Source organism: Pseudomonas sp. p1(2021b), assembly GCF_020151015.1.
Lineage (GTDB): Bacteria > Pseudomonadota > Gammaproteobacteria > Pseudomonadales > Pseudomonadaceae > Aquipseudomonas > Aquipseudomonas putida_K.
Map to the genome: position 1 here is coordinate 1,998,021 of NZ_CP083746.1, position 51,536 is coordinate 2,049,556.

Consider the following 51,536-nt stretch of genomic DNA (forward strand, 5'->3'; position numbering starts at 1 on the left):
CTGTTGATCGTCGATGGCCTGCTCAATGCCCGTGTGCGTGCGGAAACGAGCCTCGATACCAAGAAGTTCGTCTCGGAACTGCAAGGGCACGCGGCATTCGCCGGGTGCACCGTGCTACTGCTGACCAGTGCTCGCCTCCAGGAGGGCAGCCCCGAGCACACCATGGTCGATGGCGTGCTCGAATTGAGCGAGCAGTTGGTGGGCAGCCGTGCGGTGCGCCAGATCCAGCTGCGCAAGACGCGGGGAAGCGGCGCTTTGTCGGGCCTGCATGAATGCCTGGTCGACCAGGGTGGGCTGCAGGTCTTCCCACGTCTGGAGGCGCTGTACAGTCATCCCAGCCATCCGGGCTCGGCCACCTTCACCCGGGTGTCCACCGGCAGCGCCACGCTCGACGAGATGCTCGGCGGCGGCGTGGGCCAGGGGTCGGTAAGCCTGGTGATGGGGCCATCGGGTATCGGCAAGACTTCCCTGGGCCTGGCGTTTTTGTCCGCCTCGACCGCGCAAGCGCCGGGCCTGCATTTCGGTTTCTACGAAACACCTGCCCGGCTGGGCTTGAAAGCCACGGCGCTGGGGTACGACTTCGCGCGGCTCGAGCGCGAGAAAGCCCTGGAGCTTTGCTGGCAGACCACCACCGAGGGGTTGCTCGATCAACTCGGGGCGCACTTGCTTCGGCGTGTCGAGCTGCTGGGGGCGCAGCGGGTGGTGATCGACAGCCTGGGTGCCTTCAGCCGCCTGGCTATCGACCCGGCCCGACTCAATGCCTTCTTCCGTGCCTTGATGGGCGAGTTGCGGGCACGGGACGTGAGTGTCCTGGCGACGTGGGAAATGCGCGATATCTTCGGCTCCGAGATCACCGCGCCAGCCCCGGACCTTTCGAGCATCGTCGACAATCTGTTGCTGATGCGTTTCGTCGAGCTGGACTCTCGGCTGCGGCGCATGGTTTCGGTCCTCAAGGTGCGCGACAGTCATCACGACCCGGCGTTGCATGAGCTGCGCATGGGCCCGCAGGGCATTTTCCTGCACAAGGCCTTCGAAGGTGCCAGCGGGGTGCTGTCGGGCACGCCCGTACCCTCGGGGAGTGACTGATGGTATAGCGCGATGAACACGATCCTGATCGTCGATGACGAATACCTGATCGCCGACATCCTCGGGTTTGCCTTGGAAGACGAGGGCTTTCTGGTGGAAAAGGCGAGCAATGGCTGCAAAGCCCTGGATGCGCTGAAGGAAAAACGCGTGGAGTTGGTGATCACCGACTACATGATGCCCTTGCTCAATGGCGAGGAGCTGGTCAGGGCGATTCGCGATGAACTGCAGCTGGCAGACCTGCCGGTGATTCTCATGAGCGGCGCGCAGGCCAACCAGGGGCGTATTTGCCCCGAGTTGTTCGACGCGGTATTCGACAAGCCGTTCGACATGGACAGGATGATCGCCAAGGTACGCGAATTGCTGGGCACCTGAGGCGCTACCCCGCGTGGGCGGGTCGATCGGTCAAGCGCATCCGTGCGGCTCGAGGCAAGGGCGGTCAGTGCTGGTCGTCGTTTTTCTCCGGGGCCGGGTTGCCTGCCTGGATGCGTTTGAAGATCTCTTCGCGATGGACCTGGACATCCTTTGGTGCATCGATACCGATCCTCACTTGCATCCCTTTGACTCCCAGAATGGTGACTTTGATGTCATCGTCAATGACGATGCTTTCGCCAACCTTGCGGGTGAGTATCAGCATGTAGTTCTCCTTGGTGATGATGTAGTCCGCGCGGCCTTTTACCGCAGCGGTGGGAGCTGGTCCCTCTTCCTTCTCATTAAAGACGCTTTCGGCGAAGAGTAATTCCCCCGCAGATAAATTCTGTTACTTGTCTTCAGTCGCAGGTGCCGAAACCAACCCTAAGGTGGTACGGCGAAGGCGCTCGATGGCAAGGATAGGGGGCTGGCGACCAGATGGGAAATTTCTCTGCTAGATAGAGTAAATAGAGCAATACAATAAGCGTTTATTTCGTTAACGCCTGTAGGAAAAGTAGCAATGACGCCTCCTCAGGCTCCAGCCCTCGGCGAGCCTTGACCCGTGGCAAGGCGGCCAGCCGCCCCTGCTGGTAATGGTCGAGCACGGCGGGGTGAATGTAGCAGCGCCGACAGACCGCGGGTGTATTGCCCAGGCGTGCAGCTACCTGTCGGACAATCGCCGCGACCTGGCGCCGGGCTTCGCTTTCCGGCTCCCAGGCCAGGGGGCGCAACAGGTCCAGGGCCAGGACGCTGCCTGCCCAGGTGCGGTAGTCCTTGGCGGTGAAGTCGGCCCCGGTCAACTGCTGCAGGAACTGGTTGACCTCGCTCGACCCCACCGCATGGCGCTGGCCGTTTTCGTCCAGGTATTGGAAGAGCGTTTGCCCAGGCAGATCCAGGCAGCGCTTGATCAGCCGCGCCAGGCGCCGGTCACGCAGGCTGACGTTGTGTTCGACGCCCCGTTTCCCCCGGAACTGGAAGCGTATGGTGCTGCCCTGGACACTGACATGGCGGTTGCGCAGGGTGGTCAACCCGTAGGAGTTGTTCTCTTTCAGGTATTGCCGGTTGCCAATGCGGATCAAGGTGCTGTCGAGCAGGCTGACCACCAAGGCCATGACCTTCTCCCGGTCCAGGCCAGGCCGCGCCAAGTACTGTTCCAGTTGCCGACGCAGGTCGGGCAGTACCTGGGCGAAGGCCAGCATGCGGTCATATTTGTGCTGGTCGCGCAGTGCCCGCCATTGCGGGTGGTAGCGATATTGCTTGCGCCCGCGGGCATCGCGGCCGGTGGCTTGCAGATGGCCCTGAGGGTCGGGACAGATCCATACCTGGGTGTAGGCCGGTGGTATCGCCAGGGCGGCGATGCGGACGAGGGTCTGGGCGTCACGTATGCGCTGGCCTTCGGTGTCGAAATAATGGAAGCGGTCGCGCCAGCGCCGCCGGCTCAGGCCAGGTTGGCTGTCGTCTACGTAATGAAGCGCTGCAGGAAGCGGGCAATCGAGCATGGGCGGTTGTCCATCGAACGGTCACAGATCAATGGACAACGGCCTCCAGGCCATTGCTCAGCTCAGCAGCGCCACCGACTTGATCTGCGCCCACAGCATCTGGCCTGGGTGCAGGTCGAGGTGGTCGGCCGAATAGCGGGTGATACGTGCCAGCAACGGGCTTCCGGAGGCATCGAGGCTCACCAGGACGTGCGCCGGATTGTCCGCCGGGCGGCATTCGCGGATACGCACCGGCAGGCGGTTGAGGATGCTGGATGCATTGTCGGCACCCAGCGCCAGGCTCACATCGCGGGCCTGCACTTTCAGGCGCAGCGGCTGGCCAAGGGTGAGCGCAGGGTGTGCGATGCGTAGCAGCGGCCCGTCGCTGCCGTGCAGGCGCACATCGAACACTTGGTAATGCGCATCATGGCCGACCACGATGCCTTCGAGCACCACGCCGGCGTCTTCGCCCTGGGCGAGGGGCAGGTCCAGGCGCGCCAGGGTTTCGCCGACCGGGCCGCTGGCCAGGGCGCGGCCTTGCTCCAGCAACACCAGGTGGTCGGCCAGGCGTGCCACTTCATCTTGGGCATGGCTGACATAGACCAGCGGGATCTCCAGTTCATCGTGCAAGCGTTCCAGATAGGGCAGGATCTCGCGTTTGCGCGGCGCATCCAGTGCCGCGAGCGGCTCATCCATCAGCAGCAAGCGGGGGCTGGCGAGCAAGGCGCGGGCAATGCCGACCCGTTGCGCCTCACCCCCCGACAGCGTCGCCGGCCGGCGCTCGAGCAACTCGCCGATACCCAGCAGGTCGCAGGCATGGGCCAGGCTGACCTTGCGTTCGCCTCGGCCGATACGTCGCCAGCCGAATTCCAGGTTGCCACGCACCGACAGGTGGGGGAACAGGCTGGCTTCCTGGAATACATAGCCCAGCGGCCGTTTGTGCGGTGCCAGGAAAAAGCCGCTGGCGCTGTCCTGCCAGACGTCGCCATTGACCTCGATATAGCCGTCGGCTCGCTCCAGCCCGGCCAGGCAGCGCAGGCAGGAAGTCTTGCCCGAGCCGGAGTGGCCGAACAGCGCGCTGACGCCGCGCCCGGGCAGGTGCAGGTCGACATCCAGGGTGAAGTCGCCGCGCGCCAGCTTCAGGCGCGCCAGGATCGATGGGTGCATGTCAGCTCCAGCCAGCCTTGCCACGGCGCCCGGCATAGAGCGTCAGCAGCACCAGGAACGAGAACACCAGCATGACACCGGCCAGCCAGTGGGCCTGTGGGTAGGCCATGGCCTCGACGTGATCGAAGATCTGTACCGAGACCACGCGGGTCTTGTCGGGGATGTTGCCGCCGATCATCAGCACCACGCCGAACTCGCCTACGGTATGGGCGAAGCCCAGGACACTGGCGGTGACGAAGCCGGGCCTGGCTAGTGGCAGTACCACATGGATGAAGGTGTCCCAGGGGCTGGCGCGCAGGGTCGCGGCCACCTCCAGCGGCCGCTGGCCGATGGCGCTGAAGGCGTTTTGCAAAGGCTGCACCACGAACGGCATGGAATACACCACCGAGCCGATCACCAGCCCTGCAAAGCTGAACACCACGCTGCCCAGGCCCAGGGCCTCGGTCGCCTGACCGATCCAGCCGTGGGGGCCGAGGGCGATCAGCAGGTAGAAGCCGATCACGGTCGGTGGCAGCACCAGGGGCAGGGCCACCCCGGCCCCGATCGGCCCGCGCAGCCACGAACGGGTACGCGCCAGCCACCAGGCGATCGGCGTGCCCAGCACCAGCAGGATCACGGTGGTCAGGCTGGCCAGCTTGAGCGTCAGCCAGATCGCGCCCAGGTCAGTGGCGTCCAACGGCATCAGATGTCATACCCATAGGATTTGATCACCGCGACCGCCTTCGGGCTCTTGAGGTAGTCAACCAAGGCCTTGGCGGCCGGGTTGTTCCTGCCTTTATCGAGGATCACCGCGTCCTGGCGGATCGGGTCGTGCATCTGCGCCGGGACGATCCACGCCGAGCCGCTCTGCACCTTGCCATCCTTGTAGACCTGCGACAGGGCCACGAAGCCCAGTTCGGCATTGCCGGTGGAGACGAACTGGAACGCTTGGGTGATGTTCTGGCCCTCGACCAGCTTGGGCCGGGTGGCTTCGGCGAGGCCGAGCTGGTCGAGCACCTGGGTGGCGGCCAGGCCGTAGGGTGCGGTCTTGGGGTTGGCGATGGACAGGTGCCGGTAGTCGCCGGTCTTCAGGACTGCACCTTGCGCGTCCACATAGCCGGGCTTGGCCGACCACAGCGCCAGGGTGCCGATGGCATAGGTGAAGCGGGAGCCGGGAACGATGCGTTTTTCCTGCTCGAGCTTGGCCGGGGTGCTGTCATCGGCGGCGAGGAACACGTCGAACGGAGCACCATTGCTGATCTGCGCATAGAACTGGCCCGTGGCGCCATAGACGGCTACCAGCTTGTGGCCGGTGTCCTGCTCGAAGGCTTTGGCGATAGCCTGGATGGGCGCTGTAAAGTTGGCCGCTACAGCCACCTGGACGTCGTCGGCCCAGGCGCTGTTGCAGGTGATCAGGCTGGCCAAGGCACTGGTAGCCAGGAGCGGTAGGCGGATGCGCATGGGGTGGTCCTTGCTGGGTGGGTATCGTTATGTCGTCAACTATATAGCGATTGAGTGCCGGCCGGGAAGGGGCTGGAGCGTCAGGGACGGCCCGGCCGGAAAGGGCATTGGCGGGCGCCGGGGCAGGGCGCTACCATCGGCGGCGACGTCCTTCCCATTTCAACAAGCACAGGAAGCGTATGAACGAACAAGCTCTCTCCTTGCAGGAGCTGGCGGCCCCGGAAGGCACCTGCTTCGGCTGCGGTTGCTCCCATCCCAGCGGCCTGCACCTGAAAAGCCATTGGGACGCCGACGGTATCCACCTGCTGTGCCGGCATTCCCCCGACAGCGGTTTCATCGGTTGGCCGGGCCTGGTCTATGGTGGCCTGCTGGCCATGCTGGTGGACTGCCATTCCAACTGGACCGCCATGGCCTACCATTACCGTGCCGAAGGGCGCGAGCCGGGCAGCCTGCCGCGTATCGACTGCGTCACCGGCACGCTCAACCTGACCTACCTCAAGCCCACCCCGATGGGCGTCGAGCTGCTGCTCAAGGCCCGGGTGGAAGGTGAGGTAGGGCGCAAGAGCCGGGTTGTCTGCGAGGTTTGGGCAGGTGACGTGCTGACCGTCACCGCCGACTCGCTGTTCGTCCGGGTGGATACCGAGAAACTCAAGCTCAAGGCCCACGGCCAGGCGTGACTGTACGGGGAAGTGGCCGGCGCGGCGGGTTGGTTCTAGAGTGATAGGTCCATTTCTCCCAAGGGTTGACCCATGACCGATCTCGGCGCATTCCCCATTACCCGCAAATGGCCGGCGCAGCATCCCGAGCGCCTGCAGCTGTACTCACTGCCCACGCCCAACGGGGTCAAGGTATCGATCATGCTGGAGGAGATCGGCCTGGCCTACGAGGCGCACAAGGTCAGTTTCGACGACGACGAGCAGATGAGCCCCGAGTTCATCTCCTTGAGCGCGAACAACAAGATTCCTGCCATCCTCGATCCCAACGGCCCGGGTGGCCAACCTTTGCCGTTGTTCGAGTCCGGGGCGATCCTGCAGTACCTGGCCGAGAAGACTGGCCAGTTGCTCAGCCAGGAACCGGCGACCCGCTACCAGACGATTCAGTGGCTGATGTTCCAGATGGGCGGCATCGGGCCGATGTTCGGCCAGGTGGGCTTCTTCCATTTCTTCGCTGGCAAGGCCTACGAAGACAAGCGCCCTCGGGACCGCTACGTCAACGAGTCCAGGCGCCTGCTGGGTGTGCTCGATCGGCATCTGAACGGCCGAGAATGGATGGTGGATGAATACAGCATCGCCGATATCGCCATCTTCCCGTGGGTGCGTAACCTGGTTGAGCGCTACAACGCTCGGGAGCTGGTGCATTTCGACGAGTTCAAGGACGTCCAGCGAGTGCTGGCCAACTTCCTCGCGCGCCCCGCTGTGCAGCGAGGCCTGACGATCCCAGGCTGAGCCCAACACAGCCCAGCGGGAGCGGGCTTGTCCCGCGATCAGGCCAGGCCGGCTAATCATCGTCACCTGGCAAGGGCTTTGCCCTTGATCGCGGCGCAAGGCCCCCCACACAGATTGCTGCACAATTTCCCTCGCAGCCCATGTCTACGCGTGACCTCGATCAATGTTCGCCCTAGGCTTGTCAGGAAACAATGCCCCAGGAGAACACGATGATCCGCTGCAAGCGTGTCTATGACCCGATCGAGGATGGCGACGGCCAGCGGGTGCTGGTCGATCGCCTGTGGCCGCGCAACAAGCGCAAGGAGGACCTGCACGGCCAATGGGCCAAAGAGGTGGCGCCCTCCGATGCCTTGCGCAAGGCGTTCCATCAAGGCGAGGTCGATTTCGCCGGCTTCACCGAACGCTACCAGCAGGAGCTGGCCGCCCACCCCGAGCATTGGTACCCGTTGCTGGATCTTGCTGCAAAAGGGCCTCTGACCCTGCTGTATGCCGGCAAGGACACCGAGCACAACAATGCCCAGGTGCTGGCCGCCTGGCTGGAGGATGAGCTGGAGCGTCGTGGGCCGGGTAGCTCGCCGGTGTGCTACGCCCACTAGCCGTCATGGGAGAAGGCTGCCGATGCCCCTTGAACTGACCCCGGCCAGCGATGCCCATTGCACCTTCGCCCGGAACCTGACCCGTCGGGCCATGCTGCCTTACTACCGCGAGTTCGACTTGCTATGGATCGAGGAAGCCTTCGACGAAGCCTGGCACTGGCGCGAGCAATGGTTGGTGGTGGAGGGGACGCGCCTGCTGGGCTACTGCAGCCTCAGCCAGGACCGCCAGGCCTTGTTCATCCGCGAGCTGCACTTGCTGCCTGAATACCGTGGCCAAGGCGTAGGCGGCTGGGTGCTGGAGACCTTGGCCGGCTGGACAGCCCAGCGGCACTTGCCATTGCTGCGGCTGATGGTGTTCCGCAGCAACCCGGCCCGTAGGTTGTACAGCCGGCACGGCTTCGTCGAAATGGGCGAGGACGAATGCTTCGTCCGGATGCAGCGCACGATTGCTAGCTGACTGGTCGGGCAATTTCTGACTGATAGCTCAACGATGGCTTGCATAGATTGGATCCTAAAAGGCATAGTGCCATCTGGGTTGTCGACCATTCACTCGAAGGTCGCGCTGCATCGTAGTCGAAGGACAAGAGGAAGGGAGTCGCATGAATGGATTTGGCCCGCGCCTGCGGGAGGAGCGTGAGCGTCTGGGGCTGACCCAACGGGTGTTCGGCGAGATCGGCGGCGTCGAGCCCAATGCCCAAGGCAAGTATGAAAGCGGCGAGCGTACGCCTCGGGTCGACTACCTGGCTGCCTTGGCGAACCGAGGCGTGGATGCCCTCTACGTGCTCAGCGGTGTGCATACGCCTGCCCCCCTGGCCAGCCTCACCCTCGAGGAAGACCGCCTGCTGGGAATCTTCCGGCGCCTGCCCGAGGCAGACCAGGCCGCGGTACGACATCTGTTGGGGCGCCTATCCGTCGAGGTGGGCGAGCGAGAGGCGCCGAGAATGCGCAAGATGGACCGGCAGGCACTTTTCGAACTAGGTTAGCGGCGGGAAAGTTTGTTAAGGTGGCGGGATCCAATCGCCCCATTGACGAGGTGTCTGCTTGATTAGGGTCTTGGTGGTCGATGATCACGATCTGGTGCGTACTGGCATCACCCGCATGTTGGCCGATATCGACGGCTTGCAGGTTGTAGGTGAAGCGGATTCCGGCGAGTCGGCGCTCAAGCTGGCTCGCGAGCTGAAGCCGGACGTAGTCCTCATGGACGTGAAAATGCCAGGGATCGGCGGCCTGGAGGCGACCCGCAAGCTGTTGCGCAGCCATCCGGACATCAAGGTAGTCGCAGTGACCGTGTGCGAGGACGACCCATTCCCCACGCGCCTGATGCAGGCCGGCGCTGCCGGCTACCTGACCAAGGGCGCGGGCCTGGACGAAATGGTCCAGGCCATCCGCCTGACCTTTGCCGGGCAGCGCTATATCAGCCCGCAGATCGCCCAGCAATTGGCGCTCAAGTCGTTCCAGCCCCAGGGCTCGCCGTTCGATGCGCTGTCGGAGCGGGAGATCCAGATCGCCTTGATGATCGTCGGCTGCCAGAAGGTGCAGATCATCTCGGACAAGTTGTGCCTGTCGCCCAAGACCGTCAATACTTACCGTTATCGGATCTTCGAAAAACTCTCGGTCACCAGCGACGTCGAACTGACCTTGCTGGCCGTTCGCCACGGTATGGTTGACGCGAACCTGTAAACCTTCATGTCACAACTCTTCGATGCCAGCGCCTTCCTGGCGACCTGCAGCGGTCGCCCCGGTGTCTACCGGATGTTCGACGCCGAGGCGCGGCTGCTCTATGTGGGCAAGGCCAAGAACCTCAAGAAGCGCCTGGCCAGCTACTTCCGCAAGACCGGCCTGGCGCCCAAGACCGCTGCACTGGTGGGGCGCATCGCCCAGGTCGAGACCACCATCACCGCCAACGAGACCGAGGCGCTGCTGCTGGAGCAGACACTGATCAAGGAATGGCGGCCGCCCTACAACATCCTGCTGCGCGACGATAAATCCTACCCCTACGTGTTCTTGTCTGACGGCCAATTCCCACGCCTGGGCATTCACCGTGGCGCCAAGAAAGCCAAGGGGCGCTACTTCGGCCCATACCCCAGCGCCGGTGCCATCCGCGAAAGCCTGAGCCTGCTGCAAAAGGCCTTCTCGGTACGCCAATGCGAGGACAGCTACTACGCCAACCGCACCCGGCCGTGCTTGCAGTACCAGATCAAGCGGTGCAAGGGCCCGTGCGTGGGGCTGGTGGCGCCAGAGGAGTACGCCGAGGACGTGCGCCATTCGGTGATGTTCCTCGAAGGCCGCAGCCAGCAGCTGGGCAACGAGCTCAATGCGGAAATGGAAAAGGCCGCCATGGCCCTGAACTTCGAGCGGGCGGCCGAACTGCGCGACCAGATCGCCTTGCTGCGCCGCGTCCAGGACCAGCAGTACATGGAAGGTGGCTCGGGCGACGTTGACGTGGTGGCCGCCTTCGTCAACCCGGGCGGTGCCTGCGTGCACCTGATCAGCGTGCGGGGCGGGCGGGTACTGGGCAGCAAGAACTTCTTCCCCCAAGTGGGTATCGAGGAAGACGTGGCCGAGGTGATGGCCGCCTTCCTGTCGCAGTACTACCTGGGTAATGCCGAACGTGAACTGCCGGGCGAGCTGATCGTCAACGTGACCCACGAGGACTTTAACGCCCTCACCGAGGCCGTGCAGACCCTGCGGGGCCGTGAGCTGGCCATCAGTCATCGGGTGCGTGGCACGCGAGCTCGCTGGCAGCAATTGGCGGTCACCAACGCCGAGCAAGCCCTTAACGCTCGCCTGGCCAACCGCCAGCATATGGCTGCCCGCTTCGAGGCCCTGGCCCAAGTGCTGGGCCTGGACGAAGTGCCCCAACGCCTGGAATGCTATGACATCAGCCATTCCAGCGGCGAGGCTACCGTGGCCAGCTGCGTGGTGTTCGGCCCCGAGGGCCCGCTCAAGTCCGACTACCGCCGTTTCAACATCGAGGGCGTGACTGCCGGCGACGACTACGCTGCCATGCACCAGGCGCTGACCCGGCGCTTCGGACGCATCAAGGACGGCGAGGGCAAGCTGCCGGATGTGCTCCTGGTGGACGGCGGCAAGGGGCAGCTGAACATGGCGCGCGAAGTCATGCAGGAACTGGCCCTGACCGACCTGACCCTGCTTGGCGTGGCCAAGGGTGTGACCCGCAAGGCCGGTTTCGAAACCCTGTACCTCAACGACGTGGCCCATGAGTTCACCCTAAAGGGCGACTCCCCAGCGCTGCACCTGATCCAGCAGATCCGTGATGAAGCCCACCGCTTCGCCATCACCGGCCACCGTGCCCGCCGCGGCAAGGCCCGTCGCACCTCGAGCCTGGAGGATGTAGCCGGGGTAGGGCCCAAGCGCCGCCGCGACCTGCTGAAACATTTCGGCGGCCTGCAGGAGCTCAACCGCGCCAGCATCGACGAAATTGCCAAGGCGCCTGGCATCAGTAAAAAGCTTGCCGAGTCGATTTATGCCAGCCTGCATAGCGAGTAGAATGCCACCCTCAACCTGCAGCCAGTCGTGCCGATGAATATTCCAAACCTGCTCACCGTTCTTCGCGTCCTGCTCATCCCGATCTTCATCCTGTTGTTCTATATGCCCTATCACTGGAGCTATATCGCCGCCAGCACGGTGTTCGCCATCGCTGCCGCCACCGACTGGCTCGACGGCTACCTGGCCCGTCGCCTGCAGCAGAGCACGCCCTTCGGCGCCTTCCTCGACCCGGTGGCAGACAAACTCATGGTTGCGGTGGCCCTGGTGTTGCTGGTGCAGGTGCATGCCAACTTCTGGCTGACCCTGCCGGCCGCGGTGATCATTGGCCGCGAGATTGTCGTCTCGGCGCTGCGCGAGTGGATGGCCGAGCTCGGGGCAAGGGCGCATGTGGCGGTGTCCAACCTCGGCAAATGGAAAACCGCCGCGCAGATGCTGGCGCTGGTGATCCTGCTGGCCAACCCGCCGGTGCTCAACGCCTGGGTGGTACTCGGCTATGGGCTGCTGCTGGTCGCGGCGGGCCTGACCCTGTGGTCGATGGTCCACTACCTGGTCGCTGCCTGGCCGCACCTGCGCGAAGGCACCGAGCAGAAGTAAAAGTTTTTTTGAATCAAGGGGTTGACGTCGTTTGGCAGATCGCTAAAATGGCAGCCATCACGACGCGGGAATAGCTCAGTTGGTAGAGCACGACCTTGCCAAGGTCGGGGTCGCGAGTTCGAGTCTCGTTTCCCGCTCCAAATTTGATCCTTCAAGTTCTTGTAGGGTCACCGAAAAAGAGGCCTGATGGCCTCTTTTTTTATGCCTGCGATTTTGCAGCAGGGCTTGCCGTCAGGCTGCCGCACAAGGCGCTGTGGCGATGCCGGACGTCCTTATGGGCTTGGCCTGGTTCTCTTCTGTTCCGTTACGCAATAAAGTCCGACTCGGCCGGCGGCTCTGCCTGCGCATCCTGCTGAACGGTGTCGTAGACAGCCAGGCCACACACGCCGCACAGCCCTACAGTGGCAAGCACGATGTCGCCCAGGATCATGCCGACGATCAGCAGCATCAGGCTCAGGCGGAAAAGGGTGGTCATGGCTGCCTCCCTGGCAGTTGAGGTGAGGCCTCAACGATAACGCCCGGGCTCCAATTGCGCAGCCGAATTTGGGGAGGATGGCAGTCTATCCATCTGAAATGGCCGATTGGTCCCGCAGAATGCGGCCCATTGGCCTTGAGCTTGGAGGGGTGGCACTGCATTCGTCCTTGATGCAGTGCCCGAAGGCGCGTGCCTGTGGGCACGTCAGGCCCGCTGACGCTCCTCGCCCATACATGCCGCGGCAGTGAACAGCACGTCGGTGGATGAGTTGAGCGCGGTCTCCGCGGAGTCCTGCAGCACGCCGATGATGAAGCCGACCGCCACCACCTGCATGGCGACTTCGCTGGGAATGCCGAACAGGCTGCACGCCAGTGGGATCAGCAGCAGCGAGCCGCCGGCCACGCCCGAGGCGCCGCAGGCGCACACGGCCGCCACTACGCTGAGCAGCACTGCAGTGGGAAGATCCACCGGGATGCCGAGGGTGTGCACGGCCGCCAGGGTGAGGACGGTGATGGTGATTGCTGCGCCGGCCATGTTGATGGTCGCGCCCAGGGGGATCGATACCGAGTAGGTGTCCTCGTGCAGGCCGAGCTTTTCCGACAGGGCCAGGTTGACCGGGATGTTGGCCGCCGAGCTGCGGGTGAAGAAGGCGGTGATGCCGCTTTCGCGCAGGCACATCAGCACCAATGGGTAGGGGTTGCGGCGAATCTTCCAGAAGACGATGAGCGGGTTGACCACCAGGGCCACGAACAGCATGCAACCGATCAGCACGGCCAGCAGGTGCGCGTAGCCGAGTAGGGCGTCCAGGCCCGATTCGGCCAAGGTCGCGGCCACCAGGCCGAAGATCCCCAGTGGCGCGAAGCGGATGACCATGCGCACGATCAGGGTGACGCCGTTGGACAGGTCTTCCACCACGGTGCGAGTGGTCTGACCGGCGTGGCGCAGCGCTACGCCCAGGCCGACGGCCCAGGTCAGGATGCCGATGAAGTTGCCGTTCAACAGGGCATTGACCGGGTTGTCCACGGCGCTGAGCACCAGGTTCTGCAGGACCTCGCTGATGCCGCCCGGTGCCGTGAGCGCGGCTTCGCTGGCGCGCAGGGCCAACTGGGACGGGAAGGCCATGCTGGCGACCACGGCCACCACAGCAGCAGCGAAGGTACCGAGCAGGTACAGCACCAGGATAGGGCGGATGTGGGTTTCCTGGCCGTGCTTGTGGTTGGCGATCGAGGCCATTACCAGGATGAACACCAGGATCGGCGCCACGGCCTTGAGCGCTGAAACGAAGAGCTTGCCCAGAAAGCCCAGCGTGATCGCCGTGGCGGGTGACAGCAAAGCGATTGCGATACCGGCCACCAGGCCGATGCAGATCTGCGTCACCAGGCTGGTGCGGTTGATGAAGCGAAGGACGGGGGTCATGCAGCAGAATCTCGTTCTTGTAAAACCGGCCACTTTAGCACAGACCGGTGTAGGCCTGTTCCGACCCAATCATCGGCGTGCCGGCGATTGGGGTATGTCACGGATCACCAATGGAACAGCTCCCGTCGCGCGCCCTCGGTGATGGCCACGATCCCGGGATGGGTCACCTTGCGTTCCACCGAAATGGCATAGAACGACTCGTTCACCGCTTCGGTCTGGCCGATCAGGCGCACCCCATATTGCCGGCAGACTTCCTCGGCAATCACGCTGGGTGCGACGAAAATACCGCTACCGGACTGCCCGAAGGCCTGCATCAATGCGCTGTCGTCGAACTCGCCGATGATGCGTGGCTGTACGTGCTGTTCCGCCAGCCAGCGCAGCAGGCGGCTGCGTAGCACGGTTTCCTGGCCGGGAATCAGCAAGGGCGCGTCATCCAGGCAGGCGGGGAAGGGCCGGTCGTGCTGGTCGGCCAGTGCCGGGGTGGCGAAGAAGCTCAGGCCGCATTCGCCGAGCTTCTGGCTATAGCCTTTGATATCAAGGTGGCTGGGCATGGGGCTGTCGGAGATCACCAGGTCCAGGCGCTGGATCGCAAGGTCGGCGAGCAGACGCTCGAGCTTGTCTTCACGACAGTTGATGCGCAGCACGTTGTCCAGCGCCATGGTCGGGGCCAGCAAGCGGTAGACGATGGACTTGGGTACCACGTCGGCCACGCCTACGCGAAACAGGATCTGCTCCTGGGGGCCGGCCCGCAGCAGGGCTTCGAGTTCACCGCCGATCTGGAACATCTGCTCGGCGTAGCCCAGGGTCTGGCGGCCGGTCTCGGTCAACTCCAATTGCCGGCCGACCCGCTGGAACAGCTCCAGGCCGTAGGTCTGCTCGAACAGGCTGATCTGCCCGCTGATGGTCTGTGGCGTAAGGTTCAGTTGCTCGCTGGCGCGGGCGATGCTGCCGGTCTTGGCCACTACCCAAAAGTAATGGAGTTGGCGGTAGTTGAGCATCCGCTGGGGTCTCTATTCGTAAAAACCGAAGTATAACCGCTGAAAATACGAATTTTCCTGATGTATAGCGGTCTTTAGAATGCGACCCCATCAGGCGTTTCGTGCGCCGCCGGGATATCGACAAGCGAGGACCCCATGTTGCAATTCAAATCCATTGGTACGCCGCTGGTGCTGGCCTTGGCCCTGTTCAGCCTGGCGGGCTGCGACCAGGCCGAGAAATCCGCCCAGCAGATGCTCAACCAGGCTGCCGAGTCGGCCAAGCAGGCCATCGACAAGACCAACGAGGCTGCCCAGCAAGCCCTGAGCGATACCCTTCACCCTGAGGGTAACCAGCCCAAGGCCGACGCCAACCAAGACAAGACCCAGGGCATCTGAGCCCAGCCCCGCTGAAAGGATTTGATAATGGAATATTTGCTGGAACTGGCTGCAAGCCCCGCCGCCTGGGTTGCCCTGGCCACCCTGGTGGCCATGGAGATCGTGCTGGGCATCGATAACCTGATCTTCATCTCCATCCTGACCAACAAGCTGCCGGAAGCCTACCGCTCCAAGGCGCGCCGCATCGGTATCAGCATGGCGCTGGTCATGCGCCTGGCGCTGCTCTCGACCGTGGCCTGGATCGTCCAGCTGACGGAGCCGGTGATCGACGTGTTCGGCCACAGCTTCTCGTGGAAGGACATGATCCTCATTGCCGGTGGCCTGTTCCTGCTGTGGAAGGCGACCAAGGAGATCCATGAAAACGTCGACCCTCACGGCGCCAAGGAAGAAGCCAAGGCCGGCTCGACCGTGACCCTGGGCTTCGCCGCCGCGATCGGCCAGATCCTGATGCTCGACATCGTCTTCTCGATCGACAGCATCATCACCGCGGTGGGCATGACCGAGCACCTGCCGATCATGATCATCGCCGTGATCAGTGCCGTGGTGGTGATGCTGGTGGCGGCCGACCCGCTGGCCAAGTTCATCAACGACAACCCGACCGTGGTGATGCTGGCCCTGGGCTTCCTGATCATGATCGGCATGACCCTGATCGCCGAAGGCTTCGGTGCCCATGTGCCGAAGGGCTATGTGTACGCGGCGATGGCCTTCTCGACGGCGATCGAAGTGCTCAACATCATGGCGCGTCGGGCGCGGCTCAAGCGTGAGGCTGCCGAAGGCTGATGCAAGGAGGGGCGCGTGGCGCCCCTTTTCGCGACACAAGGCCACTGCCACGGATACAGCACGAAAGGGTGTGTTGTATCTGTGGGGCGGCCTTGTGTCGTGATAGGGCTGCCTCGCAGCCCCGAGATCATCTGGTCAGTGCGCCCCTGCATGCCGCCGCGCACGATGCGTCGGCTGTGGCTTGGGCGGGGTCTGTGGCGGCAGGTGGTGATGGGCGTGGCGGCGCACGATGCGCAATACACCCCACAGCATGGCGGCGGCGACGCTCAGCCACATTCCCACCAGCATCAGGATTGCCATGGTCAGGCTCATATGTGCCTCCTTCTCTCGGGCGGGCGCGGGGCTCGCCTTCCAGACACTGCTTTAGTCTAGCTCGCAGCCCGTGACGTTCCATTGACCGAAGGTCTATTCCCTTGGGCCGTTTCGTTCCAAGCAGGCCCCGGGCTATACCCAGGCACGCGCCAGGCCTATGATCGGAGCCCAGGGCCGGGCGCTGCCTGCCTGGCGAGGAACAAGCGAGTGTCCATGTTGCAACGAACCTTCACCTCCACACGCCGCCTGCTGGCCGCTTGCCTGGTCGTCACCAGCCTGGCCGGTTGCGCCGGCGGCCCGTCGCCGATCGCCAAGGGCCTGCCGCAGCGGGTCGAGATCAGCAGCATGCCGTTCTACCGTGGCAAGGCCAACCACAGCGGCGCCATGGCCCTGGCGGCACTGCTGTCGCAACAGGGCGTAGTGGTGACCCCTGGTCTGCTGGACAAGCCCTTGAATCTGCCGCAGGGCGCCGATGCACTGGGGCAGCGCATTCCCGAGGTGGCCCGTGAATATGGCATGGTGGTCTATCCCCTGGACAAACGCCTGGATGCCTTGCTGACTCAGGTGGCCGCAGGCAATCCGGTGCTGCTGCGCTACGAGGAGGGGGCGGTCTGGTGGAGCGAACCGCGTTATGCGGTGCTGATCGGCTATGACAGCTACAAGCAGCGCGTGCTGTTGCGCTCGGGGATGCAGCGTCGCCAGTTGATGGCGTTCGATGACTTCGAAGCTGCGTGGGCGAAGGAGGGGAATTGGGCGGTGCTGGTGCAGCCACCGCGGCAACTGCCGGCCCAGGTGGACCGGCAGCGCTGGCTGCAGGCGGCCGATGAGCTGGCCAGGGCGGGCCAGGAGATCGCGGCGAAGCAGGCCGTTCGCAGCGTAGGGCAGTAATCGCGCTGGCCTCATCAGCGGGCAAGCCCGCCCCCACAGGATCTTGGATCGGCCTGTAGGGGCGGGCTTGTCCGGGGGCGCCGAAGCGCCGAGGTCGGGCCTAGGCAGGCGACAATCAGATACCCAGGCGGTCACGCAGGCTGTAGTACCAGGCACCCAGCGCGCTGAACGGTACGCGCAGCAGCTGGCCTCCCGGGAACGGGTAGTGCGGCAGGCCGGCGAAGGCGTCGAAGCGCTCGGCCTGGCCACGCAGGGCTTCGGCCAGCACCTTGCCCGCCAGGTGGGTGTAGGTCACGCCATGGCCGGAGCAGCCCTGGGAGTAGTAGATATTGTCGCCGATACGACCGACCTGCGGCAGGCGCGACAGGGTCAGCAGGAAGTTGCCGGTCCAGGCGTAGTCGATCTTCACGTTCTTGAGCTGCGGGAAGGCCTTGAGCATCTTCGGACGGATGATCGCCTCGATGTTCGCCGGGTCACGGGCACCGTACACCACGCCGCCGCCGAAGATCAGGCGCTTGTCGCTGGTCAAGCGGTAGTAGTCGAGCAGGTAGTTGCAGTCCTCGACGCAGTAGTCCTGGGGCAGCAGGGTGCGGGCCAGTTCCTCGCCCAGCGGCTCGGTGGTGATCACCTGGGTGCCGCATGGCATCGACTTGGCGGCCAGTTCCGGCACCAGGTTGCCCAGGTAGGCGTTGCCGGCGACGATGATGAACTTGGCGCGCACCTTGCCTTGCGGGGTGTGCACGACCGGGTTGGCGCCACGCTCGATGCGCACGGCCGGGGTCTGTTCATAGATGATGCCGCCCAGCGACTCGACTGCGGCGGCTTCGCCCAGGGCCAGGTTCAATGGGTGGATGTGGCCACCGCTCATGTCCAGCATGCCGCCGACATAATTGTCGCAGGCCACCACTTCACGGATGCGCTTCTGGTCCATCAGCTCCAGCTGGGTGTGGCCGAAGCGTTCCCACAGGCGCTTCTGGGACTCCAGGTGGCCCATCTGCTTGGCGCTGAGGGCGGCGAATACACCGCCGTCTTTCAGGTCGCACTGGATGTTGTACTTGGCCACGCGCTCACGGATGATGCGGCCGCCTTCGAAGGCCATCTGGCCCAGCAGTTGCGCCTGCTTGGGGCCGACGGTGCGCTCGATGACGTCGATGTCGCGGCTGTAGCTGTTGACGATCTGCCCGCCGTTGCGGCCCGACGCACCGAAGCCGACCTTGGCCGCTTCGACGATGCTCACCTTGAAGCCGTTCTCCAGCAGGAACAGGGCGCTGGACAGGCCGGTATAGCCGGCGCCGATGATGCAGATATCGGTCTCCACCTCACCCTGCAGCGCCGGACGTGGCGGCACCGGGTTGGCCGAGGCGGCGTAGTAGGACTGGGGGTAGGGGGTGTTGGCCATGCTAAGGAAACCTCGTGTTTTATATTTTTAACGAATGTGCCGATGCTATCAATAATAATAAACACCCGCTAGTCGTCCGTTGAAAATCCTTTACTCGGCCCCTGCGCAGCCTCCTTTTGGTAAATACTTTTAGGATTCAGTGGGTTAGCGTGAAAAAAACAGTTGACAGCCGTTTGGGAACGCGTAGAATGCGCCCACATCGACAGGCACATAGCTCAGTTGGTTAGAGCACCACCTTGACATGGTGGGGGTCGTTGGTTCGAGTCCAATTGTGCCTACCAAACGAAAGCCCCGGTTTCCGGGCACTTGAAGGGCGATCCTAGCGGGTCGCCCTTTTTGTTTTTGCAAAACTTTTGCAAAACTTTTGCAAAACCACCCACCTCTATCTGGTCTGTGCGGGCGCTTGCCGTTCGTCAGATAGCCAGATCAGCCTTCACTTCGACGTACTGAATTTCCTTCGGTGCGTGCCCGTCTTGATACCGCTCTGTCATCTCGGCGGTGGCGTGTCCCATCAGCAACTGGACGTATTCAGTCGAAAAATTCTGTTGTTCGTACAGCCAGGCGCCCAAGGCCCGGATCTCGTGGAACGTTGGTCGCTCTTCGAATTCGAGGTGGTCGTAGGCCTTCGCAGCGTCCCTGGCCTTCCTGAAGCTTTTGGACAGGTAATCCGGAGTAACTGCCGTCCAGTGCTCTTTCGCGTCGATCTGGTCCTGACGGCGCGCCTTCGGGCGGTAATGGATGAGGAGGGGTGAAATGATTGGCGATCGGAAGCACTCGTTCACCGTCTCGCGCAGCGCCTTGCCCATGACGATCTGCAGGTGGATCGGCGTGTCGTAGTTGTCGGTCTTGCCTGGCGACACCCTGATGGTGTTCTTGATCAGGTCCACAGCCGACTTCTTCCAAGTCACGATATCTTCGCGGCGCTGCAAGCTGGTCAGGCCCAGCCTGATGGCGCGCTTGAGCCAGCTTGGCGTGGTATCGGCATTGAGGATCTTCTGAACGCCCTCCAGGGTATGGCGCTGGCGCTTCTTCTTCGCTTCCTTCTTGAGCAGCGTCATGTCGGCGGCGTTGCGCTCCACCATGCCCTTGGCGATCGCGAAGTTAAGTAGGCTGACGAGCAGGCTGCGGTGCTTCGTGTAGGCGTTGTTGCTGAATTGGTCGAGGTACTCGGCGGCGGCAAGAACGTCGAACTGGCCTACCAGCAGGTGCCCGATATCCGTCCGGTAGCGCTTGAGCTTGTAGCCGATCTCGTCCAGTGACGAGCGCGCATAGCCGCGCTCGGGGAGCCATTCGGCTTCGAAGCGGTCGATCAGGGCGCCGATAGTCGGTAGGCGGTCGCCTGTGATGGTTGCCAGCATTTCGCCGTTGTCGGTCATCAGGAAGGCCAGCTTGGCGTTGGCAGCTTTTGCCAGGCGCACGGCGTCCTCATACGGCTTGTTGATGCTGGTCATCTTCCCGGTGATCGGGTTCTTGTACCGCCAGTACTTCCCGTTTGGGTACAGGTTGGGCGGGAGCGTTCTGTTCTTCGGGCTGCGCGGTCGTGGTGCCATTTCAAATATCCAGCATCTGAGCCAAGAGTGGGTCGTTCGAGCCGATAACGGCGTCCTGGAGGTTTACGAAATACATCCCACCGCGGACTTCACCCGCCAACTCCCCCTCATCAATCCATTTCTTCAGCTGCTGCAAGCTCGGCTTACCGCCGGCGTAGCGCAGTTTCCGGTACTCGCCCACCTCCATGAGCCTGGGTAGGCTGGCGGTGATCTGAGCTATAACTTTAGCCATGGCTGAGCCTCAATCGACATTGTCATTCGACGCGTGACGCGTCAGGTTCTGGTTGTCACGCTGGTCTGTCACGTCAGCACTCTCTGGCATGCCAAGACGCTCGACAGTCACTCGCCAGTCGCCAATCTCAAGCCCATCCTTGGTCACCCCCTCTTCAATGACGACGCTGCGCGCAGAATTCAGGTCGCTGGATATGGTGATGAGGATTCGCGAGCACGCCGACCAGATTGCGGCACCCTGCTCGTCCGATTTGAGCTGGTCCATTGCGCGCCGAACTGTTTGCCAGTTCTCGGCATCCTTGCGCAGCGCCTCGCTCTCGGCCTTAAGCTGGTCGCGCTCCACGCTCAAGGCATGCAGCGTCATTCTGGCGCCACACACTTCCTTGGCGCGCTCACCTGCGACCTCGATTTCGCGCTGTGCAACTGCCTTCAAATGCTCGATCTCAGCGAGCATAGCCAACGTGACGTCTGGGTCGCACTCGCTGAGGAATTCACTGAATCGGCGATCCCATTCCGCTTCATCCGCACACTTCGTCACGTCACAAGCTTCAGCCGCTTTCTTGAGCTCGCTCGTATCAAAGCTCATTCCCGGCCTCCTGCCAGTGCGGCCAGTTCCGCCACCAGCGCATCGGTGCGCCCATAGAACTTGCCGGCGTCCTCATTTACGAACCGCTCGAGCACGGTGGCCACCGCCTGCTCATTGGCCAGGCCGCGCAGGTCAGCCTCCGGAAAATTTTCCGGACCCTTCGCATCGGTCGCCGCTGGATGCACGAACGCTTCCTGGCTGATCAGCAGCGTGCGCACCGGGCGAATGCCCTTGCTCTTGCTGGCCCAGTTGGTGGTCGGTGTGCACCATGGCCGCATGTGCAGGCACCAGGAACTGCCGGCGGAGTTCTGCGTGCTAGACCAATATTCCATGTGGGTGAAGGCCTGGGCCGGGCCGCCAGAGCGACTAGCGGGCCAGTATTTCTCCCAGTCAGGCAACTGCAGAAGGTTCGCCCGCATGACCTGCAGTTGCTCGATACTCGGTAGGTGCCATCCGCCCTGGCCCCGGATGGTCATGCCCAGCACCTTGCGGGCGATCGCGCTGCCGGCTTCGGCCATGGCGCGGGTATTCGTCATGCCGTCATGAAATGACAGGGCGCCACGGACATTCACGCGCGGCCCTGGCTGCTCCCACCACTGGGCAACAGCCTCGAACTCGCGACCGGCATCGATAAGGGCGTGCTCGGCACCGCCGAAGAAGATCCGACCGGCGAAGAAGCCGCCGCCGAGGGGCTGGCCGATGGCGGGGAGGGCGGCGGGGTTGATTGCTCGGCGCTTCATTTGCTCACCTCAATCTTGCGCGTAACGATCCGGCTTCCCTGGGTGTCATGCACCACCAGAGGTGCGCTCTGGCGAGCCATGCTGCCGTCGGGCTGTGGGTGGTAGGTCGGTACACCGTAGAACGGCCCGCCTGGCGCGAACGGGTCTGGCAGCAAGTCGGGGTTGTCGAGCAGGATTTGCTCGAACTGGCGCATATAGGCGTTGAACAGCGGACCATCCTTGAAGTCAGGCTGATTGCGACCGGATCGAGTACTGGCGCTGTCCTCAAGCCCGGCCACGAACGCAATCCCCGACAGGGTAGAGCGAGCCTTGCATGCGCATTCCGCTGCCTCATCGCGATGCACTGAGTTGACCGCAAGAACATCAAGGATGGCCTCCATCCCATGTGCAATGGTCAGGTAGTCGTCTGCCCGATGCAGCCAATCAGCTATGGCGATAAAGTTTTTCCTGCGACTTGCGCGTCGAGCTTCCTTCTCGACCTCAAGAGCCTTCACCTTGCTGGTAGTGAACGGTAGGCCAGCCTTCGCAGCCTTGATGTGCTTGGCATAGTAGGCGCGGTCGTGCTCGCGCTCGGCGCACAAGTGACGCGCAGCTCGCCTGGCTATGATCAGGGAGATCAGCGGCTCCACATTGCCGCGGTTGGCCAGCTCGGTAAGCCGGCGGACGTGTTCGGGCTTCATCAGCATGGCTGCTCTCCCGATTCAGCAACGGCACGCATGTGCAGCTTGATGCCGCAGGACTTGGCCAGCGCTTGCAGCTCGGCCACGGTGGTATTCGGGCTCTGCAAAGCTTGGCCGAAACTCACCAGGCGCTGGCCTAAGTGACCAAGTTCAGTTGCCAGGTGGTCCGTATAGCAGCGGGTGTCGGTTGTGGTGATGGTCATGGCTGATGCTCCTGCACCGCCTGCTGCTGCATGGTTTGCACGCGCAGGGCGGTGTCAATCTCCTGATCCAGTTCTTCGCCGGATAGCCAGTTATCGCCGCGCACCACCAGCAGGTCTTCGTCGGGATCTTCAATGCGCTCACGGTCACGCAGCCAGCGGTACCGGCGCGCATCGGCAGCCATGCGGACGTGCTCGTCGATGTCGAAGGCTGCGCCTCCTTTTTCCACATCCCCGATACAGGCAAGTGCTGCGATCTCGTCTCCGAAGCGGCATTCACGACCCGTCGGAATCGATTGGCAGGCATACTCAGTTGCCTTGCGGCTAATGATCGAAAGACGACGATCCTGTACGGCCAGGTGCTCTTGCAGGTCACCCTCGCTGACTCCAGCGATAACGGCCGTGAACCCTTCCGCCTGGAACTCATCGCCAAGTTTCAGGAAGGGCAGGATGGGGGCCAGTGAGCCGCCATCTACGGGGCGCAGCACCAGGGTGATACGTTCAGGCTGCGTCATGGCTAACCCCCTTGGCTTCCGCTGCATTGATGAGCGCGTCAATGATCGCGTTGGCGCGGGCGCGGCCTTCCAGTTCGTTCCGGATTGCCGTGATGATCAGCGAGTTCATCGATCGATCATCAGCGCTGGCGGCAGCGGCTACCTGGTCGCGCATGCCGTCAGGCAAACGAACGACGAATTTGTCAGCGGTGCGGCTATCGTATTCAAAGGCCATGACGGGGCTCCTTATTTTTGCGTTTGCGGATTTCTTCACGGTCGACGGGAACGCCTGCTGGCGCCACAACGCCCAGGCGCACAATGCCGCCGGTGATTTGCAGTACCTGTACGGTGATTCCGTCGCCGATGACGATGCGTTCGCCAATGCGTCGAGTGAGGCAGAGCATGTTCAAACTCCTGTAGGGGAGGGGTGGTAGTGACCACCACCCCTTTGTGATCACTTGATGCCAATGAACGGCAGGGGTGCCTGGCCACCGGTGTAGGTGGGTAGCTTGCCGTCCCACTTCTCCACGGCGTTCAGGGTCACCACATCAGGGTTGGCGCGCAGGGCCTGAGCGCGGACTTCGATCGCCTTGGCATCGGCCTGGGCGATCAGCAGCTTGGCATCGGCTTCGCCCTGGGCGCGGGCGCGCTCCTTGTCAGCCTCGGCCTTAGCCTGAGCCACTTCGTTGCGGCGCTGCTCAGCCATCTGGGTGGCCTGGATCTTGGCGTTCAGGCTGGCGGTTACCTGCGGCGGCAGGGCCAGGTCAGAGGCGTAGTAGATGCGCTCGAGGTTGATGCCGATTGGGGCTACCTGAGCGCGGACACGTTGCTCCACGGCCACCAGCAGGTCAGCCTTCCCGGCGCCATAGACGCTTTCCACCGGCAGCTTGGAGGCCACATCGTTGAAAGCATCGCGCACCATGTTGCGCAGGAACTTGTTGGTGATCTCGTCGATACCAGCGCGGTACTTCTGGAACAGCGTGGTCACCTTGTCCGGCGCGACCGAGTAGGTGATGCCAACGTCGCCGCCCACCTTCATGCCCTCTACGGTCTGGAAGGTGATGGTTTCGTCGCCTGTCCAGGTTTCGGTCTGGGTGAACGTCGGGAACAGGTACAGCTCTTCGTTGATCCCTACCCAGTAGCGGCCGGTACCGACCTCCTTCAGTTCCACGCCCTTCTCGGAGCCGTACAGGTTGACGATCACCCCGACGTTACCAGCGGGAACTTTGGAGCAGCCGCCCAGGGCGGCTAGCAGGCACAGCGATGCAGCAGCGAGTAAACGCTTCATTGGTCTTCCTCTTTGGTGTTTGCCGCGGGAGCGCGGCGTTTGTTGATCAGGTGGTTGGCCAGCAGCATCGAGACGACCAGCCAGACGCCGAGGAGGGCGAAGCCGATCATGACCAGGCCGTCGGATTGGCTGCTAATCAGGGCTGGCGCGATGTAGCGCAGAACAGCCAGCGAAACGGCCAAGTAGAGCAGGGCGCTGATCAGGACAATCAGCAGGTCCAGTGTTCGAATCGGGGGTAGGTTCATTACTTTCTCCAGGGCGAGCAGAGGCCTGCCGCGTTAGTTGGCTTTCGCAAAAACTGGATGGGTTAGGTCAGGTGCAGTCGGCTAGGAGCTTCCAACAAGAAGCTTCCCGGCGTGTTTGACGAATTCGACGGCGGCATCCTTCGCTTTCTTGGCTGCTTCCTTGTGTCCCTCTCCCGCATCCAGGCTCGCCTTGAGCTGGTTGCGGAACACCGCCTGCAAGGTTGTGAGCAGGAGCTGCTGGTCAAGCGTCAGGCTGTCGCGCGCGCCACTGGCGATGCCCATGGCCGAATTAATCGCCTTGTTGGCGTTGATGTGGAAAATTCGCTCAGGGGTCGTACTGCCACGTTCTTCTGCGCGCAGCGCCAGAGCCTTAACCTCGTCATGCATTTCCTTGTAGAGAGGCAGGTACTGCAGGTTGGAGACGGCTTCCTTGTTGCGAGCCTCGCGGAAAGCCATGACCAGATCGGCCTTGAGATCGACGACGATCTCGCTGTTGCGAGAGAGCGAGAGAAGGAAGTAACTCTGGTCTTCGTTGAGCAGCGCGAATTTGATGTCCCCGCCACCGTGCTGGCCTTTCGGTCTTGCCTCCGTTTGAAACGGAAGCAAGCCGAACCGATGAAACTTCGGCTCGTACCGCTCGATCAGCTCGAGCGTGTTCTTATGGTTGTTGCCCAGGTCCATGGCGATCAGGCGGCTGTCGATCCTTGCTTCGCCGCGGAACGTGGTCACTTGCAGATTCATTCTTGTCTCCAATCATCAAACCTGGGCTTGGTCACCGCACAGCCACCTCAACATCGAAGTGGCTGTACGCTGCTGTCAGCCCTCGCCACGCCATGGCTTGGCACGCCTTGCCAAGCGGTACCTGGCCATGCCGAATGATGCTTCCGCACCGGACAGCGCCCTCATAGAAGGCGCTCGCCGCTGCTACGCCGCCACCTGGTATTGCTCAACCCGCCGAGCCGCAACGCGAAGCTCAACCCGGCGTTCGCCGCCGCCGCCCCGACGAACCTTCAGCAGCACCTCATCGCTGACCGCGCCGTGGACTGCCAAGATCGCGGCCAGGATTGCGGCCGGCGAGATCAGACCGCGCCGCATCGCCTCGCCGACCAGCGCCGCCCGGCGATTCACCTGGAGCTTGAACATTGCTGCCGAGAGACGCTTTTTCACGCTATCAGCCTGCACGCCTAGGTCACGCGCCAATTCCTTGCTTGTCTTCCCCTGAGCCACCCCAAGCACGCATTGCAGCTCACGCTCGGCAAGGCCGCGGCCAAGGAATCCTTGCCAGTTGCCGATGGTGATCGATGTTGCTGCGGCCATGGTGATGACTCCTTGCTTATGAAGACTTTAACGAATGAGGTTGCTCGCTTCGATGGAGGGGATATGAGGCTTGCCTTATTTAAATGTAAATAGGTATGCCTAATTTATTTTTCCAGGCCATGAAAAAGCCCGCTCAAGGCGGGCTTCATACTCTTCGTGCTTGTTAGGGCGCGTGCGCAGGCCTCTACAAGAACACCGATTTCGGCATTTTGCCATCCACCACGGTGCCCACGATCTCCCAATCGTCGTCAACGGACCTGGTTGGGTACGCGGGGTTCAGAGGCTTCAGGTAAAGCTCCCCGGCATCTCGAGTTAGCTGCTTGAAGGTTGCCTCGTTGGTGCTGATCATTCTTGCAACCACGAATTGCCCAGCTCTAGGCTCGATATCTGGCGCCACCAGGATCAAAAAACCTTCAGGGAATGAAGGGTTTCCAGATGGCGCGGTCATCGAGTCTCCGGTGACTCTGAGCCAAAATGCATCCTCTCCAGCCCAAACGTCAGAGGTGTGCTGGGGACAGAGTGCGATGTTACCCATCTCGATCGCCTCCCTGGCAATGCCCGCTTGCACCCAGCTTATCTCTGGATAAGAGAAGGATCGGATGGGTTGTAGAGCGGCTTCCACATTGGAGCCTTCAGGCAGGCTGGATGCTTTTCGGATTGGCCCCCTACCCGTAGCCAGCCACTTGGGGGTGACCCCAAGGAATTCGGCTGCAAGCAAAAGATTTTGCCCTTCGATGGTTTTGGTTTTTCCAGAAATCCAGTCGTTCACGGAAGGCGGCTTTATGCCACAAGCCCGAGCTAAAGCGGCCTGCGATACTTTGGGGGGACCGGCCATTATCTGGCGCAAACGTTCTTGAAGTGTGCTCATTAGGCTAGCCTAACACTATGAATATAAGGTATTCCTATTGACCGGATCGAAAGGCATACCTACTATTTGCCTACGATTCTGTCCGGAAAAATCAGCCATGAACCCAAGTGCGATTATTGAAGCCTTGGGCGGAACCTTTCGCGTAGCCGAGCTGTGCGAGGTACGCCCGCCATCGGTGAGTGAATGGAAAAAGAACGGCATTCCACGTGCTCGGCTGATGTTTCTTCGTGTCGTCCGCCCCGAGGCCTTCAGGGCTTTGGAGGAAAAATCGCATGAAGAAGCTTCGCCAACCATGCCTGTAACGATACCGGCAACCTGCCATCAGAACAGCTCCACTGATGGGGCTGTGAATCCGTCCAGTAGTGCGCAGGCCTCGCCATGAAGGTCTGCCCACCCCAGTTTTTGTTGTCCGGCTAAATCGCAGGCAACAAAAAACCCGCTTCGCAGGCGGGCTTTTTAACCGTCCCCGGCAAGGGACTTTTTGAATCTTCGTTCTGTAGGAGGACGAGATGCACCCGAAAAATACCACCGGACATAACCGGACGCAATACCCGACATCCACTGATGAGTGGACGCAACCGTTCGCAATTATATCTATCTGCGGGCCTGATACCGGCATTCAGCTTCCGCCAGTTTCAGGGAAAGACCTTGAAAACGAATGCGTCGACCTGCTGCATCAGGCGTACCCATTCGCTCGCCTGGTTTGCGTGCATCCAAGGGCGACTGCTGAATTGGCCGAGCTTCAGCAACAGGCTGACCGGCATCGCGACATCATCATCAGCTGTCGTGAAGCAGACTTTCCGGCCTCGGTTTACGCCGAGCGCCTTGGTTTGTCGATGGTGTTTGGTGAGGTCGCGCCACAAAGCCAAGTGTCTTCAGATCGTGGCGCGGAGGTGACCCAATGAGCACAACAACCAGCGACCTGGGCGAGAAGGTCATGGCCCGTCTTCGGGTTATCGAGGGGTTCGCCTCCATCCTGATGGAGAACGACAGCCTCAAGGGGGATACGCAGGCCGGGTTCGCTCCTCAACTCGATCATCTCAGCGAATCCGTCCTCCACGAATCTTTGTTCATGCTGGCCGAGCAAGCCCAGGACCAGCTGCTTCAGCTGATGAATGCGGCAGGGGGTGACCAATGAAGACCCTTCAAAATATTGCAGATGAAGCCTACGACGACCTGATGGTTCTGCGGGAAAAGCTCAACGACTTCAAGACCATGTTCCTGGCTGTGAGCAAATTGCTGCCCGAGCCTGACACTGCAGGTCGCTTGGCCGGTATCGGGGCCATACAAGCCGAGGAGTGGGCGACCAATGCCGAGGAGTGGGCGCGAAAGATGGATGAAAACCTTCGAAACCTTGAAGGCCAGCAACCCGCCGCGCCACAAAAACCTGCCGCTGCAAAACGTGGCGCAGGGGGTGCCCGATGAACCATCAGGCACTCAATGAAGCTGTCCAAGCCACGCCCGACCTCGACGGTAACAAAGATCTGTTCAATCAGCTGATGGCGAAGGTGAACCAGCGTGCTGGCGCGCAGACTATCTACTCCGAACTGGTCGTGGTGCAGATGCTCTTCCATTTTGCGCGAGAGGCGTGCGCGAGTGGCGTCCCTCTGTCCTCGCTGAGGACTGCTGTCGATGAAGCGGCGGTCAGTGTTGAGTATGCACGGGTCGTGGGAGGTGCTGCATGAACCTTCCTTCCGCCACCTTCACCACCATGGACACCACCGAGCTGCTGGCGCTGGTCAACGAGGCTCGCGCCGGTTTCGGTGAGTGCTCTGTTCGTCATAACGACTTCGTTGCTCGCTGCAAGGACGAGCTTGATGGCGAGCACTACGAAACTTTCGTAGTGCAAAATTTGAACAACACCCAGTCCGAAGGGCTTCGCCTCACCGCCGATCAGTGCAAGCTGGTCGCCATGCGCGAGTCGAAGGGCGTTCGCCGCCGTGTGCTTGCCCGCCTGAACGAACTGGAGGGCCAGCAAGCCCGCTTCATGACCCAGGCCGAACTGATCGCCGCCAGCGCCAACCAGTTGGTTGCCATCGAGCGGCGCCAGGCCGCCCACCAGGTGGCGCTGGAGCGCGTCGAGGACCGCACCACCAAGCTGGAACAGGTGCGCTATCTCGACTCCGTGCCCAGCGGCTTCGAAACCATCACTACGATCCGCGACCGCATCAATCGCCGCCACGGCCTGCCGGCCTGGGTGGTGAATGCAGTGATGCGCGAGGTGACCTGTGCGCCGCTGCCATACGCCTTCGTCCGCAGCCGACACGCTGACGAGGGTGGGCAGCCCTTCGCTATCTGGCCCAAGCCAGCCGTCACCCAGCGGTTCGAACGGTTCGTGACCGAATGCACCTACGAGACGGCTGAGCGCGCCACCCATCCAGAAATTCCCCAGGGACGGTTCAAGATTCGCGCGAGGCAGACCCCATGAAGAAACCCACCAAGAAGCAGCTTGAGGCACAGATCGTTGAGCTGTCGATTCAGCACCACCAGGCGGATCTGGCAGTGAAGCGTCGCCGCCAAGAGCTGAACGACGAGTACGCCTGCTACTTCCGTGCACACGGGGAGATTGAGCCGGCCTTTCGCGGCATTCGGCCCTACGACCCTCGTTATGCCGGCGTCGTGGCTTATACGGCGGATGCTTACGAGTGCTTGCTGAAGGCCAAGCAGACCCGCTCCAGCGCCAAGCGCAAGCTCGATACGGCAGTGCGCCGCTTGATGATCCTGATCGGCGCCAGCTTCGCCGTGCCGGATGTTGCGCCCGCCAAGCGTCCACCGCTGCGAACGGTGCGTCGCACCACGATCCACGGGGAGACGCTGCAATGACCAGCCCGTCTACCCCCCCCCCAGGCGCTCCAGCAGCGCGCTGGTGCAACGATCAACGCCGCGGCGTACCCGAGCTACGCAAACTTCCGGCACCTGCCGGAGGCGGAGCGCTGGGGCATTTACGAGCTGGCCAAGTCGGGATGGCTGACCAGGCAAGAACAAGGGCATGTGATGCCCGAATCCTACGACGCCTTCGTGCGCCGCGTTTGCGATGAGCTAGGCATCTGAGCCATGCATTACTACAAGTTCAACATCAAGGACTGGTCGCGCGATACCGCGCACCTCTCGGTCGAGGAGGAAGGCGTCTACCGGCGCCTTCTCGACCACTACTACGAGAGCGAAAAACCAATCCCACAAGAAACCAAGCCGGTTATCCGTAGGTTGCGACTGGCAGGCCACGAGGAAGCTGTTGTGGTCATCTTGGGTGAGTTTTTCACGCTTGAAGATGACGGCTTTCACCATCGCCGATGCGACGAGGAGATCGCGAAGTACCACGCGAAAGCGATCGCTTGCCGGCAGAACGGGAGTCGTGGTGGTCGCCCGAAGAAACCAGAAGAAAACCAAAACGGTTCCCAAGATGAACCAAACCATAACCTTAACCAAGAACCACTAACCATTAACCAAGAACCAGAAGATCAAGAGCAGTGCGCCGCTAACGCGCCGCCAAGCCAGGACGAGCCGAGCGCACTCGCCAAGAAACGCGGCACCCGCTTGCCTGATGACTGGGCTCTATCGCCAGAACTGGCTGCATGGGCGAAAGCGGAAAGGCCTGAGCTTGATGACCGAATGGTCCAGGTGATGGCGGATTCGTTCAGGGACTTCTGGATATCCAAGACCGGCAAGGACGCCACGAAGCTCAACTGGGATGCGACATGGCGCAACTGGGTGCGTAACCAGAGGATCGGCGGCAACCAGAGGACCAGCCATGGTGCAGGCCAATCGCACCACACCGACCTCGACAAGATTGACCACACCGAAGGTCTGGTTCGCCAGCCTGACGGGACTTACCGGGTAGCAAGATCATGACCACTCCGAAAACTCTGGAGCACAAACCAGAGCTGTGCCGTGTGCACGGCGATTACACCGACGAGCTGATCGAGTCGTTCTCGGGCGATCACTTCTGGCAGGGTTGCACGCGCTGCCAGTTCGATGCAGTCCACTCGGCTGACGATGCGATCCGCAATCCCGCGCTGGCTATCCGGCGCGCCCGGGCGACGAACGCCAGGTTGCTGGATTCTGGCATTCCGTTGCGCTTCCGGGCCTCGACCCTGGACAACTACCGAGCCGACACCGAAGGCCAGGCTGTTGCGCTGAACGAGTGCCAGGGATACGCCTGTGGGTTTGAGCGCAACTGGGAGCTGGGCCGCTCGATGATGCTGCTGGGCGATGTCGGCACCGGAAAGACTCACCTGGCCTGCGCTGCAGCCCAGCATGTCATTCGCGAGTTCGGGGCCACGGCGCGGTACACCCTGGCCATCGAGATCATCCGCGATATCAAGATGACCTTCGACAAGAAGTCCGAGCAGACCGAACGCGACGTGTATGCCAGCCTGCTGGCGCCGGATCTGCTGGTGATCGACGAGGTGGGCGTCCAGCACGGGAGCGACTTCGAGCGTCAGGTGCTGTTCGAGGTGATCGACTCCCGGTACCGCCAGCTCATGCCGACCATCGTGATTTCCAACCTGGGCATAGCCGGGCTGCGCAAGTGCCTGGGTGACCGCGCCGTCGACCGCCTGACCGATGCTGGTGGGCCTGCTGTCCTGTTCACCTGGGCTTCGGCGCGAGGTGACGCATGACCAAGGATTTGGTGTTGGGATACCCGGAGGCTGAGCAGGGCGTCCTGGGCGCCATCATGCTCGCCTCGCTGGACGGCAATCACGCACTGGCTGACGACATCGTTGGCCAGATGACCAGCGGCGACTTCCTGTACGACGACAACGCGGCGCTGTTCGACGTAATCCGGGACTGCCGCGAGCGCGGTATGCCGGTGGATGCAGTGACCGTGGGTGACGTGCAGCGCGTGCTCCCAAGCGGCCAGAGCACGCTGGCCTATGCGGCTGACCTGAGCCACAACGTGCCCTCGGTGGCCAACGTCATGACCTACGCCAAACAGGTCAAGCAGTGGGCCGTGATCCGTCAGGTGATCGGCATTGGCCACTCGGCAGAGGCGTCGGTGGCCAGCGGCCTGGTGCCGGACGAGATCATTGCGCAGGCCCAGCAGTCCATGGCCGACCTGCGCGACCTGCAGAGCTCGGGAAAGGCCGGGTACAAGCGCATGGCGGAGGTGCTACCCAAGGTGTTCGACGGCATGCAGGAAGTGCTGGATGACCGAGCGCCACCGAAGCTGTCCACCGGGCTGGCCGACCTGGACAAGCTGATCGGCTTCCTGCGCCCCAAGAGCATGGTGGTGATCGCTGGGCGCCCAGGCAGTGGTAAGACCATGCTTGGCCTGCAGATCGTCAACCATGTGGCCATACGTGGCGCAGGCGTAGGCCTGATCTTCAGCCTGGAGATGGACGAGAAGGAGCTGACGATCCGCACGATCGCCTCACAGGGCGGGGTCGACCTGCGCCGCATGGAGGAGGTCAAGAGCCTGGACGAGGACGAGTGGCAGCGCATCGGCACCGCTGGGACGAAGATCGAAGCCGCCCAGTTGTACCTGAACGACACCCCCGGCATGACTGTGAGCGCCATTCGGTCGGAGGCCCGAAAGCTTCAGCGCGAGCAGGGTCTCGACATCCTGATGATCGACTACCTGGGGCTGGTGGGCACGGATGGGAGGAGCCAGAACCGTGCTGACGCGGTGGCCAAGGTCTCCATTGCCCTGAAGAACCTGGCCAAGGAGTTGAGCGTACCAGTGCTGGTGCTGGCGCAGCTCAACCGCAACCCGGCAAGCCGTCCAGGCAAGAAGCCCCAGGCCAGCGACCTGCGTGACTCTGGCCAGATTGAGCAGGACGCCGACGCGGTGATCCTTGTGCACCACGACCCGGAGTCGGAGGCGGGCGAGCAGGGAGTCACCGAGCTGATCCTCGATAAGGGCCGTCAAGCGCCCCAGGGCTCTTGCCTGGTACAGCGCCAAGGGCAGTACGCCCGATTCGTCAACTTCGCCGGCAACCGCCTGCCTCCTGATGAGGAGGTCGAGATGGGCCGCGTCCTGAATTTCTCCAAGCACCGTAAGGGGAGCAAGCACCATGAAACTTTCTGATCTGTGGCCACGAGCTGGCGCTGGCAAATCTGCAACCCCGGTCGTCTCGGTGAGAGTGACGAAGCGTGTCGGCACCGAGCAGCCTGTTGCCACTGGCAATACCCCGGTGCCCAGCAGCGCCCCGCGCGGTCCGACCGAGCTACCGGCCACCCTTGCTGGGTGCGAGGCGCTGGAAGAAATTCTGTGCCGTGACGCCATCCGCCTGGAGTGCCAGATCGGCCAGGCCAAGGGCAGGGCAGTTGCCGAGGGCAAATATTCCAACCCTGACTGGTACCACCGCGCCAAGGCAGCGCTGAAGCACATCAATCGCGACCGCCAGCGCCTGATGCAGCACATGAAGGCCTTGCGCGTAGAGGCAAGGCGCAATTGCCCCGCCTGGCAGGGCCGCGACAAGGCCATCCTGCGCGAGTTGAACGCCCGGGTACCGAAGGAGGTGTTCGACGAGTGTGTGCGGGTGGTGGACGAGGATCTGGAGGTGTTCCGATGAGCAGCGCAACTGCGGCCCATCCGCGCCGAATGCTGGGAGATTTCCAGCCAATGGTTTATCAGGGCGTCATGGCGGCGATTGTCAGGGTGCTGGCGGCGGACAGCACCAGCAACGCGACACGGCAAAGCTGGCAGAAGCTGATCGACTCCGGCCCGCGCACCGGTGGTTTCCGAGCCCTGCTTTCGGCCCGCGACCAGTTCGACTACGACTGCATCCTGCATGCCCTGCTGCATCGTGAGCTGACGCCTGCGCACTGGGATGTATTGGTGGGCAAGTTTTCGACGCACAAAGCCAACCGTGTCAGCGCCATCGCTCGCAGCATTCCCCGCATCAGCTCGCCGGCGCCGGCGCTGTTCGTCTACAAGGCCGCCACCGTGTGGTTCATCCCGAAGATGAAGGGTAAGCAGGGCAAGCGTTCGACCGACGTTGCTGTGCTGCCGGATGAGTTCTACGACGTGAACACCTGGGACACAGAGGCACGGCCTGACTCAACTCGCAGCCGCTGGCGCCGGGGTATCCACAAGTGCCTGGAGGAACTGGAGGAGGGCGCTGTCATCCACGTGACCGAGATCCTTGAGCGTGAGCAGCTGATCGAATGAAGTGGTTGACAATGGTGAGCGAATGAGCGAAATTGCCCACCATCCTCAGATCCCTGCGCGTAACCGGGATTGAGGCATAAAGCCCTGGCCATCACAGCCGGGGCTTTTGCGTTTCTACCGTCCCAGTTTTTCCATGGCGGCATCAGCCAGGAACGAGGAACGGCTTTTCACGTTGTGATCCCGGACATAGCGGTCGATCTGCTGGATGACGAAGCCGGGCAGGGTGACATTGACCTTCTCGGTCTTGCCCAGGTATGGGGTTATGTCGATCTCCAGCATGCCCCAGCCCATATCCGCGAAGTCGGGATTGCCACGGTGCGCCGCTGCGCTGGATGGCATGGGAATGGCCTGGCCGCTGCCGGCGATCTCTTCCAGCATGATGTGGGCAACCTCGACGGCTGCCGCGTAGGCCTCCTCGAACGTGTCTCCAGCGGTCACGGCGCCTGGAATGTCAGGGATCTGGATGCCGATGGCGGTGTTCTCGTCGCCCCACTCGATGCAGATTGGGTATTGCATGGTTCTCTCCTTCAGAGGTGCAAAGGGTGAAGCCGGGTCATTTCAACCCGGCTCGTTCCTTGATGCTCTTTACCGTGCCGATCGGTAGGTCTTTCTTGGGGTGTGGCACTGGTATCGAGTTTGGGTTGTTGGGGTGTTTGAAGATGTGGTGGCTTCCGGTGACTCGTTTCAGAACCCATCCAGCGGCTTCAAGCTCCTTGATCAACTGCCTGCTTTGCACCTCCGTCTCCTTGTGTGGTTGATGGGGTGATTATAACCCTAGGCGCATAAATCCAGCAAGGAAAAAGATGCGCCTAGAGTTACTTTTTTGCGAGGAAAGGAAAATGGAAAAGTCTCTTGATGAGTTGATCGCTCGACTACAGGCGATCCGAGAATCCGAAGGTCGTGACATCGACCTGGTAGGCCCTGGCCTCGACCTGATCCGCGAGCATCGTGCTGGCGCAGATGGCGGTGCTGAGTGCCATGCATTGCGCTTGCACTTGGTCGCAAGGGAGTAGCGCGACCAATCAATGCGGATGACACGCCCAGGCAGCTGGGCTAAGTCGGTAGTGGCGTCGATCAAAGCCGTGCGCTCCCTGATCGGCTACGCGATGAGAGTCTGGGGTACGTGACCCAGCGAGCCAGACCAGCAAGCCGGGTAAGCACCGGCCCTCCGCACCCATTTCAAGCCTCGGCACATGCCGGGGCTTTTTTCTGTCTGGAGAAACTGATGAGCACCTGGGCCAAGCTGCAACAGACCATTGGCGAGCTGCGCGCCGAACTTAACTCGGTCCAGGCGACCACCGGAAAGCTCGATGCAGCCCTCGCCGAGCGCGCTGACAAGGCACGCAAGTACACCAGTGCCGATGGTGCCGTAGAGCTGGATCTCGACCCCGGCGTGTTCAAGCTTGGCGGCTTTGCCATGGGTTCTTTGCCCAGCGATCCGCAGATGATCACCGTCACTGCAGGCGAATGGTCCGAAAGCGACCTGCCCAGCAACGCGATCGAGCGCTACAAGTTCATCGGCAACCAGGTGATGAGTATCCCCGCCGAGCATCGCGATGGTGCGGAGTTCTCGACTGAGGACATGTCGTTCGACCGCGACGGCTCGGACATCCGCACCACGCTGACTTACCGGCGCCTTGAAACTGAGCAGGAAGCTGCAGAGCGGGCTGCTCGTCAGTCCGGGTCTGGCGTCACCATCAATGCTGACGACGTGACCATCATGGCCAACGGCAAGGTCGTCGCCAGGCTCGGGCGCTGCATGGATGACAAGCAACCTGCCGAGCAGCCATTTGCTGTCAAGGATGATCAGGTTTTCGTCAGCCAGGCCGCTATTGATCAGTTCGCAACCAAAGCGCAGATCGTCGAAGAGGCCAGTGCCCGCGCCTCGGCGGACAAAGCCTTGGCAAAACGCATTGGCGCGCTGGAGGCCAAACCGTGTCGTGCTGATGACGGCGACGACGCTCTGCGTAATGCCTTCGAGGACTGGAAACCCGGTACGGCGCTTCTATCTGCCCGGGGCTCGACGGCGATTGACCGATTTGCCGTGCGCATGGCGAATACCTCCAATGGTCAATACGTCTGCACTGGAGTTGGCCTTGGTATCGATCCGACCAAGGGTGAGACCAAGGATGGCCAGACCGACATGGAGCAGGCCATTGAGAAGGGCGATGTCTCCCAGGCCCTGCTCAAGCTCGCCAGCTCTATCGCTGAAAGCAATCTTGGCCTGGAGCTGCGTTCCAAGATCGATGCGGCTGATCCCGTCCGTGAAGTCATCCGCAAAGAGCTCCGCCCAGGCGGCCTGCTGTACCGCCGCTGATTCCATTCACAAGCTCCCCGTAACGGGAGGTATCGAGATGGCCCATATGCCAGAGAAAGACCCATCCTTCTGGGTGTTGGTACTGACCGCCCTGAGAGAGAACGGCCTTGCAATGGGCCTAACATTCGCCCTGACTTGGTTGCGAATCCAGTACGACGGGAAGGAGACGCGCCCGGCCCGACAGCTGATCGAAGCAACGCTTGGTGCATTGATCGTGATGGTGGTTGGCCTGACCGTGAAGGAGTTCGGGCTCAGCATCGCCTGGTCGTTCGCTACTGCCGGGTTTGTTGGTGTACTGGGTGTCGAGCAGGCTCGTCAGCTTGGGCGCCGTTGGGCCGAACGCAAGGTAGATGGGTGACATGATGATCGAACTGACTGACATCAACCGCCGCAAGCACTATCTGGCCCCGGCTGACATTGCCCGCGTGCAGGAGGCCGGCACCAGCTCGCAGTGGCACGGCATCTGCGCCATCGTCCACACGTTCGACGGCCAGGTGTTGGAGGTGCGCGAGCGTGCTTCTGATATCGCACGCGAGGCCGGTATGCGGAAGGAGGCCCAATGAAGACCGAACTGACTGAGCAAGAGGCCAAGGTAGCTAAGCTTCTCGCTGACGCCTGGGACGAGTATCTGAAGCTGCCGATCGAGCACCCGCTTGAGCAGCATGAGTTCTGCATGGCTATCCACCAGGTACAGGACATGGTCCTGGCTCGGTGCGGCAGGCGCGCATTCAACCGACCCCGGAAGCGCTAGTCATGGCCAGGCTCAAGACGCTCGGCTCCCGCATCAAGGAGAGCGCAGGCTCTCGGGTCAAGGTAGTGACACCTGGTAGCTGGCGAAGCGGCATGACCAGCTCCCAGCGAGGCTACGACTACCGGTGGCAGAAGGCTCGAGAACAGTACCTGAGCGACAACCCGCTTTGTGTCTACTGCGCCAGGCAGGGGAGAACCACTGCCGCCTTCATCGTCGACCACATCGTCCCGCACCGAGGCGACAAGGATCTGTTCTGGAACCAGGACAACTGGCAGTCGCTGTGCAAGCCCTGCCACGACTCGGTCAAGCAGGCCGAGGAGGCTGCTGGCCTGATGGGCTGACCGTCAGCGGAATGGCGCGCGGTCGCCCGAAGCGCCCTCGAGGCACGTCAGTGGCGTGCTGCTAGGGTGGGGGGCGGTCAAAATATAGCCGTTCTCATCTAGCTAGACCGCCACCGACCCCACGCGCACATTTTTCTCGACCCTCAAGGTTTTTGTTAATGGTGTTAACAGACAAACAGCGACAGTTTGTTGACGCTAAGGCCCGAGGTGCGTCCAACAAAGAAGCGGCGGAAGCCGCAGGTTGCAAGGCTTCCGTCGCTGCTGCGTCGGGTTCCAGATGGGCCAATGACCCCAAGATTGCGTCCGCGATCCTTGCCCGAAAAGCAGAGCTGAGTGTTAACCCTGAACCGAAGAAGAGGGGACGGAAACCGAAGGCTGATGAAAGCCCCGATGGACCCATTGAGATCAACGAGGCCGACGGCGAATACCTCAGCTGTCTCCCGTCCACCCAGGATCCGCTGGAGTGGTTGCTGGCCTTAATGAACGAGCCCCGAGCCAAGGTCTTCGACCGGCGCAACGCCGCACAGACGGCCGTTCCCTATGTCCATGGGAAGAAGGCCGACGCGGGCAAGAAGGAGCAGAAGGCCGAGGCCGCCAAGGAGGCCGGCAAGGGCCGCTATGCCCAGGGCAAGCCACCGCTCTCCGTCGTGAAGGGGTAACTCATGCAATGGACCACGGCCTGCCCAGACTGGTGGCGGCGCCTGGCTGCCGGCGAATCGATCATCCCACCGCCGTTGTTTCCCGACGAGGCCGAAGCAAGTCTCGAGGTGTTCAAGGGGCTGAAGATCGTTGACGCCCCTGGCAGCCCTACTATCGAGGCCTCCTGCGCACCCTGGGTGCTGGCCTTCGCCGGCGCAGTGTTTGGTAGTTACAACAGCGAGACAGGCGAACGTCTGATCCGCGAAGTGATGCTCTGCATCCCCAAGAAGAACAGTAAATCGACTATCGCCGCCGGCATCATGCTCACCGCGCTGATCCGCAATTGGCGCCTCTCGGCGGAGTTCATCATTCTGGCCCCGACCAAGGAGATTGCTGACAACTCCTTCATCCCGGCCAAGGACATGGTCAACAACGATGATGAGCTGAAGGCCTTGCTGCATGTGCAGCCACATTTGAGGCTTATCACCCACCGTGAAACCGGCGCAACGCTCAAGGTCGTGGCTGCTGACAGCGACGTGGTGGGCGGTAAGAAGGCGGTCGGCGTTCTGATCGATGAGGCCTGGCTGTTCGGCAAGAACCCCAAGGCAGCGGACATGATCCGCGAAGCCACCGGCGGCCTGTTGTCCAGGCCTGAAGGTTTCATCATCTGGCTGACGACCCAGTCGAACGAGCCCCCAGCCGGCGTGTTCAAGTCGAAGCTGACCTATGCCCGCGGTGTGCGGGATGGCCGCATCGACGACAACCGCTTCCTGCCGATCATCTACGAGTTCTCGAAGGAGATGATCGACAGCGGCGAGGCCCGCAAGCCCGAGAACTTCCACCTGGTCAACCCGAACATTGGTTACTCGGTAGACCGTCCAACCCTCGAACGCCTGCACATGCAGGCGGAAATCGACGGCGAGGCGGAGATGCGCGGCTTCCTGGCCAAGCACCTCAACATCGAGATTGGCTTGGCCCTGATGTCCGACAGTTGGGTCGGCGCCGCATTCTGGGAGCCCCAGGCCAAGCCAGGCATGACCCTGGATGATCTGCTCGAGCAGTGTGAGGTCATCGTCGTTGGGGGGGATGGCGGGGGACTGGATGACTTGCTGGGCCTGGCTGTCCTTGGCCGGGTTCGGGAGTCGCGCACCTGGCTGCATTGGGCGCATGCCTGGGCCCACCCGTCCGTTCTGGAGCGCCGCAAGTCAGAGGCGCCGCGCTTGCTCGACCTGCAGGCAACCGGTGACCTAACCATCGTCGACAAGATCGGCGACGACGTTGATCAGTTGGCGGCGATCGTAGCCCGGATCAATGAGGCCGGCCTGCTCGACAAGGTCGGTCTCGACCCGGCTGGCATCGGCGCAGTACTGGATGCGCTGGCGGATGTCGGCATCGACGAGGAGCAGATCGTTGGTATCTCGCAGGGCTGGAAGCTCACCGGCGCGATCAAGACGACCGAGCGCCGGCTTGCCGAAGGAACCTTCATTCACTGCGGGCAGCCGCTCATGGCCTGGTCCTGCGGGAACGCCAAGGGCGTACCGTCGGCCAACGCCTTCTTGATCACCAAGCAAGCCTCCGGCACCGCAAAAATTGACCCGCTCATGGCGACCTTCAACGCCGTGTCGCTGATGGCCCTCAATCCCGAGGCCCGCGGCGGCCTGGACGATTACCTCAACCACGGCTTCTTCGGATTAGTAGGCTGACCATGGCATTCAAATGGTACAACCCCAGGACCTGGGGCTTCTTCGGCTACACCGACCCGACCACGGGCGACTATGTCGAGGTTGACCTCGAGGTGGGCGGCAAGCGCACCAAGGCCGGTGTGCGTGTAACCCCCAAGACGGCACTGTCCATCAGCATGGTCTGGTCCTGCGTCAAGATCCTTTCCGAGTCGCTGAGCGGGCTACCGCTCAAGCTGTACGAGGACAAAGAGGGCACGCGGGCGCTGGTCACCGGCAATGACCGGATGCTCAAGCTGCTGCGCAAGCCGAACCCCTACATGACCCGGTTGAACTTCCTCAAGTTCGTGGTCGTGAACATGGCATTGCGTGGCAACGCGTTCGCCCTGATCGAACGCAACATCCACGGTGATCCGATTGGCCTGGTACCGCTGGACGGCCGGAGCGTGAAGATCGACACCGACGAGGATCTGATTTACCTGGTCACCCCCAAGGAGGGGGATCCGTTCCCGGTATCGCCGGAGCACATGCTGCACTTCAAGCTGTTCAGCCTGGACGGCATCGTCGGGCTTTCGCCTATCGAGCACCAGGCCGAGACCATGGGGCTGGCGAAGGCTGGCCAGCAATGGTCGGCCCGCTTCATGCGCAAGGGCGGCTTCACGGGTGGATACGTCATCTACGAGCAGTTCCTCACCAAGGCCCAACAGGCCCAGGTCATGGAGAAGTTCCCGGACGTGCGCAAGGCTGACGCTGACGACATCGGCAAGATGGCGATCCTGCAAGGTAACCCCAAGATCGTCCCGGCTGGCATCAGCCAGAAGGACGCGCAGTTCATCGAGTCGCAGCAGTTCCAGGAAGAGGCGCTGGCGGGCATTTACGGTGTGCCGTTGTGGCTGGCCAACCGAGCGGGCAAGACCTCGATCATGGGCTCGAACCTGGAACAACAGCTCACCGGGTTTATCACCTTCGGCTTGAAGCCCTACATCGACGCCGTCGAGGACGAGCTCAACGACAAGCTATTCCGGTCAACGACCCGATTTGTCGAATTCGTGGTCGAGGGCCTGCTGCGCGCGGACAGTGCCGGGCGCGCCGCCTACTTCCAGGCGGCGCTCGGCGGCTCCGGCGGTTCCGGTTGGCTTTCAATCGACGAGGTCCGCGAGAAGGAAAACTACCCGCCGCTGGGCGGCGACTACGCCCGGGTCACCCGGTGGGAGATGCAAAAAAATGGCGAACCTTGAATGCCCGTTCGAGCTCAAGGCCGTGGATGAAGCCGGCAACTTCGAAGGCTACGCCGCGGTGTTCAACAACGTTGACCTCGGCGATGACGTGATCCTGCCTGGCGCTTTCACCCGGGTGAAAGCAACACGTGGCGGAAAGCTGAAGCTGGCCTTGTATCACGATCTGACCCGCCTGGTTGGCGCCGCCGATTATCGCCAGGACGACCATGGCCTGTACCTGAAAGGCCAGGTCAACCTCAACGTCAGCTATGCCCGAGACGCCTATGAGCTGATGAAAGCGGACATCCTCGACAGCATGTCGATTGGCTTCAACACCATTCAGGCGGACCCCGGTGAGCGTGACGGCCGGCGCGTCCGCCTCATCAAGGAGGCCGAACTCTGGGAGGCCTCATTCGTGCCGTTTGGCATGAACCCCCAGGCACAGATCCTCAGCGTCAAATCAGACATCAGGCTTTTCGAGAAGGCCCTGCGCGAACGCATGGGGCTCTCGCAGAAGGAAGCGGCGGCAGTCGCTTCGCTCGGCTACACCGCGCTACGCCGTGACGGCGGGAGCGAGGCCACGGCGATCGTGGATGAGCTGAAAGAACTTCCCAACTTGTTCACCCAATATTTTGGAGTATCGCCATGAGCGAAGTTAAAGAAATCAAGGATTCCCTCGAGCTGCAGCTGAAGAACGGCTTCGGCGAGCTGCAGAAGAAATATGACGCGGCCATGGAAGAGGTCCAGAAGGGCAACCAAGTCACCGGCGACCTGAAGAAGCAGATCGAAGACCAGAAGGGCGAACTGCAAAAGGTCATCGACCAGGTCCAGGATCTGGAACAGAAGGGCGTCAAGCTGCGCGGCCAGCCAGGTGAAGGCAAAAGCTTTATCGACCTCATCAAGGGCGATGATACCTACAAGGCGTTGAACCAGAAGAACGCCTCCCTGGCCCAGCTCGAGGTGACCAAGTCCGACATGGCCAGCATGAAGGAAATGAAGGTCACCAGTGCCGGTATCGTCGCCCCGGTCTACGATCCGGTCATCCAGCCGGGTATCCGCCAAGAACTGCGTATCCGCGATCTGCTGACCTCGATCCCGGTCTCCGGCCAGCAGTACACCTACTTCCGCGAGGATGTGCACACCCGTGGCGCCGCTCCGGTGGCCGAGGGCGGCTTGAAGCCGACCAGCAACGTGACCTTCACCAACGTCACCGACCGCGTGAAGAAGATCGCGGTGTGGATGCCGGTCACCGACGAGGCGCTGGACGATGTGCCTCAGATGTTCGCCTACCTGCAGCAGCTTCTGCGCTATGACCTCAAGCTGGAAGAAGAGTCGCAGATCCTCAAGGGTGACGGCCTCGGCGAGAACCTGAACGGCCTGATGACCCAGGCTACCAGCTACAACACCGCCCTCAGCAAAGCTGGTGATACCGCCATCGATCTGGTACGTCGAGCCATTTACCAGGTCCGCAAGCAATCGCAAATGTCCGCAGATGGCGTTGTGATGACCGAACTGGACTGGATGAACATCGAGCTGCAGAAGGATGGCGAGAACCGCTACCTGTTCGCCAACCTGCAGGGCCTGGTGACCCCGATCCTGTGGGGCCGTCCGGTGATCACCTCCGACAGCATGGACGAAGGTGATGGCACTACCGGCGGCGAGTTCCTGGTGGCCAACTTTGCCCGCTCCACCACGCTGTTCGACCGTATGTCGTTCCTGTTCAAGATGGGCCTGATCAACGATCAGTTCATCAAGAACGAACGCGCGCTCTTGGTCGAGGAGCGTCTGGGCCTGGGCGTCCGCCGCAAGGAGGCGCTGGTCAAGGGCAACTTCCCAGTCGCCGCGTAACCCACTCACAGCGATGGCCGGCCATGCGCCGGCCTTTCCGCATCTGGAGGCAGTATGAAAATCAAGATTCTGTGGGGCTTCGTCGGCAATGGTGCGTTGCTCAAAGCCGATTCGAACAAGGTCAAGGCCGGTGCGGTGTTCGACGACGTAGACGACGAATACGCCCATTCGCTGATCGGCAAGGGCCTGGCCGAAGAGGTCGGTGATGACGGCAAGCCAAAGGTGGCAAAGCCCAAGGAAGCCAAGCCGACGGCTCCCAAAGAGGCCAAGTAAATGCTCGACTTGGCCAACGTGAAGATGCACCTGCGGGTCGATGGCGATGAAGAAGACGCCTTGATCGGCGGCTACATCGAAGCGGCCAAGGCCCACGTCGAGCAGCACTGCGACCGCAAGCTGGTGGAAACCGAGCCGATTGAGCCTGATGAGATGGGCCTGACCCGCGACGTTGAGCAGGCCGTCCTGCTGCTGGTCGGGCATTGGTACGCCAACCGTGAGGCCGTGGCCGTGGGCACCATCGCTACCGCCATGCCGCTCGCTGTAGAGCGGCTGCTCTGGTACAGGAAGCGCTTCTGATGAAAGCCGGACCGATGCGGCACCGCTGCCGCTTGAGTAAGTACGAGCGCGTGCAGAACGACACTGGCGGCTACGACCAAGCCTGGGTGGAAGTCGGCGAAGTATGGGCGGAAATCACCATGCCCACCGGGCGTACGGCGCCCGTAGCCGAGCAGGTCGAGGCGGTCATCAGTGCTGAGGTCCGCATCCGCCCTCGGGCCGACATCGCTGTTGGCTGGCGGCTGGCTGAAAAGCGCAGCGGCACCACCTACACGGTCGAGGCCCGGCTGCTCAACAACGAACGGGACATGCTGCGCTTGCTGTGCTCCAGTGTCCCGAATCCATGAGGTGATCCATGAAAATGAAGATCCAGGCCCTGGGGCCGCTGACCGGAGCCTCCGGCGAGCGTGAGAAGGGGGAACAGTTCGAGGTCGATAAGGCCTACGGCGAAGGGCTGATTGCCCGCGGTTACGCGGTGGAGATCAAGGAAACCGCCGCTTCCCCCGACAAGCCAGCGAAGGCCGCCAAGGCCAAGGAGTGATCCATGGCCCGGCGCTCCAGTCTGCGGGGCGACATCCGGCTCCGGCGGACGCTTCGCAACATCCATCGAACGATGGACAACGAGTTGAAACCGGCGATGGAGGATGCCGCCAATCGCATCCTGGCGACCCAGCAAGAGCTGATTCCAAAGGATACGGGTGCCGCTGCCGCCGCGCTGAAGGTCTACGTTTCGCCCAGTGGACTCGATGCGCAGATCGGTATCCGCGGCAAACGTGATAACCGTCGCTTCTTCTACCTGCGCTTCATCGAGTACGGCACCAAGGGCTACATCGGCGAGAAGCGCGCCGGCAACCGCAACAAGCGGGCGACCAACAAGAGTGACGGTACCCACTTCTTCGGCAAATACCCGGACATCCCGGCCCGCCCCGCGCATCCCTGGCTCCGTCCGTCGATGCAGGTCAACCGCGAGTATGTGATGGCCGATATCGAAGCCGCTGTGCGCCGAACGCTGCGCAAGGCAAGCCAGGGGGTAGGCAATGGCTGATCCATCCGTGGCGCTGCAGAAGGCTCTGTTCGCCAGGCTTCGCGCCGAGGTCAGCTGCCCGATCTACGACGGCGCCGACATCAATACACCGATGCCCTATGTGTCGATCGACCGAGAGCTCTCCACGAACGCGAGCCCCATCGCAGGACGAAAGCGCGAAACACGCTTGATCTACCTGTCCGTGTGGTCCGACAAGGTTGGCCAGGCGGAGGTCAAGCAGATTATCGGCGAGGTCATCGCCGCCTTGGACGAGCGCCGCTTGCCCCTCGAGGTTGGCCGCGCTGTCTCTGTCCGGGTCGAGCAGGCCGACGCCCAGCGCGATGCCGATGGCGTCACATACCAGGGTTCGATCACCGTTCGCGTGATCACCACCCACTGATTACCTACCGGCCGCGCCGCGGCTTTTTTTCCAATGAGCCTTTGGAGGATTCCCCATGGCCGATGACAACCTGAACACAGCCGCCGGCTGCCGCCTCGCCATTGGCGGCAAGACCGGCGCCGATACCCAGACCGAGTACGAAGCAGACACTTACGTCGATGTAGGCGAGATCGAAGACCTGGGCGAATTTGGCGATACCTTCAGCAGCGTGACCTTCACGTCGCTCAAGGACGGCCGGGTGCGCAAGTACAAGGGCACAGCTGACGCTGGCGATCTGACCCTGACCGTGGGCCTGGACAACGGTGATGCGGGCCAGAATGCGGTGAAGACCGCGCACAAGGACCGCAGCAAGGGTGACTACAACATCAAGATCACCCTCAACGACGGCGATCCGGACGCGACCCCGGCGATCAACCCCAGCACGTTCTACTTCCGCGTCAAGGTCATGAACAACACTGTGGCCCCCGGTGCTGCTGACAACGTGGTCCGCCGCAACATCACCATGGGCATCAACTCCGACATTCTCGAGCTGCTGCCGGCGCCGGTCACCCCATAACCTCTTCGGGGCTCCGGCCCCGACCTCACAGGATTGAGCAATGAACAAGACACTGCACGGCACCGTGACCGTGAAATTGGGCGATGAGGAGTTCACCCTGCAGCCCACCCTCAAGGCTGTGCGAGCGATCGAGAGTCGCTTCGGCGGCCTGCGCGGGGCTTCGGGAGCCCTGCATGCTGTTGGCGTAGATGCGGTGGCCTTCATCATTGCCGCCGGCGCCGGCCTGGAAGGGAAGGCAGCCGAGGCACTACCCGAAAAGGTCTGGAAGGAAGGTGTGGCCGGGCTGACACCGGCAGTCACCAAATACCTTGGCGCGCTCTACAATCCGCGAGGCGGCAACGAGGGAAACGACCAAGCCGGGACGGCGTAAGCGCTGTCGAAGACGGCAGCTACGTCGACCGGCTGTATGGGATCGCAACTGGCTGGCTGGGCTGGGCGCCTGATGTGGCCTGGTCTACGCCGCTCCCTGAGCTGTTCATGGCCATGGATGCCAGGATTGAGTGGGTGCAGATGACTAACCCCTTCGGCAGCGGGAAGAAGCAGGGAGCGAAGGAGAAGCCAAGCGCTTCGAGCGTGGCTGACAAATTGCGGATGGCGCTGACGGGAAGACGGACCAATTAGCGTTCTGTTAGTCTTCCCTGTTCGAGTGCGAGGGATTGACGAATGCAAAAAATGGTAATGATGCTTCCTGCTTTTTTGTTGCTGGCAGCCTGCGGGAAATCAGATGCGGAAAAGGCCGAAAGTGCAGCCGCAATGGCTGAGATAAGAAACCAGCGCGTCGCTAGAGAATTTGTGGGCGGGGTCTTAAAGGATCCAGGCAGCGCTGAGTTTCGTAATCAACGCGGACTTTGCGGCGAGGTGAACTCTAAAAACTCGTTTGGGGGTTATGTTGGTTTCAGGAGATTTATCGCAGCAAGCAAGGAAATGGTAGTTTTCGAAAATGATGGCCGTATGAACCCAGGCGATTTTGAAACAGCCTGGTCAACGCACTGCCGTTAGTGTTCCAGTTTTACCACCCGCTTCGGCGGGTTTTTTATTGCCCGGAGAAAAGCATGGCTGACCAACAAGTCCATGGGATGCTGGTTCAGATTGAGGCGACGACTGCTCAGTTGCGACGTGAATTGGCGGGTGCCGATCAGCTGGTTTCCAAGACCAGTCAGGCAATTGAACGAAACCTGGCGACGGTTGACTCTGCGTTTGATCGAGCGGGCTCTGCGGCTCAGGGGGCAGGAACACTCATGCGTGGGGCCTTTGCGGCCTTAGCTGGCGCTGGGCTGATCGGAGGTATCATTAAGCAGGTTGATGCCTACGGCCAGATGTCTGACCGGATGAGAGCGGCCGCAGGGAGTGCGGGCGAATACCAAATGGTGCAAGAGCACCTAATGCGGACAGCCCAGGAGACATACCGGCCTCTCGCCGAGGCCCAAGAGCTATACATCCGCACCGCCGACGTGATGCGTAGCCTGGGCTTCAACACGCAGCAGACGCTGGATATCACTGATAGTTTCAGCTTCCTCTTGGTGACAAACGCTGCGGCGGCTGATAAAGCTGGTTCAGCACTAGACGCCTATTCTAAGGCACTCCAGACCGGTAAGGTTGAAGTTGATGGCTGGCAGTCGATCCAGGCAGCAATGCCGACCATCGTAGATGCTATAGCCACTGCAACAGGCAAGGGCACCGATGAGGTGCGCAAGCTTGGTAGTAATGGGAAACTGGCCCTTGAGGATATTAATACTGGGCTGCTGCAAACGGTGGAAGCCAACCGTAAAGCGGCCGCCGATATGTCCACGAGCGTCCAAGACGCCTTGGTGAACATCGGCACCGCGATTGGCAACTACCTTGGGAGAATGGAAGAGCAGACCGGCGCCATTGGTGGTCTTTCTAAAGTCCTCGCCGCGATTGGGGAGAATTTCGATTTAGTCGCCGTAGCCATTGGCGGCGCCGGTGTGGCAGCGCTTACCAGCTATACCGCAAAAACATACATGGCGGTGAAGGCTGCCGTAGCTCAGCGGGTAGCAGAGTTCAGGAATGCCCAAGCGGCGTTAAGCGGTGCTGAGGCCCAGCGCATCTATGCCCAGGCGCAGGTACAGCAGGCCGAGGCCTCAGTCGCTGCAGCGACCGGACTGCAGCGACTGTCTTTGGTGCAGACACAATTGCTGCCCAAGCAAGCCGCTCTCGTTGCATCCACCGAGGCGTTATCTATCGCTCAGACCAACTTGACGCGCGCTGCCACTGGCGGCCTCTTGGCGGCGCTCGGTGGCCCTATGGGGCTGGCAATTCTGGCTGGCACCGCTGCAGCCAGTTTCTTGCTTCTGCGCGACAATGCCGACCAGGCAGCCGTCAGCCTGGAAGACATGCGCAAACCTCTCGCCCAGCTACGTGAGGAATTCCAGAAACTCAACAAGGACCAGCGCGCTGCAGCCTTAGTGGACTGGGAGCGGCAGCAGGTCAAGGCGGCGCAAACCGTAAAGGACGCCTATGGCGATCTGGCTCAATCCATCCGATCCGCAGTTGTGACGGCGCCTGCCAGAGATTCTGGTGGGCAGTACAACCGGCAGTTGGCGGACTACCAGGGAATCATCGGCAAGCTGAACGAAGCGAGAGCATCTGGTCAGGATCTTTCGCCGATTTTGAAGGATGTCGCTGAACGCTTACATATCCCGGCTGGCACCGTGCAAGAGTGGTTCATCCAGGCCCGCGCGCTCAGCAATGCCGGGCAGGAGTCTAGCCGTGTAACCGAAACGCTGAAGGCTCTCACCGGCGCGACTGATGAAAATACGGCCTCGACACAGGCCAACAATGCTGCGAAAGCCGGCATGAGCACGGCTGGGCAGACCTACCTCGAGACGTTGCAGAAGCAGCTAGGAGGCCTGCAGGACAACGGCAGCGCGATCAAAGCAGCCAACCGCTACATTGCCGAGCATGCCGATCTCACCGAGACCGACCGTCAGGCGATCCTATCAGCCGCGAACGCGATAGAAGCGCAGAAGAAGGCCAACCAGGGCGCCAAGCAGGAAACCAAGGACGCCACTTCAGCGCAGACGAAGCTGAACCAGCAGTTGAAAGAAGCGGAGACCGCTTACCAACAGCTGAAAAAAGTCTACGACCCTGTGGGAGCGGCGGCTGACGAGTTCAAGAAACAGGTTCAGGGGTTGGACCTGCTGTTGACCCAGAAGAAGATCACCACCGCTGAGTACGGCCAGGCGATTGCTGCGCTGGCTGGCCAGTTCAACCAAGCCGTTCAGGCGTCCACCGGATTGTCCCAGGCCATGAAGTATCAGGCCGACCTCGAGCGCCAGTTGGCGATTGCGCAGCAGCAGGGCGATGCCGCCGCCGCGGCAGTGGGGATGGGTGACAAGCGAGCCAGCCGGGCGCAGTCGCGCCTTGCGTTGGAGCAGGAAAACAACAACAGAATCCTGGCGCTGCGGGATGAGCTGGCCACGGCCACTACTGAGAAGCAGCGGCAGGAACTTGAAAAGCAAATCGCCTTACGCCAGGAGTACGGCGCGAAGTTGGTGCAGGTTCAGGAAGACACCTTCACCAAGATCGATGCGGCCCAGGCCGACTGGAGTAACGGCGCAAGGGCAGCTTTGGAGAACTACCTCGACAGCGCTGCCGACGTCGCCGGCCAGACGCAGGAGCTGTTCACCAATGCGTTCGACAACCTTGAGGATGGCATCGTCCAGTTCATCAAGACCGGTAAGGCATCGTTCAAGGACTTTGCGGACGCGATCATTGAGGACCTGATCCGCATCCAGGTGCGCCAGGCCGCCGCAGGCTTCCTCAGTTCGGCGTTCGGCTTCCTTGGTGGCGGTACCCAGGCGCTCGGGCAGGGCACGATGACCGGCTTCAGTGAGGTCATCCCTAATGCCAAGGGCGGGGTCTACGACTCGCCTAGCCTCTCGGCCTTTTCCGGTGGCGTATACGACAGCCCTCAGATGTTCGCCTTCGCCAAGGGCGCTGGCATCTTCGCCGAGGCCGGCCCTGAAGCGATCTTGCCTCTTCACCGTGGCCCTGATGGGTCGCTGGGTGTGATGGCGGCAACCGGCGGCGCGGGTGGCGGTGAGGCTTCGGTGTCGTTCGGTGGCATCACCCAGCACATTCAGGTATCGGGCAAGGCCGATGCGGCCACCCTGGCGGATGTGCGCAAGGCCGCGGAGCAGGGCGCCAGGGATGGCTATAACCTGATGTTGAGGGACTTTCAAACAAATGGCGCGGCGCGGCAAATGCTCAACCGCAGGTGAAACACCCCAGCCCGCTCCGGCGGGCTTTTTCTTGGAGCTACCCAATGGCGGAAGAATGGCCCGAGCCCCTGGAGCCCACTGAGGTTACCTGGGGTATCGTCCACAACAACCGGGCGTTCACTTCGTCGCTGTCAAACTCCCAGCAGATCGTGGCGAAGCCGGGCTCCTACTGGTTCTGTACGCTCAACTTCGGCGTGCTCTACGAAGAAGACGAGCGCGAACTGACTGCGCTGTTGGGGCGCCTGCATGGCATGTTCGGGACGGTCAACATCCCGGCTATCACTCGGACGCGAACGGACAACATCGGCGCCCCAACCGTCTTGGTGGCCACTGCCCAAGCCTCATTCCTGCAGCTGCAGGGTATGACGGCCAGCAGGCGCGTATTCAGCCGGGGCGATTACATCACCATCAATGGCGAAATGTTCGAGGTGGTAGAGCATGCATCGAGCGATGCCACCGGCAAGGCCACGGTTTACGTGAACAAGCGTGTGCGCAAGACCATCGCTGCCGGCGCCAAGGTTGAGTACCAGAACCCATACTGCGAGATGCGGCGCATGGATGACACCAATCAATGGACCATTCAGCCCGTCGTGTCGAACGGCAGCTACCAGTTTCGGGAGGCATTCTGATGGCGGGCAGCATTTTCCCATTCAGCCAGTCGGTCGTGGATATCATCGCCAAGGGCAATTTCATGTCGGTATACGCCTGCCAGTTGGATTTTCCAGACGGCATGGTGTTCGCGCACACCGGTACCGGAGACCTGGTTATTGACGGCATCACCTACCAGGGTGTCGGCACGTTCGGTTCTGTTGGTCAGTCGCAGGAAAGCAGCAACTCAGGGTCGCCCATGTCGGTCGAGCTGACTCTCAATGGCCTGGACGTTCAGATCATCACCGAGACCTCGCTCAAAGGATGCCGCGGGCGCGCCGGCAAACTGATGTTCGTGGTGTTTGACGAGGATGGCACTTACGCCGCTGACATCCTGTTCAGCGGTCGCATGGACGCGGCCAAGTTCTCCTACGCCGGCAATGGCGAGGAGGGCAACAGCATCACGGTCCCGCTGATTGACCGCATGGCCGAGTGGAACCGCACTGGCACCGAGCGCTGGACCGACGAGAACCACCGGGCCCGCCGGCAGGATGACCGGTTCTTCTTTGCCATCGCGCAGATTGCCGACTGGCCCATCTACTGGGGCGCCTCGAAGGACGCCCCGAAGTTCACCTACGAGAGCTGACTATGCGAAAGCGCGATTGGACAACTCAACTCGCCAACACGATCAAGGCCGCCACCGAGCGGCCTTTTTCATGGGGTGAATTTGACTGCTGTCTGTTCGCCGCCGACTGCGCCGTGGCGGTTTGCGGCATCGACCCCGCCGCCGCCTACCGCGGCAACTACAGCACCGAGGCGGGCGCGAAGAGACTGCTCAAGCAGATGCACGGCTCGCTGGAGGCGGCCTGGGACGCATGTTTTGCCCGTGTGCAGCCGGCGCTCATCCAGCGCGGCGACGTTGCGCTGTATGACGGCCCCAATGGGCGTGGCGTGGCGGTGTTCTGGGCGGATGAGTTCTGGTCGGTGGCGCCGGATGGCGTCGGCCGGATCGAGTGTGAGCCGTTGACGGTTTGGAGAGTTGAATGAGTTCGGCAGTCAAGAAGGTCGCCCAGGTTGTTGTCGGCGCCGTCATCGGGTTTGCCCAGGGCGGCCCCTGGGGCGCGCTAGCTGGTGCGGCCCTGGCGTTCTATGTCGCCTCGCAGCAGGACCAATTGGAGACCGGCTCCCTGCGTGCCGGCGAGCCATCCAGCCAGACCCTGCGCTCTTCCAAGGCATCTGCGCGCTTCGTCTTGGGGCGCGTGAGCACGGGTGGCGTGTTGGCCTGGGGGCAAGAGCAGGCCGGGAGCCAGGAGGGCGGAGAATGGCTGCATATGGTCTACGTCCTGTCGGAGGGAGCAATCGATGGCATAGAGGCGATCTACCTTGGTGAGGAACTCATCGGCTCCTACGGCGAGCACGCCTCCTATGAGGTGGTAGTTGATCCGACCCAGGTCAATGCGTTCCTCAAGGCGAACTGCCCGGACTGGCGGGACACCCAAATCGGTCGCGGGCTGTCATTCGTTCGTCTTTCGTTCAAGTATGACACCGAAAAGTATCCCTCCGGCATCCCCGATGTTCGGTTCGTGATCCGTGGGCGTCGTGATATCTATGATCCTCGCACCGGGACCACTGGCTACAGCGAGAACACAGCCCTGCACATTCTGTGGTTTCTGCGTCACCGCTGTGGCGTGCCGGACGAC

76 protein-coding genes and 2 tRNA genes (2 of these 78 cut by a window edge) are annotated in these 51,536 nt (G+C 61.9%); 52 read left to right on the top strand and 26 right to left on the bottom strand.

All coding sequences use genetic code 11. From position 1 onward, the window contains the following. A protein-coding gene (locus K8374_RS09275; RefSeq protein WP_224458768.1) for an ATPase domain-containing protein crosses the window boundary here: on the top strand, positions 1–1,086 show its 3' portion. Its footprint begins 360 nt before the window's first position; 1,086 of the gene's 1,446 nt are visible here — the last part of the coding sequence; the start codon falls outside the window, past its left edge; the stop codon is at positions 1,084–1,086. Between the two features lie 12 nt (positions 1,087–1,098). After that, positions 1,099–1,458, top strand: coding sequence for a response regulator (locus tag K8374_RS09280; RefSeq protein WP_084855644.1), 360 nt, complete (start codon positions 1,099–1,101; stop codon positions 1,456–1,458). Positions 1,459–1,522: 64 nt separating this feature from the next. On the opposite strand, the gene csrA is transcribed toward K8374_RS09280, so the two are convergent. The 5 genes from csrA to modA form a co-directional block, all read right to left on the bottom strand. Then, positions 1,523–1,720: a carbon storage regulator CsrA gene (csrA, locus tag K8374_RS09285; RefSeq protein WP_043211735.1), complete on the bottom strand. Its 198-nt coding sequence runs from the start codon at positions 1,718–1,720 to the stop codon at positions 1,523–1,525. A gap of 262 nt (positions 1,721–1,982) precedes the next feature. Beyond that, on the bottom strand, positions 1,983–2,993 hold the full coding sequence (locus K8374_RS09290) for a DNA topoisomerase IB (protein WP_224458769.1): 1,011 nt from the start codon (positions 2,991–2,993) through the stop codon (positions 1,983–1,985). Between the two features lie 57 nt (positions 2,994–3,050). Beyond that, positions 3,051–4,139 carry a molybdenum ABC transporter ATP-binding protein gene (gene modC / locus K8374_RS09295; RefSeq protein WP_224458770.1) on the bottom strand — a complete coding sequence of 363 codons (1,089 nt, stop codon included), beginning with the start codon at positions 4,137–4,139 and terminating at the stop codon, positions 3,051–3,053. Position 4,140: 1 nt separating this feature from the next. Beyond that, entirely contained in the window at positions 4,141–4,821 is a 681-nt protein-coding gene (gene modB, locus K8374_RS09300) for a molybdate ABC transporter permease subunit (protein WP_224458771.1), read from the bottom strand. Beyond that, positions 4,821–5,579: a molybdate ABC transporter substrate-binding protein gene (gene modA, locus K8374_RS09305; RefSeq protein WP_224458772.1), complete on the bottom strand. Its 759-nt coding sequence runs from the start codon at positions 5,577–5,579 to the stop codon at positions 4,821–4,823. The genes modB and modA overlap by 1 nt, the downstream gene beginning before the upstream one ends. 179 nt (positions 5,580–5,758) lie before the next feature. On the opposite strand from modA, the gene K8374_RS09310 reads away from it, so the two are divergent. The 9 genes from K8374_RS09310 to K8374_RS09350 all read left to right on the top strand — a co-directional run bounded on the left by K8374_RS09310 (position 5,759) and on the right by K8374_RS09350 (position 11,864). Continuing rightward, positions 5,759–6,256, top strand: coding sequence for a PaaI family thioesterase (locus tag K8374_RS09310; protein ID WP_084855639.1), 498 nt, complete (start codon positions 5,759–5,761; stop codon positions 6,254–6,256). Between the two features lie 72 nt (positions 6,257–6,328). Then, the gene (locus K8374_RS09315; protein ID WP_224458773.1) at positions 6,329–7,024 is read left to right on the top strand and encodes a glutathione S-transferase N-terminal domain-containing protein; all 696 of its coding nucleotides are present in this window, start codon (positions 6,329–6,331) and stop codon (positions 7,022–7,024) included. Positions 7,025–7,233: 209 nt separating this feature from the next. Beyond that, positions 7,234–7,620, top strand: coding sequence for a DUF488 domain-containing protein (locus tag K8374_RS09320; RefSeq protein WP_224458774.1), 387 nt, complete (start codon positions 7,234–7,236; stop codon positions 7,618–7,620). Between the two features lie 22 nt (positions 7,621–7,642). Continuing rightward, positions 7,643–8,077, top strand: a complete 435-nt coding sequence (locus K8374_RS09325; RefSeq protein ID WP_224458775.1) for a GNAT family N-acetyltransferase — start codon at positions 7,643–7,645, stop codon at positions 8,075–8,077. A 142-nt stretch (positions 8,078–8,219) separates the two neighbouring features. Beyond that, complete coding sequence (locus tag K8374_RS09330; RefSeq protein WP_224458776.1) at positions 8,220–8,603, top strand: helix-turn-helix domain-containing protein; 384 nt, start codon at positions 8,220–8,222, stop codon at positions 8,601–8,603. A gap of 58 nt (positions 8,604–8,661) precedes the next feature. Beyond that, positions 8,662–9,300 (top strand): UvrY/SirA/GacA family response regulator transcription factor, encoded by a 639-nt coding sequence (gene uvrY / locus K8374_RS09335; protein ID WP_084855634.1) that lies wholly within the window; start codon positions 8,662–8,664, stop codon positions 9,298–9,300. A 6-nt stretch (positions 9,301–9,306) separates the two neighbouring features. After that, on the top strand, positions 9,307–11,130 hold the full coding sequence (gene uvrC / locus K8374_RS09340; RefSeq protein WP_224458777.1) for an excinuclease ABC subunit UvrC: 1,824 nt from the start codon (positions 9,307–9,309) through the stop codon (positions 11,128–11,130). 33 nt (positions 11,131–11,163) lie between these two features. After that, positions 11,164–11,724: a CDP-diacylglycerol--glycerol-3-phosphate 3-phosphatidyltransferase gene (gene pgsA / locus K8374_RS09345; RefSeq protein WP_084855632.1), complete on the top strand. Its 561-nt coding sequence runs from the start codon at positions 11,164–11,166 to the stop codon at positions 11,722–11,724. A gap of 64 nt (positions 11,725–11,788) precedes the next feature. Next, a tRNA-Gly gene (locus K8374_RS09350) sits at positions 11,789–11,864 on the top strand. A gap of 164 nt (positions 11,865–12,028) precedes the next feature. Here the strand turns inward: K8374_RS09350 and K8374_RS09355 are convergent. From K8374_RS09355 to nhaR, 3 genes are all read right to left on the bottom strand, one after another. Further along, positions 12,029–12,199: a hypothetical protein gene (locus tag K8374_RS09355; protein ID WP_224458778.1), complete on the bottom strand. Its 171-nt coding sequence runs from the start codon at positions 12,197–12,199 to the stop codon at positions 12,029–12,031. Positions 12,200–12,403: 204 nt separating this feature from the next. Continuing rightward, complete coding sequence (gene sstT, locus K8374_RS09360; protein WP_224458779.1) at positions 12,404–13,615, bottom strand: serine/threonine transporter SstT; 1,212 nt, start codon at positions 13,613–13,615, stop codon at positions 12,404–12,406. Positions 13,616–13,719: 104 nt separating this feature from the next. Further along, a complete protein-coding gene (nhaR, locus tag K8374_RS09365; RefSeq protein ID WP_224458780.1) occupies positions 13,720–14,613 on the bottom strand; it encodes a transcriptional activator NhaR in 894 nt (297 codons plus the stop codon). Positions 14,614–14,748: 135 nt separating this feature from the next. Between nhaR and K8374_RS09370 the strand changes: the two genes are divergently transcribed. Together K8374_RS09370 and K8374_RS09375 are read left to right on the top strand one after the other, a co-directional pair. Continuing rightward, entirely contained in the window at positions 14,749–14,988 is a 240-nt protein-coding gene (locus K8374_RS09370; RefSeq protein WP_224458781.1) for a hypothetical protein, read from the top strand. A gap of 27 nt (positions 14,989–15,015) precedes the next feature. After that, on the top strand, positions 15,016–15,768 hold the full coding sequence (locus K8374_RS09375; RefSeq protein WP_196168688.1) for a TerC family protein: 753 nt from the start codon (positions 15,016–15,018) through the stop codon (positions 15,766–15,768). A gap of 135 nt (positions 15,769–15,903) precedes the next feature. On the opposite strand, the gene K8374_RS09380 is transcribed toward K8374_RS09375, so the two are convergent. Next, positions 15,904–16,080: a hypothetical protein gene (locus K8374_RS09380; RefSeq protein WP_224458782.1), complete on the bottom strand. Its 177-nt coding sequence runs from the start codon at positions 16,078–16,080 to the stop codon at positions 15,904–15,906. A gap of 213 nt (positions 16,081–16,293) precedes the next feature. Between K8374_RS09380 and K8374_RS09385 the strand changes: the two genes are divergently transcribed. After that, positions 16,294–16,968, top strand: coding sequence for a peptidase C39 family protein (locus K8374_RS09385; protein WP_224458783.1), 675 nt, complete (start codon positions 16,294–16,296; stop codon positions 16,966–16,968). A gap of 115 nt (positions 16,969–17,083) precedes the next feature. Here K8374_RS09385 and K8374_RS09390 read toward each other — a convergent pair whose 3' ends face one another. Next, positions 17,084–18,367 carry an NAD(P)/FAD-dependent oxidoreductase gene (locus K8374_RS09390; protein WP_224458784.1) on the bottom strand — a complete coding sequence of 428 codons (1,284 nt, stop codon included), beginning with the start codon at positions 18,365–18,367 and terminating at the stop codon, positions 17,084–17,086. 204 nt (positions 18,368–18,571) lie between these two features. Between K8374_RS09390 and K8374_RS09395 the strand changes: the two genes are divergently transcribed. Further along, positions 18,572–18,648: transfer RNA gene (locus tag K8374_RS09395), tRNA-Val, on the top strand. Positions 18,649–18,780: 132 nt separating this feature from the next. Here the strand turns inward: K8374_RS09395 and K8374_RS09400 are convergent. From K8374_RS09400 to K8374_RS09465, 14 genes are all read right to left on the bottom strand, one after another. Continuing rightward, positions 18,781–19,917 (bottom strand): tyrosine-type recombinase/integrase, encoded by a 1,137-nt coding sequence (locus K8374_RS09400; protein ID WP_224458785.1) that lies wholly within the window; start codon positions 19,915–19,917, stop codon positions 18,781–18,783. 1 nt (position 19,918) lies between these two features. Beyond that, complete coding sequence (locus tag K8374_RS09405) at positions 19,919–20,149, bottom strand: hypothetical protein (RefSeq protein ID WP_224458786.1); 231 nt, start codon at positions 20,147–20,149, stop codon at positions 19,919–19,921. Positions 20,150–20,158: 9 nt separating this feature from the next. Then, positions 20,159–20,734: a hypothetical protein gene (locus K8374_RS09410; protein WP_224458787.1), complete on the bottom strand. Its 576-nt coding sequence runs from the start codon at positions 20,732–20,734 to the stop codon at positions 20,159–20,161. Then, on the bottom strand, positions 20,731–21,474 hold the full coding sequence (locus K8374_RS09415; protein WP_224458788.1) for a DUF1566 domain-containing protein: 744 nt from the start codon (positions 21,472–21,474) through the stop codon (positions 20,731–20,733). Before K8374_RS09415 ends, K8374_RS09410 begins: the two co-directional genes overlap by 4 nt. Continuing rightward, positions 21,471–22,160, bottom strand: a complete 690-nt coding sequence (locus tag K8374_RS09420; RefSeq protein ID WP_224458789.1) for a hypothetical protein — start codon at positions 22,158–22,160, stop codon at positions 21,471–21,473. The genes K8374_RS09415 and K8374_RS09420 overlap by 4 nt, the downstream gene beginning before the upstream one ends. Next, positions 22,154–22,357: a hypothetical protein gene (locus K8374_RS09425; RefSeq protein WP_224458790.1), complete on the bottom strand. Its 204-nt coding sequence runs from the start codon at positions 22,355–22,357 to the stop codon at positions 22,154–22,156. The genes K8374_RS09420 and K8374_RS09425 overlap by 7 nt, the downstream gene beginning before the upstream one ends. Next, on the bottom strand, positions 22,354–22,869 hold the full coding sequence (locus K8374_RS09430) for a hypothetical protein (RefSeq protein WP_224458791.1): 516 nt from the start codon (positions 22,867–22,869) through the stop codon (positions 22,354–22,356). The genes K8374_RS09425 and K8374_RS09430 overlap by 4 nt, the downstream gene beginning before the upstream one ends. Continuing rightward, complete coding sequence (locus tag K8374_RS09435) at positions 22,856–23,083, bottom strand: Arc family DNA-binding protein (RefSeq protein WP_224458792.1); 228 nt, start codon at positions 23,081–23,083, stop codon at positions 22,856–22,858. Before K8374_RS09435 ends, K8374_RS09430 begins: the two co-directional genes overlap by 14 nt. After that, on the bottom strand, positions 23,073–23,252 hold the full coding sequence (locus K8374_RS09440) for a carbon storage regulator (RefSeq protein WP_224458793.1): 180 nt from the start codon (positions 23,250–23,252) through the stop codon (positions 23,073–23,075). Before K8374_RS09440 ends, K8374_RS09435 begins: the two co-directional genes overlap by 11 nt. 50 nt (positions 23,253–23,302) lie before the next feature. Beyond that, positions 23,303–24,136, bottom strand: a complete 834-nt coding sequence (locus K8374_RS09445) for an SPFH domain-containing protein (RefSeq protein WP_224458794.1) — start codon at positions 24,134–24,136, stop codon at positions 23,303–23,305. Further along, on the bottom strand, positions 24,133–24,381 hold the full coding sequence (locus K8374_RS09450) for a hypothetical protein (RefSeq protein ID WP_224458795.1): 249 nt from the start codon (positions 24,379–24,381) through the stop codon (positions 24,133–24,135). Before K8374_RS09450 ends, K8374_RS09445 begins: the two co-directional genes overlap by 4 nt. 81 nt (positions 24,382–24,462) lie before the next feature. After that, positions 24,463–25,122 carry a Rha family transcriptional regulator gene (locus K8374_RS09455; protein WP_224458796.1) on the bottom strand — a complete coding sequence of 220 codons (660 nt, stop codon included), beginning with the start codon at positions 25,120–25,122 and terminating at the stop codon, positions 24,463–24,465. Between the two features lie 183 nt (positions 25,123–25,305). Continuing rightward, the gene (locus tag K8374_RS09460; protein WP_224458797.1) at positions 25,306–25,698 is read right to left on the bottom strand and encodes a response regulator transcription factor; all 393 of its coding nucleotides are present in this window, start codon (positions 25,696–25,698) and stop codon (positions 25,306–25,308) included. A 184-nt stretch (positions 25,699–25,882) separates the two neighbouring features. Further along, a complete protein-coding gene (locus K8374_RS09465) occupies positions 25,883–26,566 on the bottom strand; it encodes a LexA family protein (protein ID WP_224458798.1) in 684 nt (227 codons plus the stop codon). Between the two features lie 97 nt (positions 26,567–26,663). Between K8374_RS09465 and K8374_RS09470 the strand changes: the two genes are divergently transcribed. The 12 genes from K8374_RS09470 to K8374_RS09525 all read left to right on the top strand — a co-directional run bounded on the left by K8374_RS09470 (position 26,664) and on the right by K8374_RS09525 (position 33,680). Beyond that, positions 26,664–26,948, top strand: a complete 285-nt coding sequence (locus K8374_RS09470; protein WP_224458799.1) for a helix-turn-helix domain-containing protein — start codon at positions 26,664–26,666, stop codon at positions 26,946–26,948. A 127-nt stretch (positions 26,949–27,075) separates the two neighbouring features. Beyond that, positions 27,076–27,471 (top strand): hypothetical protein, encoded by a 396-nt coding sequence (locus K8374_RS09475; RefSeq protein ID WP_224458800.1) that lies wholly within the window; start codon positions 27,076–27,078, stop codon positions 27,469–27,471. Continuing rightward, on the top strand, positions 27,468–27,704 hold the full coding sequence (locus K8374_RS09480; RefSeq protein ID WP_224458801.1) for a hypothetical protein: 237 nt from the start codon (positions 27,468–27,470) through the stop codon (positions 27,702–27,704). The genes K8374_RS09475 and K8374_RS09480 overlap by 4 nt, the downstream gene beginning before the upstream one ends. Further along, a complete protein-coding gene (locus K8374_RS09485; protein ID WP_224458802.1) occupies positions 27,701–27,991 on the top strand; it encodes a hypothetical protein in 291 nt (96 codons plus the stop codon). Before K8374_RS09480 ends, K8374_RS09485 begins: the two co-directional genes overlap by 4 nt. Beyond that, entirely contained in the window at positions 27,988–28,251 is a 264-nt protein-coding gene (locus tag K8374_RS09490; protein WP_224458803.1) for a hypothetical protein, read from the top strand. The genes K8374_RS09485 and K8374_RS09490 overlap by 4 nt, the downstream gene beginning before the upstream one ends. Then, positions 28,248–28,994, top strand: coding sequence for a phage antirepressor (locus tag K8374_RS09495; protein ID WP_224458804.1), 747 nt, complete (start codon positions 28,248–28,250; stop codon positions 28,992–28,994). The genes K8374_RS09490 and K8374_RS09495 overlap by 4 nt, the downstream gene beginning before the upstream one ends. After that, positions 28,991–29,389 carry a hypothetical protein gene (locus K8374_RS09500; protein WP_223625146.1) on the top strand — a complete coding sequence of 133 codons (399 nt, stop codon included), beginning with the start codon at positions 28,991–28,993 and terminating at the stop codon, positions 29,387–29,389. Before K8374_RS09495 ends, K8374_RS09500 begins: the two co-directional genes overlap by 4 nt. A 231-nt stretch (positions 29,390–29,620) precedes the next feature. Further along, entirely contained in the window at positions 29,621–30,415 is a 795-nt protein-coding gene (locus tag K8374_RS09505; protein ID WP_224458805.1) for a YdaU family protein, read from the top strand. Next, on the top strand, positions 30,412–31,185 hold the full coding sequence (locus K8374_RS09510; protein ID WP_102082673.1) for an ATP-binding protein: 774 nt from the start codon (positions 30,412–30,414) through the stop codon (positions 31,183–31,185). Before K8374_RS09505 ends, K8374_RS09510 begins: the two co-directional genes overlap by 4 nt. Next, a complete protein-coding gene (locus tag K8374_RS09515) occupies positions 31,182–32,594 on the top strand; it encodes a replicative DNA helicase (RefSeq protein ID WP_224458806.1) in 1,413 nt (470 codons plus the stop codon). Before K8374_RS09510 ends, K8374_RS09515 begins: the two co-directional genes overlap by 4 nt. Further along, a complete protein-coding gene (locus K8374_RS09520) occupies positions 32,581–33,081 on the top strand; it encodes a hypothetical protein (RefSeq protein ID WP_224458807.1) in 501 nt (166 codons plus the stop codon). The genes K8374_RS09515 and K8374_RS09520 overlap by 14 nt, the downstream gene beginning before the upstream one ends. After that, the gene (locus tag K8374_RS09525) at positions 33,078–33,680 is read left to right on the top strand and encodes a hypothetical protein (protein WP_224458808.1); all 603 of its coding nucleotides are present in this window, start codon (positions 33,078–33,080) and stop codon (positions 33,678–33,680) included. The genes K8374_RS09520 and K8374_RS09525 overlap by 4 nt, the downstream gene beginning before the upstream one ends. Positions 33,681–33,794: 114 nt before the next feature. Here the strand turns inward: K8374_RS09525 and K8374_RS09530 are convergent, their stop codons facing one another. Continuing rightward, positions 33,795–34,196 (bottom strand): type II toxin-antitoxin system HicB family antitoxin, encoded by a 402-nt coding sequence (locus K8374_RS09530; protein WP_224458809.1) that lies wholly within the window; start codon positions 34,194–34,196, stop codon positions 33,795–33,797. Between the two features lie 37 nt (positions 34,197–34,233). After that, the gene (locus tag K8374_RS09535) at positions 34,234–34,416 is read right to left on the bottom strand and encodes a type II toxin-antitoxin system HicA family toxin (protein WP_016715573.1); all 183 of its coding nucleotides are present in this window, start codon (positions 34,414–34,416) and stop codon (positions 34,234–34,236) included. 103 nt (positions 34,417–34,519) lie between these two features. Here K8374_RS09535 and K8374_RS09540 point away from each other — a divergent pair, with 103 nt between their 5' ends. From K8374_RS09540 to K8374_RS09660, 25 genes are all read left to right on the top strand, one after another. Beyond that, positions 34,520–34,693, top strand: coding sequence for a hypothetical protein (locus tag K8374_RS09540; protein WP_224458810.1), 174 nt, complete (start codon positions 34,520–34,522; stop codon positions 34,691–34,693). 212 nt (positions 34,694–34,905) lie between these two features. Next, positions 34,906–35,997, top strand: a complete 1,092-nt coding sequence (locus K8374_RS09545) for a hypothetical protein (protein WP_224458811.1) — start codon at positions 34,906–34,908, stop codon at positions 35,995–35,997. Between the two features lie 37 nt (positions 35,998–36,034). Then, positions 36,035–36,355, top strand: coding sequence for a phage holin family protein (locus tag K8374_RS09550; protein ID WP_224458812.1), 321 nt, complete (start codon positions 36,035–36,037; stop codon positions 36,353–36,355). Between the two features lies 1 nt (position 36,356). Further along, positions 36,357–36,560 carry a hypothetical protein gene (locus K8374_RS09555; protein WP_224458813.1) on the top strand — a complete coding sequence of 68 codons (204 nt, stop codon included), beginning with the start codon at positions 36,357–36,359 and terminating at the stop codon, positions 36,558–36,560. Then, entirely contained in the window at positions 36,557–36,748 is a 192-nt protein-coding gene (locus K8374_RS09560; RefSeq protein ID WP_224458814.1) for a hypothetical protein, read from the top strand. The genes K8374_RS09555 and K8374_RS09560 overlap by 4 nt, the downstream gene beginning before the upstream one ends. Positions 36,749–36,750: 2 nt before the next feature. Then, positions 36,751–37,089 carry an HNH endonuclease gene (locus K8374_RS09565; RefSeq protein WP_224458815.1) on the top strand — a complete coding sequence of 113 codons (339 nt, stop codon included), beginning with the start codon at positions 36,751–36,753 and terminating at the stop codon, positions 37,087–37,089. A 158-nt stretch (positions 37,090–37,247) separates the two neighbouring features. Continuing rightward, positions 37,248–37,748, top strand: a complete 501-nt coding sequence (locus tag K8374_RS09570; protein ID WP_224458816.1) for a terminase small subunit — start codon at positions 37,248–37,250, stop codon at positions 37,746–37,748. A gap of 3 nt (positions 37,749–37,751) precedes the next feature. Then, positions 37,752–39,431 carry a terminase large subunit gene (locus K8374_RS09575; RefSeq protein WP_224458817.1) on the top strand — a complete coding sequence of 560 codons (1,680 nt, stop codon included), beginning with the start codon at positions 37,752–37,754 and terminating at the stop codon, positions 39,429–39,431. Between the two features lie 2 nt (positions 39,432–39,433). After that, positions 39,434–40,645 (top strand): phage portal protein, encoded by a 1,212-nt coding sequence (locus tag K8374_RS09580; protein ID WP_224458818.1) that lies wholly within the window; start codon positions 39,434–39,436, stop codon positions 40,643–40,645. Next, positions 40,632–41,273, top strand: a complete 642-nt coding sequence (locus K8374_RS09585; RefSeq protein WP_224458819.1) for an HK97 family phage prohead protease — start codon at positions 40,632–40,634, stop codon at positions 41,271–41,273. Before K8374_RS09580 ends, K8374_RS09585 begins: the two co-directional genes overlap by 14 nt. Continuing rightward, positions 41,270–42,472 carry a phage major capsid protein gene (locus tag K8374_RS09590; protein WP_224458820.1) on the top strand — a complete coding sequence of 401 codons (1,203 nt, stop codon included), beginning with the start codon at positions 41,270–41,272 and terminating at the stop codon, positions 42,470–42,472. Before K8374_RS09585 ends, K8374_RS09590 begins: the two co-directional genes overlap by 4 nt. Before the next feature lie 54 nt (positions 42,473–42,526). Beyond that, complete coding sequence (locus K8374_RS09595; RefSeq protein ID WP_224458821.1) at positions 42,527–42,745, top strand: hypothetical protein; 219 nt, start codon at positions 42,527–42,529, stop codon at positions 42,743–42,745. Then, entirely contained in the window at positions 42,746–43,045 is a 300-nt protein-coding gene (locus tag K8374_RS09600; RefSeq protein ID WP_224458822.1) for a head-tail connector protein, read from the top strand. It begins immediately after the preceding gene. Beyond that, positions 43,045–43,371, top strand: a complete 327-nt coding sequence (locus K8374_RS09605; RefSeq protein ID WP_224458823.1) for a phage head closure protein — start codon at positions 43,045–43,047, stop codon at positions 43,369–43,371. Before K8374_RS09600 ends, K8374_RS09605 begins: the two co-directional genes overlap by 1 nt. A 14-nt stretch (positions 43,372–43,385) precedes the next feature. Then, positions 43,386–43,565: a hypothetical protein gene (locus tag K8374_RS09610; protein WP_224459303.1), complete on the top strand. Its 180-nt coding sequence runs from the start codon at positions 43,386–43,388 to the stop codon at positions 43,563–43,565. 3 nt (positions 43,566–43,568) lie between these two features. Next, complete coding sequence (locus K8374_RS09615; protein WP_224458824.1) at positions 43,569–44,069, top strand: HK97-gp10 family putative phage morphogenesis protein; 501 nt, start codon at positions 43,569–43,571, stop codon at positions 44,067–44,069. After that, on the top strand, positions 44,062–44,448 hold the full coding sequence (locus K8374_RS09620) for a DUF3168 domain-containing protein (RefSeq protein ID WP_224458825.1): 387 nt from the start codon (positions 44,062–44,064) through the stop codon (positions 44,446–44,448). Before K8374_RS09615 ends, K8374_RS09620 begins: the two co-directional genes overlap by 8 nt. A gap of 55 nt (positions 44,449–44,503) precedes the next feature. After that, a complete protein-coding gene (locus K8374_RS09625; protein WP_224458826.1) occupies positions 44,504–45,004 on the top strand; it encodes a hypothetical protein in 501 nt (166 codons plus the stop codon). A gap of 40 nt (positions 45,005–45,044) precedes the next feature. After that, complete coding sequence (locus K8374_RS09630) at positions 45,045–45,374, top strand: hypothetical protein (RefSeq protein WP_224458827.1); 330 nt, start codon at positions 45,045–45,047, stop codon at positions 45,372–45,374. A 293-nt stretch (positions 45,375–45,667) separates the two neighbouring features. Further along, positions 45,668–46,003 carry a hypothetical protein gene (locus K8374_RS09635; RefSeq protein ID WP_224458828.1) on the top strand — a complete coding sequence of 112 codons (336 nt, stop codon included), beginning with the start codon at positions 45,668–45,670 and terminating at the stop codon, positions 46,001–46,003. Positions 46,004–46,056: 53 nt separating this feature from the next. Further along, a complete protein-coding gene (locus K8374_RS09640) occupies positions 46,057–49,248 on the top strand; it encodes a phage tail tape measure protein (RefSeq protein ID WP_224458829.1) in 3,192 nt (1,063 codons plus the stop codon). Between the two features lie 44 nt (positions 49,249–49,292). Further along, complete coding sequence (locus tag K8374_RS09645; protein WP_224458830.1) at positions 49,293–49,877, top strand: hypothetical protein; 585 nt, start codon at positions 49,293–49,295, stop codon at positions 49,875–49,877. After that, the gene (locus tag K8374_RS09650; RefSeq protein ID WP_224458831.1) at positions 49,877–50,482 is read left to right on the top strand and encodes a hypothetical protein; all 606 of its coding nucleotides are present in this window, start codon (positions 49,877–49,879) and stop codon (positions 50,480–50,482) included. Before K8374_RS09645 ends, K8374_RS09650 begins: the two co-directional genes overlap by 1 nt. Positions 50,483–50,484: 2 nt before the next feature. Then, the gene (locus K8374_RS09655; protein WP_224458832.1) at positions 50,485–50,883 is read left to right on the top strand and encodes a DUF6950 family protein; all 399 of its coding nucleotides are present in this window, start codon (positions 50,485–50,487) and stop codon (positions 50,881–50,883) included. Continuing rightward, a protein-coding gene (locus K8374_RS09660; protein ID WP_224458833.1) for a phage tail protein crosses the window boundary here: on the top strand, positions 50,880–51,536 show its 5' portion. The gene runs 2,889 nt beyond the window's last position; only the first 657 of its 3,546 coding nucleotides appear in the window; the start codon lies at positions 50,880–50,882; its stop codon lies beyond the right edge, outside the window. The genes K8374_RS09655 and K8374_RS09660 overlap by 4 nt, the downstream gene beginning before the upstream one ends.

Coding starts and splice junctions, on each gene's coding strand:
- K8374_RS09280 (WP_084855644.1), top strand. CDS start 1,099: ATGAACACGATCCTGATCGTCGATGACGAATACCTGATCGCCGACATC.
- csrA (WP_043211735.1), bottom strand. CDS start 1,720: ATGCTGATACTCACCCGCAAGGTTGGCGAAAGCATCGTCATTGACGAT.
- K8374_RS09290 (WP_224458769.1), bottom strand. CDS start 2,993: ATGCTCGATTGCCCGCTTCCTGCAGCGCTTCATTACGTAGACGACAGC.
- modC (WP_224458770.1), bottom strand. CDS start 4,139: ATGCACCCATCGATCCTGGCGCGCCTGAAGCTGGCGCGCGGCGACTTC.
- modB (WP_224458771.1), bottom strand. CDS start 4,821: ATGCCGTTGGACGCCACTGACCTGGGCGCGATCTGGCTGACGCTCAAG.
- modA (WP_224458772.1), bottom strand. CDS start 5,579: ATGCGCATCCGCCTACCGCTCCTGGCTACCAGTGCCTTGGCCAGCCTG.
- K8374_RS09310 (WP_084855639.1), top strand. CDS start 5,759: ATGAACGAACAAGCTCTCTCCTTGCAGGAGCTGGCGGCCCCGGAAGGC.
- K8374_RS09315 (WP_224458773.1), top strand. CDS start 6,329: ATGACCGATCTCGGCGCATTCCCCATTACCCGCAAATGGCCGGCGCAG.
- K8374_RS09320 (WP_224458774.1), top strand. CDS start 7,234: ATGATCCGCTGCAAGCGTGTCTATGACCCGATCGAGGATGGCGACGGC.
- K8374_RS09325 (WP_224458775.1), top strand. CDS start 7,643: ATGCCCCTTGAACTGACCCCGGCCAGCGATGCCCATTGCACCTTCGCC.
- K8374_RS09330 (WP_224458776.1), top strand. CDS start 8,220: ATGAATGGATTTGGCCCGCGCCTGCGGGAGGAGCGTGAGCGTCTGGGG.
- uvrC (WP_224458777.1), top strand. CDS start 9,307: ATGTCACAACTCTTCGATGCCAGCGCCTTCCTGGCGACCTGCAGCGGT.
- pgsA (WP_084855632.1), top strand. CDS start 11,164: ATGAATATTCCAAACCTGCTCACCGTTCTTCGCGTCCTGCTCATCCCG.
- K8374_RS09355 (WP_224458778.1), bottom strand. CDS start 12,199: ATGACCACCCTTTTCCGCCTGAGCCTGATGCTGCTGATCGTCGGCATG.
- sstT (WP_224458779.1), bottom strand. CDS start 13,615: ATGACCCCCGTCCTTCGCTTCATCAACCGCACCAGCCTGGTGACGCAG.
- nhaR (WP_224458780.1), bottom strand. CDS start 14,613: ATGCTCAACTACCGCCAACTCCATTACTTTTGGGTAGTGGCCAAGACC.
- K8374_RS09370 (WP_224458781.1), top strand. CDS start 14,749: ATGTTGCAATTCAAATCCATTGGTACGCCGCTGGTGCTGGCCTTGGCC.
- K8374_RS09375 (WP_196168688.1), top strand. CDS start 15,016: ATGGAATATTTGCTGGAACTGGCTGCAAGCCCCGCCGCCTGGGTTGCC.
- K8374_RS09380 (WP_224458782.1), bottom strand. CDS start 16,080: ATGAGCCTGACCATGGCAATCCTGATGCTGGTGGGAATGTGGCTGAGC.
- K8374_RS09385 (WP_224458783.1), top strand. CDS start 16,294: ATGTTGCAACGAACCTTCACCTCCACACGCCGCCTGCTGGCCGCTTGC.
- K8374_RS09390 (WP_224458784.1), bottom strand. CDS start 18,367: ATGGCCAACACCCCCTACCCCCAGTCCTACTACGCCGCCTCGGCCAAC.
- K8374_RS09400 (WP_224458785.1), bottom strand. CDS start 19,917: ATGGCACCACGACCGCGCAGCCCGAAGAACAGAACGCTCCCGCCCAAC.
- K8374_RS09405 (WP_224458786.1), bottom strand. CDS start 20,149: ATGGCTAAAGTTATAGCTCAGATCACCGCCAGCCTACCCAGGCTCATG.
- K8374_RS09410 (WP_224458787.1), bottom strand. CDS start 20,734: ATGAGCTTTGATACGAGCGAGCTCAAGAAAGCGGCTGAAGCTTGTGAC.
- K8374_RS09415 (WP_224458788.1), bottom strand. CDS start 21,474: ATGAAGCGCCGAGCAATCAACCCCGCCGCCCTCCCCGCCATCGGCCAG.
- K8374_RS09420 (WP_224458789.1), bottom strand. CDS start 22,160: ATGCTGATGAAGCCCGAACACGTCCGCCGGCTTACCGAGCTGGCCAAC.
- K8374_RS09425 (WP_224458790.1), bottom strand. CDS start 22,357: ATGACCATCACCACAACCGACACCCGCTGCTATACGGACCACCTGGCA.
- K8374_RS09430 (WP_224458791.1), bottom strand. CDS start 22,869: ATGACGCAGCCTGAACGTATCACCCTGGTGCTGCGCCCCGTAGATGGC.
- K8374_RS09435 (WP_224458792.1), bottom strand. CDS start 23,083: ATGGCCTTTGAATACGATAGCCGCACCGCTGACAAATTCGTCGTTCGT.
- K8374_RS09440 (WP_224458793.1), bottom strand. CDS start 23,252: ATGCTCTGCCTCACTCGACGCATTGGCGAACGCATCGTCATCGGCGAC.
- K8374_RS09445 (WP_224458794.1), bottom strand. CDS start 24,136: ATGAAGCGTTTACTCGCTGCTGCATCGCTGTGCCTGCTAGCCGCCCTG.
- K8374_RS09450 (WP_224458795.1), bottom strand. CDS start 24,381: ATGAACCTACCCCCGATTCGAACACTGGACCTGCTGATTGTCCTGATC.
- K8374_RS09455 (WP_224458796.1), bottom strand. CDS start 25,122: ATGAATCTGCAAGTGACCACGTTCCGCGGCGAAGCAAGGATCGACAGC.
- K8374_RS09460 (WP_224458797.1), bottom strand. CDS start 25,698: ATGGCCGCAGCAACATCGATCACCATCGGCAACTGGCAAGGATTCCTT.
- K8374_RS09465 (WP_224458798.1), bottom strand. CDS start 26,566: ATGAGCACACTTCAAGAACGTTTGCGCCAGATAATGGCCGGTCCCCCC.
- K8374_RS09470 (WP_224458799.1), top strand. CDS start 26,664: ATGAACCCAAGTGCGATTATTGAAGCCTTGGGCGGAACCTTTCGCGTA.
- K8374_RS09475 (WP_224458800.1), top strand. CDS start 27,076: ATGCACCCGAAAAATACCACCGGACATAACCGGACGCAATACCCGACA.
- K8374_RS09480 (WP_224458801.1), top strand. CDS start 27,468: ATGAGCACAACAACCAGCGACCTGGGCGAGAAGGTCATGGCCCGTCTT.
- K8374_RS09485 (WP_224458802.1), top strand. CDS start 27,701: ATGAAGACCCTTCAAAATATTGCAGATGAAGCCTACGACGACCTGATG.
- K8374_RS09490 (WP_224458803.1), top strand. CDS start 27,988: ATGAACCATCAGGCACTCAATGAAGCTGTCCAAGCCACGCCCGACCTC.
- K8374_RS09495 (WP_224458804.1), top strand. CDS start 28,248: ATGAACCTTCCTTCCGCCACCTTCACCACCATGGACACCACCGAGCTG.
- K8374_RS09500 (WP_223625146.1), top strand. CDS start 28,991: ATGAAGAAACCCACCAAGAAGCAGCTTGAGGCACAGATCGTTGAGCTG.
- K8374_RS09505 (WP_224458805.1), top strand. CDS start 29,621: ATGCATTACTACAAGTTCAACATCAAGGACTGGTCGCGCGATACCGCG.
- K8374_RS09510 (WP_102082673.1), top strand. CDS start 30,412: ATGACCACTCCGAAAACTCTGGAGCACAAACCAGAGCTGTGCCGTGTG.
- K8374_RS09515 (WP_224458806.1), top strand. CDS start 31,182: ATGACCAAGGATTTGGTGTTGGGATACCCGGAGGCTGAGCAGGGCGTC.
- K8374_RS09520 (WP_224458807.1), top strand. CDS start 32,581: ATGAAACTTTCTGATCTGTGGCCACGAGCTGGCGCTGGCAAATCTGCA.
- K8374_RS09525 (WP_224458808.1), top strand. CDS start 33,078: ATGAGCAGCGCAACTGCGGCCCATCCGCGCCGAATGCTGGGAGATTTC.
- K8374_RS09530 (WP_224458809.1), bottom strand. CDS start 34,196: ATGCAATACCCAATCTGCATCGAGTGGGGCGACGAGAACACCGCCATC.
- K8374_RS09540 (WP_224458810.1), top strand. CDS start 34,520: ATGGAAAAGTCTCTTGATGAGTTGATCGCTCGACTACAGGCGATCCGA.
- K8374_RS09545 (WP_224458811.1), top strand. CDS start 34,906: ATGAGCACCTGGGCCAAGCTGCAACAGACCATTGGCGAGCTGCGCGCC.
- K8374_RS09550 (WP_224458812.1), top strand. CDS start 36,035: ATGGCCCATATGCCAGAGAAAGACCCATCCTTCTGGGTGTTGGTACTG.
- K8374_RS09555 (WP_224458813.1), top strand. CDS start 36,357: ATGATGATCGAACTGACTGACATCAACCGCCGCAAGCACTATCTGGCC.
- K8374_RS09560 (WP_224458814.1), top strand. CDS start 36,557: ATGAAGACCGAACTGACTGAGCAAGAGGCCAAGGTAGCTAAGCTTCTC.
- K8374_RS09565 (WP_224458815.1), top strand. CDS start 36,751: ATGGCCAGGCTCAAGACGCTCGGCTCCCGCATCAAGGAGAGCGCAGGC.
- K8374_RS09570 (WP_224458816.1), top strand. CDS start 37,248: ATGGTGTTAACAGACAAACAGCGACAGTTTGTTGACGCTAAGGCCCGA.
- K8374_RS09575 (WP_224458817.1), top strand. CDS start 37,752: ATGCAATGGACCACGGCCTGCCCAGACTGGTGGCGGCGCCTGGCTGCC.
- K8374_RS09580 (WP_224458818.1), top strand. CDS start 39,434: ATGGCATTCAAATGGTACAACCCCAGGACCTGGGGCTTCTTCGGCTAC.
- K8374_RS09585 (WP_224458819.1), top strand. CDS start 40,632: ATGGCGAACCTTGAATGCCCGTTCGAGCTCAAGGCCGTGGATGAAGCC.
- K8374_RS09590 (WP_224458820.1), top strand. CDS start 41,270: ATGAGCGAAGTTAAAGAAATCAAGGATTCCCTCGAGCTGCAGCTGAAG.
- K8374_RS09595 (WP_224458821.1), top strand. CDS start 42,527: ATGAAAATCAAGATTCTGTGGGGCTTCGTCGGCAATGGTGCGTTGCTC.
- K8374_RS09600 (WP_224458822.1), top strand. CDS start 42,746: ATGCTCGACTTGGCCAACGTGAAGATGCACCTGCGGGTCGATGGCGAT.
- K8374_RS09605 (WP_224458823.1), top strand. CDS start 43,045: ATGAAAGCCGGACCGATGCGGCACCGCTGCCGCTTGAGTAAGTACGAG.
- K8374_RS09610 (WP_224459303.1), top strand. CDS start 43,386: ATGAAGATCCAGGCCCTGGGGCCGCTGACCGGAGCCTCCGGCGAGCGT.
- K8374_RS09615 (WP_224458824.1), top strand. CDS start 43,569: ATGGCCCGGCGCTCCAGTCTGCGGGGCGACATCCGGCTCCGGCGGACG.
- K8374_RS09620 (WP_224458825.1), top strand. CDS start 44,062: ATGGCTGATCCATCCGTGGCGCTGCAGAAGGCTCTGTTCGCCAGGCTT.
- K8374_RS09625 (WP_224458826.1), top strand. CDS start 44,504: ATGGCCGATGACAACCTGAACACAGCCGCCGGCTGCCGCCTCGCCATT.
- K8374_RS09630 (WP_224458827.1), top strand. CDS start 45,045: ATGAACAAGACACTGCACGGCACCGTGACCGTGAAATTGGGCGATGAG.
- K8374_RS09635 (WP_224458828.1), top strand. CDS start 45,668: ATGCAAAAAATGGTAATGATGCTTCCTGCTTTTTTGTTGCTGGCAGCC.
- K8374_RS09640 (WP_224458829.1), top strand. CDS start 46,057: ATGGCTGACCAACAAGTCCATGGGATGCTGGTTCAGATTGAGGCGACG.
- K8374_RS09645 (WP_224458830.1), top strand. CDS start 49,293: ATGGCGGAAGAATGGCCCGAGCCCCTGGAGCCCACTGAGGTTACCTGG.
- K8374_RS09650 (WP_224458831.1), top strand. CDS start 49,877: ATGGCGGGCAGCATTTTCCCATTCAGCCAGTCGGTCGTGGATATCATC.
- K8374_RS09655 (WP_224458832.1), top strand. CDS start 50,485: ATGCGAAAGCGCGATTGGACAACTCAACTCGCCAACACGATCAAGGCC.